The 43,519-nt window shown below is 38.2% G+C and carries 23 protein-coding genes and 1 pseudogene; 18 read left to right on the forward strand and 6 right to left on the reverse strand.

The features are described from left to right. Nucleotides 1–47: 47 nt before the first annotated feature. A complete protein-coding gene (locus JCM6256_RS05085; RefSeq protein WP_025080692.1) occupies nt 48–3,071 on the reverse strand; it encodes a glycoside hydrolase family 31 family protein in 3,024 nt (1,007 codons plus the stop codon). A gap of 173 nt (nt 3,072–3,244) precedes the next feature. Here JCM6256_RS05085 and nagA point away from each other — a divergent pair, with 173 nt between their 5' ends. Continuing rightward, entirely contained in the window at nt 3,245–4,399 is a 1,155-nt protein-coding gene (gene nagA / locus JCM6256_RS05090; RefSeq protein ID WP_025080693.1) for an N-acetylglucosamine-6-phosphate deacetylase, read from the forward strand. 780 nt (nt 4,400–5,179) lie between these two features. Here nagA and JCM6256_RS05100 read toward each other — a convergent pair. Continuing rightward, nucleotides 5,180–5,656 carry a nucleoside 2-deoxyribosyltransferase gene (locus JCM6256_RS05100; protein WP_025080694.1) on the reverse strand — a complete coding sequence of 159 codons (477 nt, stop codon included), beginning with the start codon at nt 5,654–5,656 and terminating at the stop codon, nt 5,180–5,182. A gap of 114 nt (nt 5,657–5,770) precedes the next feature. Here JCM6256_RS05100 and JCM6256_RS05105 point away from each other — a divergent pair, with 114 nt between their 5' ends. After that, complete coding sequence (locus JCM6256_RS05105) at nt 5,771–6,250, forward strand: PTS sugar transporter subunit IIA (RefSeq protein WP_025080695.1); 480 nt, start codon at nt 5,771–5,773, stop codon at nt 6,248–6,250. Between the two features lie 41 nt (nt 6,251–6,291). Here JCM6256_RS05105 and JCM6256_RS05110 read toward each other — a convergent pair whose 3' ends face one another. Next, nucleotides 6,292–7,095: a tyrosine-protein phosphatase gene (locus tag JCM6256_RS05110; protein WP_025080696.1), complete on the reverse strand. Its 804-nt coding sequence runs from the start codon at nt 7,093–7,095 to the stop codon at nt 6,292–6,294. A 152-nt stretch (nt 7,096–7,247) separates the two neighbouring features. Between JCM6256_RS05110 and JCM6256_RS05115 the strand changes: the two genes are divergently transcribed. The 6 genes from JCM6256_RS05115 (at nt 7,248) to JCM6256_RS09845 (ending at nt 12,783) form a co-directional block, all read left to right on the forward strand. After that, the gene (locus tag JCM6256_RS05115; RefSeq protein ID WP_025080697.1) at nt 7,248–7,730 is read left to right on the forward strand and encodes a universal stress protein; all 483 of its coding nucleotides are present in this window, start codon (nt 7,248–7,250) and stop codon (nt 7,728–7,730) included. Nucleotides 7,731–8,099: 369 nt separating this feature from the next. After that, the gene (locus tag JCM6256_RS05125; RefSeq protein WP_025080698.1) at nt 8,100–9,035 is read left to right on the forward strand and encodes a phosphate/phosphite/phosphonate ABC transporter substrate-binding protein; all 936 of its coding nucleotides are present in this window, start codon (nt 8,100–8,102) and stop codon (nt 9,033–9,035) included. 28 nt (nt 9,036–9,063) lie between these two features. Continuing rightward, nucleotides 9,064–9,840 carry a phosphonate ABC transporter ATP-binding protein gene (gene phnC / locus JCM6256_RS09840; protein WP_035438332.1) on the forward strand — a complete coding sequence of 259 codons (777 nt, stop codon included), beginning with the start codon at nt 9,064–9,066 and terminating at the stop codon, nt 9,838–9,840. A 1-nt stretch (nt 9,841) separates the two neighbouring features. Beyond that, nucleotides 9,842–10,642: a phosphonate ABC transporter, permease protein PhnE gene (phnE, locus tag JCM6256_RS05135; protein WP_025080699.1), complete on the forward strand. Its 801-nt coding sequence runs from the start codon at nt 9,842–9,844 to the stop codon at nt 10,640–10,642. Further along, nucleotides 10,642–11,454 (forward strand): phosphonate ABC transporter, permease protein PhnE, encoded by an 813-nt coding sequence (phnE, locus tag JCM6256_RS05140; protein ID WP_025080700.1) that lies wholly within the window; start codon nt 10,642–10,644, stop codon nt 11,452–11,454. The genes phnE (JCM6256_RS05135) and phnE (JCM6256_RS05140) overlap by 1 nt, the downstream gene beginning before the upstream one ends. 144 nt (nt 11,455–11,598) lie before the next feature. After that, nucleotides 11,599–12,783 (forward strand): RNA-guided endonuclease TnpB family protein, encoded by a 1,185-nt coding sequence (locus tag JCM6256_RS09845; protein ID WP_035438333.1) that lies wholly within the window; start codon nt 11,599–11,601, stop codon nt 12,781–12,783. Nucleotides 12,784–12,889: 106 nt separating this feature from the next. Here the strand turns inward: JCM6256_RS09845 and JCM6256_RS09850 are convergent, their stop codons facing one another. Next, entirely contained in the window at nt 12,890–13,153 is a 264-nt protein-coding gene (locus tag JCM6256_RS09850) for a type II toxin-antitoxin system RelB/DinJ family antitoxin (protein WP_025080701.1), read from the reverse strand. A gap of 83 nt (nt 13,154–13,236) precedes the next feature. Beyond that, complete coding sequence (locus JCM6256_RS05155; protein ID WP_025080702.1) at nt 13,237–13,818, reverse strand: DNA-3-methyladenine glycosylase I; 582 nt, start codon at nt 13,816–13,818, stop codon at nt 13,237–13,239. A gap of 176 nt (nt 13,819–13,994) precedes the next feature. Here JCM6256_RS05155 and JCM6256_RS05160 point away from each other — a divergent pair, with 176 nt between their 5' ends. From JCM6256_RS05160 to JCM6256_RS05195, 8 genes and pseudogenes are all read left to right on the forward strand, one after another. Next, entirely contained in the window at nt 13,995–14,480 is a 486-nt protein-coding gene (locus JCM6256_RS05160) for a hypothetical protein (protein ID WP_025080703.1), read from the forward strand. 59 nt (nt 14,481–14,539) lie between these two features. Next, nucleotides 14,540–15,937, forward strand: coding sequence for a metallophosphoesterase family protein (locus JCM6256_RS05165; RefSeq protein WP_025080704.1), 1,398 nt, complete (start codon nt 14,540–14,542; stop codon nt 15,935–15,937). A gap of 119 nt (nt 15,938–16,056) precedes the next feature. Further along, entirely contained in the window at nt 16,057–18,006 is a 1,950-nt protein-coding gene (gene asnB / locus JCM6256_RS05170; protein WP_025080705.1) for an asparagine synthase (glutamine-hydrolyzing), read from the forward strand. A gap of 21 nt (nt 18,007–18,027) precedes the next feature. Then, nucleotides 18,028–19,301, forward strand: a pseudogene (locus tag JCM6256_RS09855) (carboxylate--amine ligase). Between the two features lie 218 nt (nt 19,302–19,519). After that, complete coding sequence (locus tag JCM6256_RS05180; RefSeq protein ID WP_025080706.1) at nt 19,520–22,849, forward strand: mucin-binding protein; 3,330 nt, start codon at nt 19,520–19,522, stop codon at nt 22,847–22,849. A 217-nt stretch (nt 22,850–23,066) separates the two neighbouring features. Further along, nucleotides 23,067–23,600, forward strand: a complete 534-nt coding sequence (hpt, locus tag JCM6256_RS05185) for a hypoxanthine phosphoribosyltransferase (protein WP_025080707.1) — start codon at nt 23,067–23,069, stop codon at nt 23,598–23,600. Nucleotides 23,601–23,718: 118 nt separating this feature from the next. Next, nucleotides 23,719–24,996 carry a PAS domain-containing protein gene (locus JCM6256_RS10760; RefSeq protein ID WP_025080708.1) on the forward strand — a complete coding sequence of 426 codons (1,278 nt, stop codon included), beginning with the start codon at nt 23,719–23,721 and terminating at the stop codon, nt 24,994–24,996. Between the two features lie 143 nt (nt 24,997–25,139). Then, the gene (locus tag JCM6256_RS05195; RefSeq protein ID WP_025080709.1) at nt 25,140–38,711 is read left to right on the forward strand and encodes an MBG domain-containing protein; all 13,572 of its coding nucleotides are present in this window, start codon (nt 25,140–25,142) and stop codon (nt 38,709–38,711) included. A gap of 92 nt (nt 38,712–38,803) precedes the next feature. On the opposite strand, the gene JCM6256_RS05200 is transcribed toward JCM6256_RS05195, so the two are convergent. After that, nucleotides 38,804–40,072 (reverse strand): ATP-binding protein, encoded by a 1,269-nt coding sequence (locus JCM6256_RS05200; RefSeq protein ID WP_025080710.1) that lies wholly within the window; start codon nt 40,070–40,072, stop codon nt 38,804–38,806. Between the two features lie 161 nt (nt 40,073–40,233). Between JCM6256_RS05200 and JCM6256_RS05205 the strand changes: the two genes are divergently transcribed. Both JCM6256_RS05205 and JCM6256_RS05210 read left to right on the forward strand, forming a co-directional pair. Continuing rightward, nucleotides 40,234–41,451, forward strand: coding sequence for an MDR family MFS transporter (locus tag JCM6256_RS05205; RefSeq protein ID WP_025080711.1), 1,218 nt, complete (start codon nt 40,234–40,236; stop codon nt 41,449–41,451). Nucleotides 41,452–41,537: 86 nt separating this feature from the next. Further along, on the forward strand, nt 41,538–43,490 hold the full coding sequence (locus JCM6256_RS05210) for a M13 family metallopeptidase (protein ID WP_025080712.1): 1,953 nt from the start codon (nt 41,538–41,540) through the stop codon (nt 43,488–43,490). Nucleotides 43,491–43,519: the final 29 nt, after the last annotated feature.

The following is a 43,519-nucleotide window of genomic DNA, read 5'->3' on the forward strand; positions in this document are numbered from 1 at the left end:
AGAATTTCTCAACTCTTCTTTTTTGCTTAAATTATTAAATGTTTTGTTTATTCATCAACTGAATTCTTATCTTTAAAGAACATTACTTCTTTACCAGCAACTGTTGATCCAGAAGACTTGTAAACTGTTAAGCGAATTGCCTTAGCTGTTACATCCCTTAAGCCAATAACTTTATTCTTAGCATCAGCCTTCCAAGTGTAACGATCGCCATAAGGTTTAAATTCGTTGCCATCTTTAGAAATTTCCATACCTACTTCAATAGGATCGCCGTCATGATCAATATTTCTAGGTACAAAGGCCATGCGACTCAATTTTTCTTCTTTTTCGAAATTAAAAGTCAAAGTAAGTGGCTTGGTTTCATCGAACTTATCCTTAACTTCCCATTCACTGGCAAGTTTTAAGTCAGTTAAGTAGGAAAGGGGATGTCCATCTTTAGCTTCATAATTTGAAGTTACATGAATGTTCTGAATTGCATAATCGATTGCGGCCTTCTTAGTAATTGCACCGAATGGATCAGACCATTCAGAAACCTTATTTCCGGCTACATTTCTTAAACGCAAAATATATTTAGTATTTGGTGTAAGTTCGTGGAAGGTGAAACTATCACCATCAATGCCATCATATAAAATGCCATTCATTTCAACTTGAACCTTATCAGTTACCTTAGGCCAGTTGATAGTAAGGGAATGAGCTGTAATATCTTCAGGATTGATTGTTGGTAATTTTGGAGCGCGAAGTACTGAGTCAGTAATTGAGTGAACCAAGGTTTGACCACCATAGTTAAAGTTTTGAATAGTAATGGTGATTTTACTGTCAGTGATATCACGTTTAGCCAATTTGATTTGCAAAGCTGTTTGCTTAGGTTCGTTGTATGAATCAAATTCAGGCATCCAGCTGTAATTAGTGTTGTAGAAGAAACCTTCCTTAGCGTGAGCAAAGGTATCGACTGTACCGTATTCTTGCATATTGATGACCTGATCATTGATCTTAACAGTTAAGCCATCTGGGTAAGAATCACACATAATGTTCAAGTTGGTTGTTGATTCATCTTCCATACCATTAAATTCACCCTTGGTTGGATCAATTGTAATGGTTAACTTGCTTGATTCAAGGTCACTGGTGATCTTAGTTTCGCTGTGTTTATGAGCAAAATCAGTGTAGTCATTATCATCATAAAAGCTGATTTGACTCATGCCTTGTGGGTAGAAGACATAGTTTCGTTTGCCTAAGTCAAAAATAGAGCCGCCACGAACAAAGACTGGCAAATGCCAAACCGGATAGGATAATTTATTATAAACGCGACCGCCTAAGTATTTTTTACCTGTGAAAAGATCAATCCACATAGTTCTGTGATCAGGCAAGTATAAATTATCTTTTCTTGAATTACCATTGCCATCTTCACGACCGTTAGTAATCGGTGAAATAAGCAAGTTAGGACCAAGCATAAATTCGTGATCAACTTGTTCAGTATAATTGATTTGTTCATGTGGAAAATCAATAAACAAAGCACGAATGATTGGTTCACCGTTTTGTGCTTGGTAAACCAAAGTGTAAAGATAGTTTTTGAGTTGCTTGCGAAGTTCAAGATAAGCACGATTAATACGGGTCATCTTATTGTTGTAAGCAAATGGACTTTTGCTAAATTTACCTTGATCGTCGATGTTGAACAAAAGAGGAGTGAATGCTTTCCACTGGAAATCACGAATAGAAATTTGGGCGTTGCCACCACCATTGTTGCCATCAACTCCGCAGCCTACTAAAGGTTCACCAGAAAGGTTGGCACCTAAAAAACCAGCAACTTGTGTACGAGTATTTTCCCAATTGCCGCCTGAATCACCAAAAATCAAAGCAGAGAATTTTTGGCTGCCAGCATTTGCAGTATTAGCGAAAATCAAAGGACGTCTGCGATTCAAATTATTTTTGAGCATCTGGGTATCTTTATCAAGAACTTTTTCATCGTAAGTATTAGTTGCGATAAATGAAGTATTCTTAACAAAGTTGTCTTTATTTTGATCAGTCCAAAGGCCAGCTTCTACACCGTGAGTTTCAGCGTATTCGTTAAATAATTCTAAGGCATCGTCGTTTACATCGTTTGTACCAAAGTTAGGAATCATCCAACCGAGATCAAAATGTTGTTTTTGATACCGATCAATCATTGCGCGAGCGGAGAATTGATATTGTTCTTCACCATTTAAGGATGCCTTGCCAATAACTTCATCGTCATTATTGGTTCTAAGATAGTAATTGCCATCTTCAAACATTTGTGCAGCACGTTCTTTAGCTTCACTTGGCTTCCATTTGGTAGTTAAGAAATTACCTATGTGACCTAATTCCAATGCATATTTAGGTGGCATCAAAGGTTGGCCGGTTAATACAAAGTATTTGCGCAAAATATCTTTTGACGAATTGCCAATTAAATAAAAGTTATCAAAAATTGGCGTATTATGGGTAATCATTGCCGCATTTTCGTTAACCTTGCCAAAGTCGTATTCACCGTTGGCCATTGAATTTCTAAATTCACCAAAGCCGGCATTTGACCAGAAAAATGGTACTTGGCTTAAAACGCCGCCATCGCCAGTAATATTGTCATGCTTGATGTCGATGCGTTTGCCTTTATGACTGAATGAACCGTTTTGAAGTCCACCACCAAAATAAAATTCATTCTTATTTTGCTTTAAAATTTCAGTGGATTGGTCGGTTCCTAATTCAATAGGACTTAATTGCACTAAACGCGTGCGGTGCAAGCTTTCATCAAAAATAGTCATGATAGCTGGCTTTTGTTGGAAAATAAGCTGATAGCTGCCAGATTGAATAATCAATGAATCACTGGTTGCACGAGGACGAGATTTTTCAAAGTACTGATTGTTGAATTGTTCTAAATTAACCAATGAAGAATGATTTTCGTCGAATTTTTTACTTGGATCTAAAAAGTAACGAAAGATTCCGTCGGCTAAAATATAAAGTCGAGCAACTTCGCCAGTTGCATAGTGCAGTTCATAATAATGATCACGCTTGTTTGCACCGAGAAGCTGTCCGAGTTGATGTCTGTTAAATTGCGTATCTTGTGTCATTTTGCTTCTTCCTAAAATTATTTATTGTTAACTACTATTATAACGAAAAATGATAAGATTTTTCATAGTTTGTATTAAAACTGGTAAAGACCAATTTTTTCGGGTAAAATAAAGATGTAAATGTTTACATTCAGTAAGGAATAATTAAGTTAAAAGTTTAGAAGGATAGAAAAATGACATATTACATTCATGCAGATAAATTTTTCTTAGAAAATAGAACCGAAAACGGTGGTTATCTTGAAATTCAATATGATGGCAAATTTGGTTTTTACTATCCAGAAAGCCAAAAGCCAGAAGGTAAGATTGTTGATTATTCTGGCCAATGGGTAGCCCCAGGCTATGTTGATACGCACATCCACGGCTCGCTTCGCGAAGATGTTATGAAGAGCGACTGGGAAGGAATCGATAAGATCTCTCAAGGCCTTCTTAGTGCTGGGGTAACTTCATGGCTTCCAACCACCATTACTGCAGCCAGCGATACTTTGACGCGCATCTGCAAGATGTTCGCAGAAAATAAAGGCAAAGAGCATGGGGCTAAGATTCAAGGGATTCACTTTGAAGGCCCATTTTTCACTGAAGAACATGCCGGTGCTGAAAATCCTAAGTATATGATTGATCCAAGTATCGATGAATTTAACAAATGGCTTAAAGCTTCTGACGGCATGCTTAAGAAGATTTCGATGGCACCTGAAAGAGAAGGTTCCAAGGAATTTATTCGCGAAGCTGTTAAAGAAGGCATTGTTGTTTCTTTAGGCCACTCAAGTGCGAGCTTTGATGAGGCGAAGGCGGGCGTTGAAGCTGGTGCAAGCATGTTTACGCATACTTTTAACGGCATGCCTGACCCAATGCACCACGCACCATCAATTTCTAATGCTGCCATGGAAATGAACAATATAACTGACGAATTAATCTGCGACGGCCACCACGTTAAAGAGCCAATGGTTAAAGCTTTGATTAACGCAGTCGGTCCAGAACATATCGCTTTGATTACTGACTGTATGGAAGCCGGTATGATGCCTGATGGCGACTACATGCTTGGCGAACTTCCGGTTTACGTAAAAGACGGCATGGCTCGACTTAAGGACGGCGACAATTTGGCCGGCAGTATTTTGCAATTAAAGGATGGCGTAAAGAATGTGGTTGACTGGAACATTGTGACTCCAGAAAAGGCGATCATGATGGCCAGCTACGTTCCAGCAAAGAGTGCGCATATTTTGGATGACTGCGGCTCAATCAAGCCTGATAAGCCAGCTGATTTCTTGATTTTGAATCCAGACATGACATTAAGAGAAACATATTTGAATGGTGAATCTAAGTACAAGGCTTAATAAAGTACTGTTAACAAAGGGACTGACAAAAATGTCAGTCTTTTTTCATGTTTTTAGTGTAAGCGCTTTACTATTTTAGAGGAACATGGTATATTATGAGTGTAAAGAAAAGAAGAACTAAACTACAGAAAGGATTGAGTTCCGATGGGCTTTACAAGTTGAAATTTGTCAGTGATATAGAAAGGCTTTGTGATACCGATGGGCATCGTAAGTTGAAACTGGAATATATGTGGTTTAATCATTTGAAAAGTGACAGATAATTTTTATATAAGTGGCTCGAAACTTGTTAAGTGAGCATTGAATAATAACCTAAAAGAAATGTCGCTTCGATCAAGAACTTGGAAAGAAATATACATGACAAATAACAATATTAAGAAATGACCCTTCACTAGATCAAAATAGCGAAGAGTCATTTAATTTGTTTACATTAAAATACAATTTACTTTCAGCATTAATAACAAAAACCGCTTAGCTATTAAACTAAACGGCTTAAAAAACACACCAAGCCATGCTATAATTAATTTTGAAAGAATGAATTAAGTATATTCAAACTTTAGGCTGATAGCTTAGCGTTTGTGCTTTTTGTTCCTGGTGTACCGACATTACACCATCAGCCAAGCACATTAAAGGACGCCTTCAAAAGCGATCACCTCTAGTTGCAACTTGTGCATTGATGGTAATCAGTGCACATTTTTATTATAGCAAAAAAGACAGCGCCTAGGCGTTGTCTTTTTCTTTATACAACTTTTCAAGTCGTAGTTTTTAATGAAAATAGAATTTTTAGTAAACAGCACCATCATAGAAGCCGTAACGTGGATTGTTAAAGTCGTAATCCTTTAACTCGCTAATCTTAATAGCGTTGTCGCAAACGCCCCAGCTCATAAGATTGATTGGCTTGCCGTAATATTCATCAGGAATGACAAGTAAGATGAATTTACCTTGGCTTAATGCGTAACCAAGTTCCATACCAAGACCAACATCTTCTTCATCAGGAAGATAAACGCCGAGCATGATATCACTGGTTTTGATACCAACTAAATCATTGTGGTAAGTAGCGTCTGCCCATTCAATATCATGAAGATATTCAGGATGCTCATCAACGCGAATGCCCTTGTATTGGTTTTGAAGAGGGACATAGCTGTTTTCTAAGTCAACAGTTGGATTTTCTTTTAAAGCATCCATGGCTTCTTTGTAGGCTTTGTTTTGTTTTTCGTTAAACCAGCCAGCGCCAAAATAAACAGTTTTTGTCTTTGTCATGATAAATTTCTCCCTTTTGAAAAATACTTTTCTTAACTTTAACATGATTTCATTTGAAAAAAAGGTCTTGATATTTTAAGCTCATCAATGTAAGTAATTTAGGAAGGTTTTTTTATGAACGATAAGGCTATCTTTGCTCGTGACGCTGTTTTCGTTAGTAGCGAAAGCAATCAAGATGAACTTTTAAAAAATATTTATGATCATTTGCTTGAGAGTGGTTATGTTAAAGGAAATTTTTTGTCTCACATCATTCAAAGAGAGCATGATTTTCCCACAGGTTTGAGTACGAAAACTTTAGGTAGCGATTTGCCTAATATTGCTATTCCGCATACTGAAGGCGAATTTGTTAATACTAGATTGATTGTTCCTGTTGCTTTGGAGAACCCAATCGTTTTTGGCAATATGATTAAACCTAATGAAAAGTTAGAAGTTAAATTCTTGTTTATGCTTTTAGAAACCAATCCTGATGGGCAAGCGCAACTTCTTAGCCAAGTAATGAACTTTTTGGCAAAAACTCCAGAAAGTGAATTGAAGAATTTATTTAGCTTTACTGATCCAGATGCAATTTACGAATTTTTAACGCAAAAATTTTAGCAAAAGAAAAAGGCCGCTTAGGCCTTTTCTTTTTTAATTATCTATTTTTCTAAGTAAATCCGACGCAAGATCATAATATCGGCACTTGATAAATGCATTACTTCGCGCAAATAATTATTAACGCTGCCGTAGTTATCATTTAAAACTTTGATAGCGTGGTTGAGGTATTCGGGATGCACGCTTTGGATATCACGAATAGATTGCAAAGTGTTTTCGTTCTTGCCTTGTGCACGTTCGCGTTCAACCATGCCGTCCACGAAGTCCTTAGTAGTAATATTAGTAAGCAAATAATCTTGCTTAATAGTTTGAAGTGGTACGCCTAAAGCGGTAAGAGCAAGAAGGGCACCAAAGCCGGTTCTGTCTTTACCAGCCGTACAGTGAAAAATTAAAGCTTCATCTTCTTTATCATTTTCAAGCAAGTAATCAAAGAATTTGCGGTAAGCCCTTTGTGCAGATTCACTTTCTATCATGTCTTCATAAGCATAAAGCATGTGGTCAAAACCAAAGTTGGCATCGTCTTTTGATTGAGCGTCCAAATCGTTGATGCTCTTTGAAGAGTTAGTTAAGTCATCGCTGAAAACAGGATTAAAGTCGTACTTTGCGCCTTCAGGAACACGATCAGGTTGACGATCAACTTCTTCTTGACTACGGAAGTCGACAACATATTTCACGCCATAGTCTTTCAAGTAATCAAGATCAAATGGTGAAAGATCGGCTAAATTACCAGTTCTAAGCAATTTGTGAAATTTGATCTTTTTACCGGATAAAGTTTCGTAACCGCCTAATTCACGAAAATTGCGGCCGCTAGTAATTCCGATTAGTTGATTTGTTAGTTTTTCAGTCATAAAAATCCTCCTCTCGAGTAATGAAAAATCATTGAATTTAATTTTATCAACAATTGCTTAAAGAAACAATCAAACAAAAAGTAACAGCTTACAAAATTATGCTAAAATAAATATTGAGTAAGTAAAAAATAATTCCTAGGAGATGAGAAAAATTGGCTAAAGAAAAAGATAGTATTTTAGTTCCAGTTGATGGATCTGAATCAGCTGAAAGAGCTTTTGATAAAGCGGTAAAAATTGCCATGACTGACAATGCTCATATTGACGTTTTGAATATTATTGATACTCGTCAATTCATGGGTGAAATGCAAGACACTTTGATTTCTGGCGATACCATTTATCAAATGACGCAAGATTCAGAAGAATATTTAAAGAGCCTTAAGAAGTGGGCACACGATAACTTTGGCTTTGACGATATTGATTATCACATTCGTTATGGCAGCCCTAAGAGAATTATTTCTTACGACTTCATTAAAGACCACAAAGATTCATTAATTGTAATGGGTGCAACTGGTTTGAACGCTGTTGAAAGAATGCTTATGGGTTCAGTTACTGAATACGTAAATCAACACGCTTTGGCAGATGTATTGATTGTTAGAACTGATATTGACAACAATCCAATTAAGCCAAAGGCATAATCAATACTTATATGTTGAGAAAAATGGTGGTTAAAAACTGCCATTTTTTCATTTTTTTGAAAAAGTTTTCAATTTTTTTCAATATTCCCTTGCGAGAATCCGAATGCTTCTAGTATAATTTTTAGAAATGAACGCTATAAGTCAAAAGAAAAGGGGAAAAGTACATGCCAGTTCAGGAAAGAACAATTTCAGCTAATTGGATTCCTGCGGGCACAGTGTTCTCTTTTTTAGGGGCTGGTATTTTCGTTCGTTTTTTCAGTGAGAACATCAAACAATAGACTTGATATGATCGTTTTTTCCTTCATATTAAGTCTTTTTTTATGGTGTTCGTTTTACGTTGCTATCTTTTCATTGTCATAGGAGGACAAAATGAAAAAGTTTAAAAAACTGCTAGTAGGCGCTGTTGCCTTATTAGTCGCTGTTGTTGCTGCAGCTTGTTCTAACAATAGTAATTCTAGTTCAAGCAAGAATGGTTATACGCCAAAGACTTTGACTATTCAATTCGTTCCAAGTCAAGCAGCTAATAAATTAGAGTCTCGTGCTAAGCCTCTAGAAAATATGCTTTCAAAGCGTTTAGGTATTCCTGTTAAGGTTTCAATGTCAACTGACTACAACACTGTTGTAGAAGCTATGAAGTCAAAGAAAGTTGACGTTGGTTTCCTTCCACCAGATGGTTACGTTTTAGCTCACAAGCAAGGCGCAGCTGACCTTCTTTTGCAAGCTGAACGTTACGGCGTTAAGCAACCAGGTGGTAAGGCTACTAAGAGCTTAGTTAAGTACTACCGTGCAGAAATCTTGGTTAAGAAGGGCTCAAAGATTAAGTCTTGGAAAGACCTTAAGGGCAAGAGCATTTCTATTCAAAACCCAACTTCTTCTGCAGGTTACGTATTCCCAATTGCTGAATTGAAGCAAAAGGGTTTGGATGTTACTAAGGAATGCAAGTTGACTACAGTTACTGGTCAAGACCAAGCTGTTTTGAACGTATTAAACGGCGACACCGATGCAGCTTTTGTATTTGAAGATGCACGTAACACTGTTAAGGCTGATAACCCTAATATTATGAAGGAAGTTGTTCCAATTTACTTCACTAAGCCAATTCCAAACGATACTATTGCTGTTCGTCCAGGCATGAACAAGAAGTTTGAAAAGAAACTTGCTAAGGCATTTATCGATGTTGGTAAGTCTAAGAAGGGTAGAAAAGTCATTGAAAGCATCTACAGCCACGAAGGCTACGATTATGCTAAGGACAGTGACTTCAACGTTGTACGTAAGTACGGTAAGATTATTGAATCAGTTAAGAAATAAAAAATAATTATAAGGGAGTTAATAGTTAATGGCAGATTCCGTAAAGCCAATGATTGAATTAAAAGATGTTTCTAAAGTTTATGACAACGGAACTGTCGGTTTAAAAGATATTAACTTGACTATCAACAAAGGTGAATTTGTTGTAGTTGTAGGTTTATCTGGTGCCGGCAAGTCAACACTTCTTCGTTCAATCAACAGATTACACAATATTACTGATGGCGACATCGTTATCGATGGTAAGTCAATTACTAATGCAAAGGGTAAAAATTTGCGCATGATTCGTCGTGATATCGGTATGATTTTCCAGAATTTCAACTTAGTTAAGCGTTCTAGCGTTTTGCGCAATGTCTTAACAGGTAGAGTTGCATATTACCCAACTTGGAAGACAACTTTTAATATGTTCACTAAAGAAGATAAGCAAAAAGCTTATGAAGCTTTACAACAAGTTGGATTGGAAGATAAAGTTTATACTCGTGCCGATCAATTATCTGGTGGTCAACAACAACGTGTTGCAATTGCACGTGTTTTGACTCAAAACCCTAAGATTATCTTAGCCGATGAACCAACCGCTTCTCTTGACCCACAAACTTCACGCAAAGTTATGAATGACTTGAAGATGCTTAACGAAAAGTACGGCATGACAGTTGTTGCTAACTTGCATAGTATTGAACTTGCTCGTGAATTCGGTAAGAGAGTAATTGGTATTCGTGCGGGACAAGTCGTTTACGATGGCAAGATGAGTGATACTCCTAAGTCAGTCTTCACCGATATTTATAACGGCGGAGACGGAAGCGAGGAGGAATAAGATGAGTAAAAATGATCAAGATTTAATGAACTTACCTAAAAAGAAGTTCAATATTATGAATCTGATCTGGCTTGTCATCATTGTTGCTGGTTTATTTATTTCAGTTAATGTAACTAATACGCATATTAGCGTTTTGTTTGCAAACTTTAGTCAATTCAGCGACATTTTTGTGCAAATGTCACATCCAGATTGGTCATACCTCGGTGCGGTAATTCCGCTTCTTCTTGAAACAATTAAGATGGCAATTCTTGGTACCGTAATTGGTTCAGTTGTTGCATTCATCTATTCTTTGCTTATTGCTCGTAACATTATCAAAAATAAAGTAGTTACTGGCATCTTGCGTTTCATCATGAACATTATCAGAACTATTCCTGACCTTCTTTTGGGTGCGGTTTTCGTAGCCATCGTCGGAATTGGTCCTGTTGCTGGTATCTTTGCCTTAGCTGTTTTCACCTTTGGTGTTGTTGTTAAGCTTTTCTACGAAGCTATTGAAACAATTGATCCGGGTCCAATTGAAGCTTTAACTGCCGTTGGTGCTAATAAACTTCAAATTATCTGGTTTGCGGTTTTACCACAAATTATGACTTACTTCATTTCTTATGTTTTATATGCATTTGAAATCAACGTCAGAGCTTCAACAGTTCTTGGTTATATCGGAGCTGGTGGTATTGGTCTTTACTTGCAACAAACTTTGCAAGTTTTCGATTATGCCAAAACTGGAACAATCATTATTGTAATTATCGTAGTCGTTGTTCTTATTGACTACGTATCATCTAAGTCACGGGAGGCGTTAATGAAATAATGGATACAACATATAAAAAGTTACCGTCAAAACCCGTTGACGTTAAAAAGAGAATTACTCATTGGCTTATTGCGATTGTTTCAATTGTTCTTATTGTATGGTCATGCACAGGAACTGACTTTGGCGGAATCAAGGCTTCAGCTGCGCAAATTGCCGGTGCGATCTTTTCTGGTATTTTCCATCCAGATTGGAGTTACGTTTATAACGGTACAGGCGAAGACCTTATTTCACAATTGTGGCAAACTATTTGTATCGCTTTCTTAGGTACATTTATTTCTGCAATTATTTCACTTCCATTTGCCTTTTGGGCAGCCAATACTCGTCACAAGAAATGGTATGCTTCAAGAAGTGGTAAGATCGTTTTAGCAATTATTCGTTCTTTCCCAGAAATTGTTTTAGCATTAATGTTCATTAAGGCCGTTGGTCCTGGCTCTGCAGCCGGTGTTTTGGCTTTAGGATTCCACTCAGTTGGTATGCTAGCTAAGCTTTTCTCAGAAGCTATCGAAAACTTGGAAGACGGTCCAAACGAAGCTGTTACTTCAGTTGGGGGATCTAAGTTCAACATTATTATGTTCTCAACTATGCCTAACTTGATGCCAGCACTTATTTCTAATACTTTGTACCGTTTTGACGTATCAATTCGTTCCGCATCTATCCTTGGTTTGGTTGGTGCCGGTGGTATTGGTTATCCATTGATCATTGCTCTTCAATATCGTCAATGGAACCGTGTAGGTATCATCTTGCTTGGAATTATTGTGATGGTTGTTGTTATCGACTGGATTTCAGGTTGGATCAGAAAGAAATTAGTATAATTTAATTATTAATTCCCTTAAAAAAGGTTGAAAATCGACGCTTTAAAAGTGAAGATCTTCAACCTTTTTCTTTAGTTTTTTTGCTGTTCCCATTCTTTCTTGAACATACGTTTGATACAATATTACGAGAAGGGAGGAACAAATGTGCTGAAAGGAATCAAATTAAGGCTCTATCCTAATAAAACCCAGCAAGACCAGCTTGAGCAGATGTTTGGCAATGACCGTTTTGTCTGGAATCAAATGCTGGCTATGATGAATGAGCGCTACCAGAATAATAAGGATTTGCCTTTTTTGGGCAAGTTTAAACTGAATTATCTGCTTAAGCCGCTTAAGAAAGAATATCCCTTTTTGAAAAACAGCGATTCTTCAAGCCTGCAGGTAGTTAATGAATTTTTAACTCAGTCTTGGAAAAATTTCTTTCAAGATAAAAGCGGCCAAACTGGCAAGCCGCGCTTTCATTCGCGCAAGTATTTGAAAAAGTCTTATACTGGCAAGTCTATCATCAAAATTGCTGGCAAGCGATACCTGAAGATCCCTAAGTTGGGTTATATTAAAACCAGTAAAACAGGGTTTTTGGAAGGTGCTAAAATCAAGCGTTATACGGTTGTGCTTGAACCAACGGGCAAATATTATCTGGCTCTGCAGGCAGAAATGCTTAGACCGAAGAAGTATAATTTGACTGGCAAAGAAATCGGCATCGATGTCGGCGTGACTGATTTGGCAATTCTGTCTAATGGCTTAAAATACCCTAGCTTTGATAACTCTTATTTTGAAAAGAAAGCCAAAGCTTGGCAAAGAAAATATTCCCGCCGCAGACATTTGGCTAAGCTATTAGTTTTGCAGGATAAAAATAGAAAAGTGCTTTGTCCTAGAAGCTTGGAAAGCTTTGCCAATTGGCAAAAAGCCCAAAAACTAAAAGCCAGATGTCAAGCCAAAGTGGCTAATCAGCGCAAGGATTATCTTCATAAGCTAACGACTCATTTGGTTAAGCAGTATGATGTAATTGTTATTGAAGATTTGAAAACCAAGAATCTTCAACACAATCACTGCCTGGCCAAATCAATCGCCAATGCTTCATGGCGGATGTTTAGACAAATGCTGGAATATAAATGCAAGTGGTATGGTAAAAGACTAATTGCGGTAGATCCTAAAAACACTTCAAGAGTTTGCTCAGAATGTGGCTATAACAGCGGCGCCAAGCCATTAGAGATTCGTGAATGGACTTGTCCTAAGTGTCAAACTAGGCATGATCGGGATATTAATGCGGCAGTTAATATTCTGCATAGAGCAACGCTAAATGGTCAGGGACTGGCCATGGTAAAGAGCTGAGTTCTGTGAGTTAGGTATTTGAGCAATCAATGTAAGATCCTAAACACTACTCGGTGTTCCCAAAAACCCGGTACTTTAGTGCCGGTGTAGTTCATAAAGGGTTCCTCTATCCATTGTTTATCCAATCTTTAATATCTTGTGGCGCATCATCAGGAATAATTAAAGATCCATCTTTTGCAATTTGGGGATGGATAGCTTTGATTTCATGATAGTGCTTTTTAAGTTGAGGCGTAAAAGGTAAACCTTGATTTTGTAATGATTGGCTTAAAAAGATTTTAATAGCGCCACTGGTTGTCATTCCTAATTGCTTAAATAAAACATCAACTTTTTCTTTTTCTTTATCGTCTAAGGTAATTTGAATTGTAGCCATAATTGTTCTCCATGTTAAATCATATAACTTTACATATATTTTATATGCAAATATTAGGTAAAACAAATGATTACTCTTGAAGCTTACCCCTGATATTTAAATGGACAGCATTCTAAATGATCATTAATCAAACCAATGCTCTGCAAATACGAATACACAATTACAGGACCAACAAAGGTGAATTTTTCTTTTTTCATTTTCTTGGCCAAATTTTTGGCGACATCACTTGAGGCAGGAATATCTTCAAAAATCTCTGGATTATGCATAATTTGCATTGGAATTGAACTTTGAATGAATTTGGCAAAACTTCCATACTTTGCTTGAATCATCAATACTGCTTTGGCATTTTGAATTGCAGATTCGATTTTACGACGATTGCGAATGATCGAACTGTCCATCATTAGGTTATGAACATCAAGTTCGTTCATTGTTGCAACGCGGGCGGGATCAAAATCGTAAAAAGCTTTACGGAAATTTTCACGTTTATGCAAAATCACACGCCAATTTAGTCCTGATTGAAATAACTGCAAAACCAGCATTTCAAATAAGTAATTATCTTCAAGATTAATTTTGCCCCATTCGTGATCATGAAAATTTTGAATGAGTTTATCGCGGGTTTGACTCCACGGACAACGCAAGTTAGCGACATTTGTTGTTTCAGTCATATATTTTCTCCTTAATTAGTAATTTTGGTCTCTATATTTATATGTGCAAAAAAATCATTTTTTACCGAAAGAAGTTTAAAAACTTGATCCTTTAAGAAAATCATTTTTTTAAGGCATGATTCCTAAAAGTCGTATATTTTTTGCTATAATAAGGAGTGAAATTTTAGGAGGACAAGATGGAAAAGCTAGATACTATGATGTTGGCTGATGATTTGGCCTTGTCACAAGATAAAATTTTAAGCGGTGAACAAAGTTTTGATGCGGAAGCCGTTTATAAGGTGATCGATAATTTGGGCGTTCTTAACAACCCAATCAAGGATTACTTTGATATGACAGAAGAACAATATTACGAAGCTGAAAGTGATCATATGTTAACTTTGCTTGATCTTTCAGATAAATTAGTTAACTTGCATGATCGAATTTTAACTAATCACGTAGATGGCTTTGTCGATAAAGATGAAATCAACTTAACTTACAATCATGAAGATCCATACTCAGATGATATGTATAACGCAGAAGTTGATTATCATGTTTTGACTTATAGTCTTAAGGTCATTGGTGCTGTTCAATTGGTGGCCCCAAAAGACTTGCAAGAAGTATTATCTAAGGATGCTGTCTTGTCATTAGGACTTGCTACCTACGCTTTAGCTCAAAACGCATAGTTTTTTCGAGTCGGCATTTTAATTGGCCGGCTCTTTTATTTTGTCTTTGAGGCGATTTTATGGGAATTTTTAAATACAGTCATGGGTTAATCGATAAGATTGCAGGCGCAAGCAAGCGTAAAAAAGTTACCAAAAAAGGCACAATGCTTGATCCCATGCAAAAATATACGACTGTTGGTGAATATCATGTTGGTGAAAAAGAAGAGACACCTGACGGTCGCGCCTTTGTATTAACCGTTTATAAAGATGAAGATGGTACTCTTCATCAAGCCTTGAGTCCGGAAAGCACACAAAAATTAGCACCTGAATATGTGCGTCAATTTGATAAAGATTTGGGACGCTATCGTGCTTTTAAAAACAAGGCTACCGGGCGTCGCTATCAAGTTGAAGAATATTTGAATGATTTTAGTGAACGTGTAAAAGATCATGTTCGTCATGGTAAAAATTCAATTAATATTGGCGTGATCACTGATACTCACTTTAAAGATCGCAACAGCAGCGACTTTTATGGTTGGAATGGTTTGACGCATGTGCGTGAGTTTGGCTATTTAGATCAATTAGGTTTGCTTAATTTAAAAGCTCACTTAGGTGATTGGATTGATGGCTCTGATGCAGGACTTCTTAGCGAAAGCGAACTGATTAAATTACGTAAGGCTTTTAAGTCCGATACAGTGCCATATTTGATCATTAAAGGCAATCATGACGAAAATGATAAGTTTGACGAACACCATGATTTAGAAGCTTCATTCCCTGAAAATGAGTTTGAAAATATTATGTGGCCAGAAATGTATAAGCAAAAGAAGATTAACTACATTTCTAGACAACATGGTGTTAGCTATTTTGACTTTGACGATTTGCGCGTAATTTCTGTAAATACTTCTGATTTGCCTTATGTTTTGAATGCTAAAGGACAAAAGAAATACGATACTAAGATTACGTTGGCAGTTCGTGAAGATCAGATTGAAGAAATTATTGAAATTTTGTCGCACTCTTCAAATAAGCGCATCATTTTCATGAGCCACGCCAATCCAATTAATCGTAAGGGCAGCAACGCTCTTAAATATAATGGCCGCTCGCTTCATGAACTTTTGGTTGCTTTTAACCAAAAGGAAAAAGGCCGCATGCATACTGGTTCAGACGTTCCACCAGAATTCCGTTTATCTAACGATTTTGACTTTACCAATATTGAAAATGCCCATATTATTGCTTACTTCTGTGGCCACCGTCATCGTGAAGATCAATATCGTATTAACGGCATTCAGTATGTTTTGTTCAATTGCTCAGCTTTAATGGGCGCAAATCACTCTTTGACTACTAAGTACAATAAAAATTGGAACCGTAAAATGGATCATGATAATGAATCTGCCGGTTATGTAGTCAATGTTGATTTGAAGCGTCACCGCATGCAAGTTTTTGGCTATGGTGCCGCTTCTAAACGACGAATGTTTTTCATTTAGTTAAGATTTTCTAAGCTGTTTGGTTATTACAAGTCTTTAGATTATAATGAAAAGGTTCGAGAGATTTATAAAATTAAGACGAATAAAGTATTAGAGAGAATATTAGGGGAATTAAGACTATGTGCGGAATTGTCGCATTTTATGATCCAAAAATAAACGAAAAACAAGCTGTCATTGGTAAAATGATGGCTACTATCAAGCACCGTGGACCAAGTTCCGACGGTTTTTACACTAACGATGAAGTTGCATTAGGTTTTAGAAGACTTTCAATTATCGACCTTCGCGGTGGTAGTCAACCAATTTACAATGAAGATAAGACTAGAGCAATTATCTTTAATGGTGAAATTTACAACTTTAAACCATTAAGAAAAGAATTGATTGATGCCGGCCACACTTTCACTACTAAGGCTGATACCGAAGTTCTTCTCCATGGTTATGAAGAATGGGGCATGGATGGCCTTCTTAAGCGTGTCCGTGGTATGTTTGCTTTCCTTATTTGGGATGACAACAACAAGACCCTTTATGGTGCGCGTGACTTCTTTGGTATTAAACCAATGTATTACTCAAATAAAGATGGTCACCTTCTTGTTGGTTCAGAACTTAAGAGTTTCTTGGAATATCCTAAGTTCAAGCGTGAATTGAATGTGGAAGCTGTTAAGCCATATTTGATGAACCAATATAACGACCTTGATGAAACTTTCTTCAAGGGTGTTTACCGTTTCCCAGCAGGCCACTGGTTTGAATACAAAGATGGTGAAATGGATATTCACCAATACTGGGACGCTGAATACAAGGAAAACAATCTTAGTTTTGAAGCAACTATTCAAAAGATTGATGATGATCTTAGAGAAACTGTTGATCTTTACCGTAACGCTGATGTACCTGTTGGTGCATTCTTGTCAGAAGGTATCGACTCATCATACTTAACTTCATTGCTCAATCCTGATGATGTCTTCTCAATTAGATTTGATGATTCAACTTATGATGAAGCATCTAAGGCTAAGGCTTTATCAGACATTAACGGTTGGAACTTCTTCAGTGACCGCGTTGATGCCGACGAAGCAATGCGTGACTTCCCAGAAATGCAATATCACATGGATGAACCTGATGCCAACCCATCAATTATTCCATTATGGTATTTGTGTAAGTTAGCACGTAAACACGTAACTGTTGCACTTTCTGGTGAAGGTGCCGACGAACTTTTTGCAGGTTACGTAAACTACGGGATGCACACTCATAACGATGTTATTAAGGTCTTTACTTCTAAGCTTAAGAAGTTGCCGAAGGCAAAGCGCGTTAAGCTTGCTCATAAGATCAAGAAGATGCCTAACTTCCCAGGTAAGGTTCATATGTACACCAACTTGGCTGAACCAAGTGAATTCTACGTTGGTCAATCAGTAATTTACGATATGGATTACCCAACTATCTTCACTTCTAAGGATGCTAATGGTATTTTGCAACCAAGCTACCGCAACAAGTTGACAGTTAACGGTATTTACCAAAAGGACTTCAAGAAGGTTAAGGATATTGATGAAGTTAAGCAAATGCAATACATCGATTTGCACCACTTCATGCTTAACGATATTGAACAAAAAGCCGACAAGATTTCTATGGCTCACTCACTTGAACTTCGTGTGCCATACCTTGATAAGAAGATTGCGGAACTTGCCAACTCAATTCCAACTAAGTACTTGGTAAATCGTCATGATACTAAGTACGCACTTCGTAAGGCTTCAGAAAAGGTCTTGCCAGAAGAATGGGCAAAGCGTCCAAAGCTTGGCTTCCCAACTCCAATTAAGCAATGGCTTAAGGAACCACGTTTCTACAAGCAAGTTCGTGAATTGTTCCAAGAAGATTTTGTAAATGATATCTTCGACCAAAAGAAGATCATCAAGCTTCTTGATGACAACTACAATGGTGATGGTTCACACCGTCGTCAAATCTGGACTATTTACACATTCCTTGTTTGGTATAAGCTATTCTTTGTTGATTACAAGAATACTGTTAAGAACTACCAACGTGTTCAACCAGAAGTTGATAGCTTGATTAAGCAAGGTAAGTTACTTTAATTTAGGGGTTTATTGAGGATAATGACTAAGAAATTTACGCCAATTTTACTTGGTAGTGACATTAATGTTTATGGTATGGCTCGTTCATTTAACGAAGCCTATGGTATCCGTGTTAAGGCAATGGCTGATGCTCAACTTGCTGCAACACGTTACTCAAAGATTGTTGATGTAGAATTGCACCACGGCTTTAGTGCTGATCCAACTTTCATGGATGTTATGCACAAGAAGATGGAAATTTACAAGGATCACAAAGAACCTGTAATTTTGATTGCTTGTGGTGATGGCTACGCAGAACTTCTTGCCAAGCACAAGGAAGAATTGAGCAAGGTCTTTGTTGTACCTTACATTGATTACGACTTGCTTGAAAAGTTGATTTCTAAGGAAGGCTTCTACGAAATCGCTGAAAAATACGGTTTGCCTTACCCTAAGACTAAGATCATTACTATGGATGATTACAAGGCTAAAAATTATTTAGACTTCTCTTTTAATTACCCAGTTGAACTTAAGCCTGAAGATCCAGTTTCATGCTTAACTGCCAATTCGAAGGTCGTAAGAAGACTTTCACCATTCATGATGAAGCTGAACTTACTGACATCGTAGGTAAGATTTACACTAACGGTTATACTGAAGATCTTATTTTGCAAGACTTCATTCCTGGTGACGACTCCAACATGAGAACTTTGAATGCTTATGTTGATAAGAACCACCAAGTTAAAATGATGTGCTTGGGTCACCCATTATTGGAAGACCCAACTCCACAATCAATCGGTAACTACATGACTATCTTGCCAGCATATGATGAAAAGTTGTATGAACAAGTTCAAAGCTTCCTTGAAAAGTTGAACTACACAGGTATGGCTAACTTCGATATCAAGTATGATGTTCGTGATGGTCAATACAAGTTCTTCGAAATCAACTTGCGTCAAGGTCGTTCAAGCTTCTACGTAACTTTGAATGGTTACAACTTGGCTAAGTGGTTTATCGATGACTACGTAGAAGACAATTTGAAGGATAAGGAAACTGTTTACGGCAACAAGCTTAAGTCTAAGCATGTTTTGTGGATGGGTGTTCCAGTTAAGATTTTCAAGGAATATGCCTTTGAAAATGATGCTAAGGAAACTGCTGAAGAATTGATCCACGAAGGTCGTTACGGTACAACTGTCTTCTACGACAAGGATCGCAACTTCAAGCGTTGGCTTCTTATGAAGTACATGTTCCATAATTACTTTGGCAGATACAAGAAGTACTACCAAGTGAATAAGGGTCAATACTTCGGTAAGAATGCGGAAAAATAATAACAATTAAAAATCAAATTTTAAAAAGCCTTTGAAAAAAGGCTTTTTTTCATGCAATGATAATTGATATAAAAGGATGATAAAATAACACTTTTAAAAATAAAAAATAAGTCCAAATCCTTTATTTAACAAGGACTTTATAATATAATTTCATTGATAAATAACAAGGAACTTAATTGCGAAATATAAGTGAGTCTTGGAATTTGGAGTGAAGAGATATGAGAGAAAATAGATTACGTTTTTCCATTAGAAAATTAACCATTGGTGCTGTTAGTGTAATGTTTGGCGCAGTTATTTTCGGCTTATCTGCCAATCAAGTTCAAGCTGCTACAGATGAAAGCAACAGTGCACAAGCTTCTGAAATTTCTGATGTTTCAAATACGGATTCAGAAACTGCTGAAAATTCAACTACAGCTTCAGAAAAAGCTTCTGCAAAAACTCAAGAAAATATTTCCACTGAAAAGGTAAACGATGATGTAACTACTGCGGAATCTCAAAGAACTCAACAAGTAGATGAAGCACATCAAACTCCGCATACAGGAGAAGACTTCAATAAAAAATATCAAGAGGACATTCCTCCTGTTATAGTCCCAAAAAATAATAAACAAAGTTCTAAAGATACTATTTTGAAGGACGCTAACGGTACAACTACCCAATTTACAATTAGTTCAACTAATAAAAATACTGGTAAAACGGCTTCTGCTAAAGCCGGAAACTCCATAGAGAATGTTTTTATTGATACGACTACTGCTTCAAATACTGAGGTAACATATACGGTTAATAATCCAACTGATAGTAGCCAGAATATTTCAATTTTTACTGAATTTCCGGCTTGGAATGGTACACACGCTTTAATCAAGGTTGATTCTGATCGTTTCAAGAAAGACGCTGATGGCAATATTGTTTTTGGCGGTGATTATGCTCAAAAAGGATTAACTCTTGATAATTTTGATTTAGCAATAAGCAAAATTGGTTCAAGCGGTTTTGGTCGCAGCCTAAAAGAAGCTTCAAAAAATCCCGCTTTAATTGGTGGTTTCCAAATCACAGGTACATTGGCTGCTGGTGAATCTGCTAGTCTTGTGGTTCCAATTAAGCTAAATGGTACTGGCGATGAGAACGGTATTGTTCGTGAAAAGATCGGTTATTTCTTTGGTGGTGGTTCAGATACAAGACTAGTTAATGTTGTTACTAATTTAACTTTGCAAAAAGATAAGCACTATTTCTTAGTGGATGTTGATAAGTCTGATACGACTCATTTCCGTTCAGTTGATCAAAGCATCCTTGATGATTTAGCTAAAAATGGTGTAAGTCCTTTGTATCAAGATGGTGATATTAAGTTTAACGGCACGAATTGGTTTGGTACTGTTGAAGACCAACAAGGTGACGATCAACCAATTTTTGTAAATGATTATATTGATATTTCTGGTGCACAAAATCGTTTAAGAAAAATTTTAAATAAATATGGCTATGATATTGCCGGCTTAGGAGGCCTTACTGAAGTTTCAAATAGTAGTTATATTTTTAGAAACAATTATAACTATTACGATGCCCAAGGTAATAAGATTCAACTGGGAATAGGTAATATTTCTAATTTCATGCTTGGCATTAAGCAAGTTATTTCCTTAAAGGATCACCAAGCTCCAATTCTTAATGTGAATGATAGTAATTATAAGACTAAATTAGATAATCTCTTTACCGATCCAAGTGATAGCGCCGAACAATTAAATGTTGATAGCTCAAATGTTGATATTTCTAAGCCTGGTGTCTACCAAGTTAAGGTTTCAAATGCAAATGGCGATATTAGCCGTACTTACAATGTTGTAGTTGCTTCTTACAATAATCCTGCAACTACTAGAGTAGGTGAACCTAATCACAAGAATATTTCTGCGGAAGATATGCTTTCTGCAGAAAGTTTGCAAAGCTTAAAGGATAACGGTTATACTGTTTCATTTGCGGCTGCACCTTCATATACAATTGCCGGCCAAGAGCCAGTTGAATTAATTATTACTGATGCAGAAGGTAATACTTATAAAACTACACAAGATATTAACATTGAACAAACGGTTCACGTTAACTTGGTAAATGAAGATGGAACCACAGTTACAAGTACCTATAAAAATGGAACAGTAGGTACAAGTGATAAATTGAATTTACTTTCAGAATTGCCTGAAGGTTATGCATTAGCTGCAAATGAAAATCATGAACTTGCTATTAAGTTTAATGCAAGTGACGATAGCGTTGCAGTCAACATTGTTCAACTCAAGAATGAAAGTAAGACTTTCACTAGAACAATTCATTATCAATATGCAGATGGAAAAACAGCTGCAGATGATGTTGAACAAAGCGTGGACTTTACAAGACAGCAAGTCTTAGATAAAGATGGTCATGCTGCTTGGGGCGCATGGAATAAAGATAGTGAAAAGATTCCAGTAGTTGTTAGTCCAACTATTAAGGGCTATACACCAAATATGGCTGAAGTTAAGGCTGAGAACGTTACTCCTGAAATGGCAAACGGAAAAGGTGAAGTTCTTACCGTAATTTACACTAAATCAAAGCCAGCTAAGGTGGAAACCCAAGTTAATATCAACTTTATTGGTGAAAACGGAACAATTGTCGCAAGCGTCCATGAAAAAGGGATTGTAGGTACCAACACCAAATTTGATTTGATTCCGGAATTACCAGCTGGTTATGCATTAGCTGCAAATGAGAATGGTATGCTTTCAATTTCATTTACTGCTGATAGCGCTCCGATTGCAGTCAATGTTGTTCAACTCAAGAATGAAGACAAAACTTTCACTAGAACAATTCATTATCAATATGCAGATGGAAAAACAGCTGCAGATGATGTAATCCAAAGTGTTGACTTTACAAGACAACAAATCTTAGGTAAAGATGGTCATGCTGCTTGGGGTGCATGGAATAAGAGTAGTCAATCTGTTCCTGAAGTGACAAGTCCAACTATTGAAGGTTACACGCCAAATATGGCTGAAGTTAAGGCTGAAAATGTTACTCCTGAAATGGCAAATGGTAAAGGTGAAGTTTTTACTGTAATTTACACTAAGAACGCTCAACCAGCTCCAGTTGAACCTACACAGCCAACTGATAATAATGATGAAGGCGAAGATCAACCGTCATCAATTACGCCAAATGATCAAGAGCAACCATCTGCTACAATAATAGCTCCAGTTAAGCCAGAAGCTTCTAAGGAATCTCAATCGGCTTCTACTGAAAAAGCAAATGATGAAGATTCAACAATAACGGCTCCAGTTAAGGCTGTTAAAGAAGTTGAAAAGAAGACAAAAAAATTGGCTCCTGCAAAGCAAGCCGATCGACATGTCCAAAACGGTGCAGAAGTATTGCCTGCAAAATTAGCTAATAAGCGCGTCGAAGCTGCAGGTAATAATACTAAACCTGTTTCTTCATCAAATAGGGATGCAAGAGAGTTGCCACAAACTGGTGAAGAAAAGGCAAATGTTGGTCTTATCGGTTTAGCGCTTGCAAGTTTAGGCTTGTTTGGCTTAGCTGCTGATCGAAAACGCAAAAATTAACAACTAAAGTTAAAAATCTGATTTGGAATTCCAAGTCGGATTTTTCATTTTGTCCAATTTTTCCACTTGTATTCTAGTTACCACGAAACACGAACAATAAAATGCTTAAAATTGATTTAGTTAGCAAAATAATATAAAAATTAACAAAAAGGGGTATATTTTTATTGAAAATATGTTAAAATCTTATCGTTGATTAATTTACGAAAAGGATAATATGATGAATAACGATATCGAGAGTGTACTTTACAGTCAAAAGCAAGTTGAGCAAAGAATGGATGAAATGGCTAAGGACATCAACAAAAAATATGCTGGTGAACTTCCTTTGGTTGTTTCCGTAATGAATGGTGCGATGATCTTTACTAGCGACATGCTTAGAAGATTAGACTTTAAGTTGAATCTTGATATAATCAAAGCCTCAAGTTACGAAGGTGCCCATTCAACTGGTCAGGTAAAAGTGGTTCAAGATTTACGTACTGATGTTAAGGGTCGCCGAGTAATCTTGATGGAAGATATTATCGATACTGGTCGTACTTTGAAGTATTTGAAGGAACTTCTTTTGAAGCGTGGCGCTAAGAGTGTAGAGATTTGCGCCATGCTTGATAAACCTGAAACTCGCAAGGTGGATCTTAAGGGCGATTACATTGGCTTTGATGTTCCCGACGAATTTTTGGTTGGTTATGGTTTGGATTATGATGGTCTTTACCGTAACTTACCTTATATTGGTGTTTTGAAGAAACGTATTTATGCATAGTAAGTAGAGGAAAAGAGGGATCGTTTAGGTCCCTCTTTTTGTGTAAGTAAACTCTATGTAAACATTGATGCAATGCGGTATACTTTTAGTTAGGTTATAAGACAAGGAGCTGCAAAAAATGGATGAAAAATATCTGAACCAAATTCGGGAGAAACATATTTTAAAGACATTACAGTTCTTGCAAGATGGCGGTGATTTTGAGAAAGCATCGTTGCTTTTGGAAAAGGGTCGCGATGATCAAAATCCTTATGCCGAATTGGCAGGCCATCCTTTGCGTACTTTGAATGCAGAAAATACAGCGATTAGTGATTTAATTGATAACCATTTATTGCCTGATCTTAAAAAGTGGCAACAAGATGGAAAAAACAATGAATGGCTAGACAATTTACGTGATGACTTGAAGAAATTGAAAACAATCAAGTATCACTATAAGCGCAAGGAAAATTCATTGTATGTTTTCTTGGTTAAGTACGGCCTAATCAGTGAAGATACTTCTTCAGAATTATGGGGCGTGAACGATAAGATTAGGGATGCAATCAAAGACGCTTATGAATCAGTAAATATAGACCCTATTTCTGATATGTATGTTGTCGAAGCCAAGGTGGAAAAGGCTGCTCACCAAGTTAAGCAAATGATTTTTGTGGAAGAAACAGCTTTATTCCCAATACTTACGATTTTGCTTACTAGTGAGGATTGGCACATGGTTAAGCAAGATGAGCTTGAAATGGGCTATACCTTAATTAAGACGCCAGCAATGTGGAGGCCTTCTAAGGAAGACGATGATAAATCCAATTTGCTTCATGATCATAGTCAGTTGTCTGAGGATTTTGTGGAAACATTTCATAATTTCTTGCATTATTACTTGGCTGTAGCAAAGACAACGAAAGACGATAATCTTCGCGTCTTAAAAGGTGATCCTAACTATCCGGTTGGTGATACAAAGAGTTGTCCATCGTTGGTCTTTCCTGACCAAGGCGATATTAACGTAAAGATGGAAATTGGCTCATTGAGCTTAAAAGAAATTCCAGCTATCTTTAACGTCTTGCCAATTGATTTGACTTTCGTAGATAGTCATGACCGTGTAAAGTGGTTCTCTAATTCTGATCGTGTCTTTCCACGAACTAGAAGCGTTATTGGCCGTCCTGTAATTCGTTGTCACCCACCTAAGAGCATTAACAAGGTTCTTGAGATTTTGGATGAATTTCATAAAGGCGAGGCTGATGATCGAGACTTTTGGGTAAATGTGCATGGTCGGACAATTTACTTGCGTTTCTACGCTGTAAGAGATAATGATGACAATTATTTGGGATGCTTAGAAACCGTTCAAGATGTTACAGCTTACCAAAATTTGAATGGTGAGAAGACTCTAGAAAATCAAGATAAATTTGAAAAATAAAACAAGAAAACAGTATATAATTAGCAAAATGAGAAAATAATTACATGCTGCTTTTTTGTGCGCTCTGTTTTAGTATATAGTGAGAATTAGCGGTAAAATAGAAACAGTATGTATATAGGAATAATAAGGGGAAGTGTGAGACAATGTTATTCAACAATAGAGATTGCGATAGCAAACAGCGCTTTAGTATTAGAAAGCTGAGCGTAGGTGTTTGCTCAGTGTTATTATCAACGTTGTTTTTAACCACAAATAACGTTGAAACTGTTCACGCTGATGAAACGAATATAGATAAAGATAATACTGCAACTGCTATTAACAATTCATCAAGTACAGGTGATATTAATCAAAAAGTAGTACCTAGCACTCAAGGTCAAACTTCTGAAAGTGATTCTAAGAATCATGAAACAGTCAATACAGATACAGAGAAGACTGATGATCAAAAACTAAAAGAAAATGATGTGCAAAAAGATACAGATAATACAGCACAACAAGGCCAAACTGAACAAGGTTCTAATAAGCCTGTAAATGATAAAGAAGGCCAACAGTCAACACAACAAGTTCAAAAAGATATTAATGTTGAGAAAACAAAGAATACTGTTCAATCAACAGAAGATACTATACAAAATTTTAATGTCTCAAACCAAACTAATCCTGGTAACGAACCAGTATTAGAAAAAGCGTTAAAAGAAAGCAAGGCTACTGAGAACCTAGCACCTGATCCATACACCCAAGATGATAGCATGAGCTACATCATGGGAACGGATATTGCCAATCATGCGGCCAGCTTCTTAAAGAACGGGCAAAAACTTCTAGAAGCCGGTGCTAAAATCACGTGGGAAACACCACTTCAAACACCAACGGAAAGTGACTTTGAATCTAACCCAATGCACGGAAAGGTTAGCGTTACTTTGAACGGTACAACGTCAATTGTTGATGTAGCGGCAATTCCGGTTGACCAGCCGATCAAACTTAATGGTTCTGCAACTCATCGTTATTACTACATTAATAATGTTGGTGACAAAGGTCCGGACTCCGTAACGCAAAAAGATGCGCAGGAGATGGAATTGTATAATCCGAATGAGGACGAAGAGCATAACCTTTTAGTACCGACTGAAGGTAATTATGGTTTCACTTATGAATACAAATTGCCGGATCAGATTGATACCTCGTCAATGGGGATTAAGTTCCTTAAAATTGAAGCAACAGTGACCCCTGATGAAGATAACAAAGACTATTTCTTAAATACTGGTGCCGTTACCATTAACGTTCCCTATTTGGTTAAGGATCTGCCATTGCAAGCTGATACTAATCAACCAGTTTACGTTCAAAAAGGTGACGGTGACAATGGTGATAGTGGTTACCTTGACTTAACCCAAGCGGATGGTGATGGTGCTAATTCAAGTGGTTTTGGTCGTTATTTCTATGGCACCGCAAGTAACGGTTATCAAGATTATGCCTTAGCTTATGCGCTAGGAATCGGCGCAGTATCTAATTTTAATAATGCCAGTGGCGATAATAAAGATGCCACTTCAATGGAAGTCAAGATCAACGTGCCTAAAGCTGAAGGGCATATGTTCCATGTTGTTCAAGTGACTCCAGATGAAGTGCCAGCTGGGAAGCCATTGTACATCTTTAAGCATGGTGGTAATCCTAACGTGGGTCCAAATAAAATTGTGAATACTTTAAAAGATCAAACAACTTATGTTCAAAATGATCTGCTTAATCCAATTACACCGGCAGGAGCTGTTTTTGCTGGAACTGGGGCTGAAGCAACATCAAAAGCTGTTAAATCTTCAGAAAATCATTATACGTTTCAATATACGGCCTATTACGGAAGTTTTGACAAGAGTGGTAACACGCAAATTCCGCTACTTAGCAACACTTCAAAATATGCTAGTCAGGAATTTATTGATGAAATTGCCAAAACTTATCAAACATTAGGTTTTAATAATGAATGGGCAACAACGGGGATCAGTAACCAAGGTTATGCTCCTGCGGTATTCAAGAACCGTGCTGGTGATATTTACATTATTGATCAGCCAGAAGCCAACCAAATGGAGGATAACGTTTGCGATGTTACTGATGGACCAAGTACTTTAACCAATCCAGACGACATTGCAAAATTGCTCCAAGCGCCAGCAACATTAGATGGCAAGTGGCCAACGGGAACCACCTTTGAATGGGTTGATAAAGATGGTCAGCCAGCAGACCCAATGACCTTCACCCAAGCTGGGCAGGCCAAGACTGGCTACATTAAGGTTCACCTGGCAATGCCAGATGGGATGACTAAAGCGCAACAAGGCTGGTGGTACGATCACATTGTCCCAGTTCAAGCTATCAGTAAAGCAAAAACGATTAATCCAGGCCAAGATGTAGCTTATGGTACCCCTCTTTCTGCTGCTGATTTAGTAACGAACAAGGATCAGTTCCCAGAAGGAACGACCTTCCACTATGCTTCTAGAGACGCAGATGGCCATCTTTGCTATCAAAACAATGACGGTAAATGGGTTTACGATGCTGAGCAGCCAGACGGCACCACGCAGCAAGTCGAAGCAACAGGTGAGGTGAAATCAACTGAGCCTAACTGGACCAAAGGTGGCGAATACGCCAACGTTGGTATCTACGCTGATTACACTTTGACAGGTGCTGATGGTTTAAAGAAACAAGTGCAGTCCACACCAACAACAGCAACAGTCACAATTAACCGTTACGTTAACTACTATGTGGTTGCAGGCGGCGATTTGCCAACTGACCCAAGTTCATTAATTCACTTCAACAATGATCTTGTTAAGGATCCACTAGAATTTAGTGGCGGCTTTACCCAAGTTGGAAGCGATACCGCTGCTCAATTGAGCAACCAAAAGTCTAACCAAGCCCAATTTACTGTTCACTTTAAGAACTCTAATACCACCGTTAAGCTTTACTTGAACGTGATCGTCATTCCTAAGATTGATGGTGTTAGTGACCAATGGTTCAACGCTAATGGTAGCCACAATCAAACCATTGATACTGTCCACCAAACTGGTGACTACACGATCGCTAATGGTCAAGCAGCTAGCCAGTTAACTGATTACACTGATGCCGATGGTTCTTACCAAGGTTACCAATCCAATAAGGATAATACTGCTGAAGGTGGATCATTCAGTCAAACAACAGAGGCTTACCAACCAGGGATGACAGTTACAGGCTTGTCAACTAATAGTGCCAATGAACTTATTGGTGGTAAGCAAACCGCTACTGTCCGCATTGACGTGCCAAAGGGTACTCATGGTGGCAATGGCGTGACAATTTTGACTGATAATAAGGGCAATAGTTACTACAACTTAGAAGTGCCAATTAACGTTGTCTTCTCAGGTAATATCACCGTTGATGGTAAGCAAACTGTTACTTACAATGCTGATCAACAACATATCGACCAAAGACACAGTGACAATTATGTCGGCACGATCGTGATTAGTAATCCATCTGCAGATGGTAACTTAACGGTTAGTGTCGAATTAACTAACAATGACTTGCAATTTGTTGACGCTCACGGTAATCCAACAATAGCACCTACTAATGCCGGCACTTACCACGTTGGCTTGAAGCGAAGTGGTATTCAAAAGGTCAAGGCTGCCGTTGAAGCTGCTTCTGCGCAAAGCCCTTACAAGTACGACGTAAGTTACGACACGACCAAATTTGCGGACTTTATCGTAAACAAGGCTGATGGTAAGGCATTCTTTACTGGTGAAGGGACGAAGACTTATGATGGTTCAGCAATTGCTAATTACCAGCCATCTGTCACTATCGCTGCCCAAGGGGTTGATCCTGATACTAAGGTTGATTTAACTGCAGGTACGGACTATGTTTGGTACCTAACAGACGGAGCAGGCGGTAAGAAAGGCACCGCGTTAACGACTGCCCCAGTTGATGCTGGTAATTACGTTGTGGAATTGACTGATGCTGGTAAAAGTAAGATTACTTCTTTGAACGCAGCTAACATTGATTGGACGAAGCCGGGTGCGATTACTGAATCTGCTTCATACATTATTAATAAGGCCACCGCACCAATTACTTTTGTTACTCAGGATGGACAAAGTATTACAACGCCTAGTGAATTTAATCTAGCAAATTATCAGATTAAGGTCGGGATTCCCGGTGAAGAAAATTATCAATTGACTGGCAAAGTTGAAAATAACCTGATATTCATTGATAAAGATGGTGTCCAATGGCAGCAAGTTCCATCAGCACCAGGTAGTTATCAGGTCGAGTTGTCTAACCTAGCCATTAGCGCTATAAAGGCTCATTACGACAAGTACAGTAAAAATTATAACTTTGTCAATGAGGCTTACAGTATGCTCAACATTGACGCGGCTTCCGCGCAGATCAGCTTTGTGGATACGGAGAATAATGATCGACTTGTTGGTAAGGCGCAAATGATAACTGGTTCAGCAGGGGCAACCATTGAATTTACGGGCGCCAATGCCTTGAAATTTGACAACAGCATATATGAATTAGTTCCTGGTCAACAAGATAGTGTTAAGTTAGGTGCTGAAGGTACTAACACGCCAGTTACGATTAAACTAAAACATAAACACGAAAAAATCAAAGTAGCTCAAACTTTGACTTTCACTGTTGACTACAAGTATGCTAATGGCGATCAAGCGGGTCAACAGGCAGCTAAGTCTGTCCAATGGGGAGGCTTTTACTCACGGATTAGGGATATCGATAAAGTGACTAATGTTGAAACCTTTACTGACTGGCAATTTGATCCTAGCTATAACAAGGATGGTTTTTCTAACGGTTACAAGGTTATCAGTGGGAATTGGTCGGCACCAGAAGACGGTAAAGTAACTGTAATCGATACGCCAAATGTTAATGGCTACATCGCGTTCACTAATGCTGACGGCACTAATGCCAACCAATTTAACATCGCTAATCCAAAGGGTACTGAGACGCACACGGTTTACTATGCGCAAGTGCAAACTGATCCACGGACCGTAACTGCAGAATTCCATTTCTGGGAAAATAACAAGGATGCTGGAACGGCAGCCCCAAGTGCAGAGTTGCAAGTCTTTTATAAGAAAGCTCCAACCAATGTAAGAGTAGATTCGCAAGGACAAATCCATGTGACTTATGGCGGCTGGGAATGGGACAAAGCTGCTGGCGATCCGCAGACACCAGGAATCCATGTCATATCAGGATCAACAGAAGGAAAAAACAAGCTTTGGAATAACGTTAATGATGCTACGGGTGGCTTCTCAGTTAATGCACCAAATATTGACGGGTACACTCCAATTAACCTTCGAGAAGATAGTGCTAATACAACAGTAAACTTTTCTAGCCCAACTCTGAATCCAAACACCTTGTTCACTAATGATACAGATGGAACATGGTACAACCGGAATCGATTAGTTACCTTCTATGTACCAGATACTGATTTGAACCGAACAATTAAGCGGACGATTGAAGTATATAATCCTGATGGTACTGTTACCACGATTCCGCAACAAGTAGAATTTAGTAGAACTGGTAAAGTCAATAAAGGTGCTGGTACTGCAGAAAATCCTGGCGACACTGGGGTAGTCTTTAGTGACTTTACGCCAGCAAGCGGTACTTGGGCTGAGTACGATGTTGCTAATAAAGGTGACTACACGATCTTAATTGATGGTCATGAAGTTGCTGGCAATAAGATTCCTTTAGTAACGGTTACTCCTGATACCAAAGACACCACTGTCAAAGTCACTTACACTGCTAGCGCAACTGCTAAGTTGACCGGCTCTGCTTCAAGTGATTATACTGGTTCACAAATTGCGTGGAATAATGTGATTAGCACAGATAATGGCAGCAATATTGCAGTCACTGTGACTGGACCTACGGCTGGATCATACACACTACAAAAAGGTGATCTTGAATTTTCTGCTGATGGTACTAAATGGTCAACTGACTTGCCAACTAACGCTGGCACTTACCAAATGCGTTGGTCTGCTGCTGGTATTACCAACATCAAGAAACAATTTGGTAACAATAGCATTACTTGGGGTACTAACGATGCTGATATTACTAGTGATGCTACTTACACGATCAATAAGGCTAAGGGTACGGCTGTCTTCAGTGGCACTAGTACTAAGACTTACGATGGCTCAGCGATCGCAGATTACCAGCCAACTGTCACAGTACCAGCTCCTGGTACGGCAACTTCAGTTGATTTAAATGCTGGCACTGATTATGTTTGGTATTTGCTTGATGCTGATGGCCACAAGACAGGTGCTGCTTTGACGACTGCACCTGTTGATGCTGGTAACTATACCGTTGAATTAACAAGTGCTGGTAAGGGTAAGATTACTGCTCTTAATGCTGATAACATTAATTGGACAGACGCTGACATTACTGGCACTGGTTCATACATCATCAACAAGGCAACTGCTACGGTTAACTTTACTGAAAATAGTGGTCAAACTGTTGATTACAGCGGCCAAACTGGCAAGTTTGATGCAAGTAAGTTCGTACCAACGATTTCAACTAACAATCAACAAGCATTGACCATTCCAAATGGCGTGAACTTATCACTTGCTGCAGGCGACTTTACAATCAATGGTGTTGAGACGACAACTGAACCGGTTGAGCTTGGAACTTACACGATTGGTTTAAGCAAGAGTGGTTTTGCTAAGTTACAATCAGCAACTAACAACTACAATTGGGTCAACAGTGCTAAGGCTAGCTACATCATTAAGGCTAACGACAAGGCAACGATCACAGTAACTAATAATGTTGCAGATGGTGGTCACCAAACTGTCGTCTACAAGGGCTCAGCTTATAACGCAAACAATATTGATCTCGCTGACTACGCTTTGACACTTCCAACCGGTTTAACTTACCACTTGCAAGCTGGCGATTTGGAATTAGTTGGCGATCCAACTAATGTTGGTACTTGCACGGTTCAATTGAGTGAGCAAGGTAAGACCAACTTGCAAAAAGCCGCTGGCGATAAGTTCATCTTCGACTTTAATAAAGAAGGTGTTGCTAACAGTACGGCAAGCTTTGAAATTACTAAGGCTACACCAACTGTTGTCTTTGGTGGTACAGGTTCTAAGACTTATGGTCAAAATGATGAAACTTGGACTAAGCCAGCTGATTTAACAATTACTAATGCACCAGGTATGGGCAACGAAACTATTTCATTGGCTAATAGTGATTACGAATTTGTTGGCCAAGATGGCACGGTTTACTCATCAGTTCCAACCAATGTTGGTACTTACACTGTTCGTCTTAGTGATCAAGGTAAGGCTAAGGTCACTGGTTCAACAATCAACGCTGGTAACCTTGATTGGGCCAAGGCAGCAATTAGTGGTGAAGGTTCATTCACAGTTAAGGCTGCTGAAGCTAGTGCTGCTTTAAGTGGTGCGAATAATCGTGACTACAACGGTTCAGCTGTTTCAACTGCTGACATCAACAACGGTGGCAATATTGTTGTGACAATTTCAATCCCAGGTACTACTAATACTATTAGTTACAAGTTAGCTGATGGTGATTACACTTGGAAGGATAATGCTGATCCAATCAACGTTGGTACTTACACGATTGAACTTAACAAGGCTAATATTTTAGCTCACTTGCAAGCACAAATTGCTAACGATCCAGCTTGGAAGGGCAATGTCACTCTTGCTGCTGCTAAATTGTCTGGTAATGCTACATTCACAATTAATCAAAAGGCAGCTAATGTTTCCTTAACTGGTAATAATGATGCTAGTGTGCCACCATACAGTGGTAAGGCAGCTACTATGCCAGTTGATGCTTTGAAGAATGCCTTAACTAATAGTGACAACTTAGATCTTTCAGGTTTAACTGCTGACGGCTTTGACTGGTACGACGCTGCTGGTACAACTAAGATTGCTGCGCCAACCAATGCTGGTTCTTACACGATCAAGTTGAACGACACTGGTTTAAGCGAAATCCAAACTAAGAACAGTAATTACAAGGTTTCAATTGCAACGCCAAACAACTATGGCTTCAAGATTAAGAAGGTAAATGGTCATGTAGTTCTTAACAACAATGCGACCGATGCATTTACGGGTGTCGCTAATAACGATGTTTACAAGAATTACACTTTGACGCTTTCAACTGACACGCCAGTAACAGACCAAATTGGCTATACTCTCAAGCCAGGTGATTTGCAATTCTTAGTCAACGGTACTTGGACTTCCAATGTTCCAACTGCTGTTGGTAAATATGAAGTTCGTTTAGGCCAAACTGGTTGGGACAATTTGAAGAAGAGTCTCAACAATAATTCACAGAACATCAATTGGGTAGCTACTGATACGCCAAAAGATAAGAATTACTACACAATCACTGCTGCATCAGCAACGGCTAACTTAGCTGGTCAAAATAGCATGGTTTACAACGGCCAAGCACCAACTGCTAATGATGTAAACGGTGGAACAATTGAAGTAACTTTAACCTTCCCAGGCGCAACTGATGCCAACAAGGTCTTTAAGTTAACTGATGCAAGTTACTACACTTGGAATACGTCTGACCACACTAATGTTGGTAATTACACAATTACTTTGACCAACGCTGGTAAGACTGCTATTCAAAACTACATTGACAGCATTGTCGGCGAAGGCAACATAACTCTTCCAACTGATAAGGTAACAGGCTCAGCTAAATTCGATATTACTCCTGCGCAATTAACGGTTGAACAAGGTGGTAATGGTTCTAAGACTTACGATGGCAAAGCCGCTAACGTTGGTACTACAAACTTAACTAATAAGAATAATTGGTCAGTAACTGGCATGATGGGTGGCGAAAGCTTCAATATTCCAGCTACTTTGACGAAGACTGATTTTGATTGGTACCAAGTAAATGCGGATGGCAGTGAAACTAAGCTTAATGGAGTTCCAACTAATGCGGGTAACTACGCAATCAAGTTGAATGCTGCTGGTTTGACCAAACTTAACGCTGCTAACAAGAACTACAACATTGCTAGTGACAAGTTAAGCGGTAAATACTCATACACGATTAACAAGGCCAATGCTGTTATTTCACTTGATTCTACTGCTAATAAGCAAGATGCAACTTGGACTGGCAGCACGATTGCGGTTGATCCAACTAACTTTGTTCCAAGCATTAAAGATACTTCAAATAATAAGACAATTGCTTTGCCAAACGTTCAATTAACTGCTGATGATTACACAGTTGCAGGTAATCCTGTTGAACCAGGAAGCTACAATGTAACCTTGACTGAAAATGGCTGGAAGAAAGTAGCCGATGCTGTTTCTGGCACTGACAACTACAACTGGTCATACTCAGGTAATGGTATTTTGACAATCGCCAAGAAGCAACAAGCTATTACAATTAGTGGTTCACAAACTGTCATTTACTCCGGTGATCCAGCTGTATTGCCAACTAATGCTGACGGCACGCTTAAGGGTTACACAGTTGATCTTGGCAACGGTTTAACTTACCAATTGAAGGATGGCGATCTTGAATTTGTTCAAGCTGCTCATACAGATGCTGATACTTACAAACTTAAGTTGTCAGCAGCTGGTCTTGAAAACATCAAAAAGTTAGCTGCAGGCGATCACTATGATTACAGCTACACTTATGATGAAACCAATAATTCAGCTGAATTGATTGTCGCAAAGGCAACAGCTACTTACGCATTGTCTGGTGGTCAAAGTTCAACTTACAATGGCAGTCCTGTTTCAATTGATTTGAACAAGGATCATACCTACAGCATCACCATTACGATGAATAATGGTCAACAGGTAACTTATCAATTGACGAATGCTGATCTTGCATTCAAGTCTGGTTCCGCACCAACTGCTCGCGGCAGATACGATGTTGTTCTTTCAAACACTGGTTTAGAGCACCTTAAGGCTCTTAACGCTAACTACAATTGGGATACTGATAAATCAACTTCAACTGCATATTACGAAATTAATCCAGCTGAAATGTTTGTTGGTATCGGTGGTACAACTCACACTGTCTACAATGGTCAAGTACAACCTGTACCTGCTGATGAACTAAGCGACTTGCATTTGATTTGGGGCGGTAGCGAAACTAAACCAAGTGATACAACTTCAATTCAGCTTCAAGCAGGCGACTTTGACTATTACCAAAAGAATGCCGATGGTACGTTCAGCAAGGTAGATCCAAAAGACGCTAAGACTTACTACTTGGTCTTGAATCAAGCCGGTCTTGATCGTTTGAATGCTGCAAATCCAAATGGAAATTACACATTTGAACTTAATAACGATCCAAAGCAAGTAAACTACGGAACTTACGTCATTAATCAGCTTAACGCCAAGGTAACTTTGACTGGTTCTCAATCAGCCGAATATGGTTATGCACAAGATTTGAATGTTCACAACTTCCATATTGTTTTGCGAGATGAAAATGGCAAGCAGATTATTGAAGTTCCAGATGATGTTCTTGCAAGTGGTGACTTATTAATCAAGAATTATGCTGCTGATAAGCATCCAGCAGATGTTGGTACTTACGATGTTGAAATTCAACCAAGCTTAATTGAAAAATTGAAGCAGAAGTACACTGACTTCAACTTTGATCCTGTAACTAGCCGTGATACTAACTCAGATGGTCTTAGTGAAGCAGTAGTTCAAAAGAACAATGATGGTAAATACATCATTACCACGGTTGATGCATACATCTCAATTTCTGGTAGTCAAACCGTTCCTTACAATGCTGATCATTCATACTCAATCGGTAATAGCTACAGCGTTACATTGAAGGACAAGCAAGATAAGGTAATTACGCTTCCTGACGACATTAAGTCAAAATTGCAGTTCCAATTTGTGGCAAGTCCAACAAATGCTGGCAATTATGAAGTGACATTAACACCAAAATCTATTAGCTTAATTGAAACAATTGGTGCTAATAATTCTAATGGTGAAGACAACTACGCATGGCACAGTAATATTCAGCCACAAAGTTATGTTGTAACGCCATTAGAAGTTACGGCCAATGTTGCAAATGCTGGCACTGAACCTGCAAGTTCGATCTATGGTGAATCAATTAACTTAGATGATCATTTGGGTGCTTACACCATTACTTTGACTGATAAATCAACTAACAAGCCAATCACTTACACCTTGCAAAAGGGTGACTTGGTCTTTGTTACTGAGCCAACTAATGTAGGTACGTATGAAGTTCAATTGTCACAAGCTGGTATTAATCACATTCAAGAACAGTATCCAACGCAGAACTACACCATTACTTATGGTCATACTGCTACGTTCAAGGTAACAGCTGCTACACCAACAATTACGATTACAGCAAATGGTAAGACTCAAAAGACTTATGATGCAAATCCTGCTGAAATTAAGCCAGGCGACTTTACTGTTTCAATTACCACTAATAATGGTCAAACAATTGATTATCAATTAAGTGGTAGTGATCTTCAATTTGACGGCAATGCACCAACAGATGCTGGCCAATATGAAGTTAAATTGAAGCCGAGTGTAATTGATAAGTTGAAGCAGCAATTCCCTAACTATAATTGGGATGCTGACAGCGTAACTAATGCAGCTGGTAAATTCACAATTACAGCTGCTAATGGTTCAGCTGTCCTTTCTGGAAATGTTTCTAAGTCATATGATGGTTCAGGTATTAGCGATTTAAGCCCAATTAAAGTTACTGTTGATTATCCAGGTGTAGGTACGAATACTACTTATACTTTGACTAATGATGATTATGTCATTGTTAATGACAGTACTGGTAAGCAATACAAACCAAGTGAGGCTCCGGCTAATGTTGGTGATTACCATATTGAATTAACTCAAACTGGTAAAGATAATATTGCTAAGTTAGGTAACAGTAAGCAACACCACAACATTAATTGGACTGCTGATTCATTTACTGGTAATGCAACTTACAAGATTTCAGCAATTTCAATTTCTGTAAGTGGCAAAGGCAAGCAAACCGCAACTTACGATGGTACGTCATTTGGTAATGCAGATAAGCTTGATTTAAGTAAGTTTGTGCCAATGCTTAACGCTAACGGTGTTAAAGTTCCGACAATTCCAGCCAATACTTTAACTGATGGTGATTACACCATTAAGAACAGTAATGACGAAACTGTAACTGATCCAACTGATGCTGGTGAATACACAGTTTGGTTAAATGAAAAAGGTTTGAATAAGCTTAAGAGCCTTTCAAGCAACTTCACTTGGTCAGCTGCACCAATTCAAGTTGGTACTTTGACGATTAATCCGTTTGAAGTTACTGTAACTATCAAGGGTAATGCAGAAGTTGATTCTGGGGTAACTGCAATTCCAGATCACACATATAGTTTTGACTTCACTAATAAAGAAAATAGCAAGTGGCCAGAAGGCTGGAAGCAACCTACTATTTCTGTTAGTGATCTTGACTTTGATGGCTCAAGACCAGCAGAAACAACTAAGAATGGTACTTTCACCGTTAACTACAAGGGTGGCCAAGCTGCTCTTCAAAAGTTACTTGGTAATAACTACAAAGTAACTTATGTAGCTGGAAATAATAACTTTGTTGTAGCTCCACAAGAGCATACTGGTAAGATTTCTTACATTGATCCTAATGATCCTAACAAGGAAATTGGTTCAACGCCTTTGAAGGGTAAGACTGGTGATGAAATAAAAATTACGCCGGCACCACCAGCCGGTTGGAAGGTTGTACCGGATCAAGATATTCCAACAACAGTTACTGTAACTAAGGATGGTATTCCAACTATTACAGTTAAGGTTGAACATGATACTATCGTAGTAACTCCGGATGATCCTAAGACACCAAATGATAAATTGCCAGATACGATTAATAAAGGTCCAAACTATCCAGGCAATAACTATCCAGCTGGTGTTGCTCATGATGATTTGAATAAGACGATTACACGGACGATCATTGAGAAGTTACCTTCAGGTGATAAGAAGATTGAACAAATAGTTACTTTCACTAGAACGGCAACTATTGATTTGGTAACTGGTAAAGTTTCACACGGAGAATGGACAAAGAGTGGATCATGGGATAAATTTACAGCAGAAAATGTTCCAGGCTACACTGCAAATCCAAAACAAGTAGAAGCAGAAGATGTAACTATTGAAACCAATGACAAGACGGTAACAATTAATTACACTCGGGATGCTCAACCAACAACTCCAGGTGGCAACGATGGTGACGGAGATCTTCCAACACCACCAACTCCTCCAGCTAACCCAGATCAAGGCTCAGGTGATCATGGCGGAACAACTCCTCCAAATCCATCTAATCCAGTTCAACCATCAGGCGGCTCAAAGCCAGATGAAAAGCCTAGCGACAAACCTGGTAATAAGCCAGGCAAGCCAACTAAGCCGGAAGAACCTGGTAAGAAACCTACTAAGCCTAACAATCCTTCGAAGTCTAAGCCAACTAAGTCAAACAAGACTAAGACGACTAGACCAAGCCAGACGATAACTAAGGCTCCGGGTAAAGCTCCAAAGAAGGGAAGATACGATAATGTAACTCCTCCAAATGGTTCAGATGTTCCAAATGGATTACCTGCTGGAACTCATTGGAAGAATGCTGCGTTAATCGGTCCAAATGGCGAAGTTTACTACAAGAATGGTCATTGGTCTTACGCTGGTAGAAAGGCATTACCTCAAACTGGTGCTCATGATAACGTGCTTGCAACTGTCTTCGGCAGTTTAGCAGCCGGTTTAGGTATTCTTGGACTATTTGGAGTTCACAAGAAGAAAAAAGATGAGTAAAACTAAATAAGTTTTAAGAACAGTATCGAAAAGATGCTGTTCTTTTTTGATGGAGAAAAAAATCCATTTACCATGCGGTAAACGGACTTGGGTTAATATTCATTTAGTAAAAACTTGTAAAGAGGGATAACTTCGATTTTCACTCCATCTTTCTTTATTGTCTTTTCTTGTTCCTTGGTAATTATCAAAAAACGGTTAATTTGCGAGTCATTTTTGGACAATTTTACCAAATTATTGATCTCTCGTTCGCTTGAAAACTCATCAATTTGCCAGCTAACCTGGATTGCAGTTTTTTCTTCAGGTAAATAAAAGTCAATATCGATGCCAGTTTTCTGTGAATGTAGATAATATAGATTATCTTTGTAATGATCATACAAGGTGATAGCAACTAAATTTTCTAGTAGAGCAGTATCTTTTTGAAACAAAAATAGATTTAAAATACCGTTATCTAAGAAATAAAATTTAGGTGTACTTTCTCGTTCAGAGAATTTAGAAGTGAAATTTTTTAAATCAAATAATAAAAAAGCTTCTTTGGCAAATTCGACATAATTAATAGAGATTGGTGTACTGATAGGATTACCAGAGTTTTTAACACCCTTGGTTAAACTGGTATATGAAATTTCATGCATCACAGTTTGGGCAATCTTATTAATAAGAAGACTTAATGATTTCTTATTTCGAACATTATTACGTTTAATGATATCGCCCAAATAAATATCTTGGTAGATATTAGTTAAATAGTTGCGGGCATTAATTTGTTTCAAGCTTTCTGGTAATCCACCGTTGTGAAGATATGAAATTGCAGCAGCCTGAATTGTAGCTAAAGTGGAAGTCGTATATAAGGCTCGCTGATCGTGTGGGATCTTTTTAGCGGTTAGATATTCGTCAAAATTATATGGAGTAATGTATTGCATCATATAGCGTCCACCAAGACGGCTAATTATTTCAGAACTCATCATTTTAGAGTTGCTACCAGTGATATATACGCGTTCGTGCTGGTCAGCCATTCTTCTGGCGAAGCGTTCCCAACCATCGATATTTTGAATTTCGTCAAAAAAGTAATAAGATTTTTTATTACTTAATTCATTTGCAACAACAGTAATATCATTTAGATCGTCGACAGTCATCTGGCGTAGACGTTCATCTTCAAAATTAATATAAATAATTTGCGACCAATCAACGCCGCCTTTGACTAGATCTTGTACACGCTTATGCATTAATGTTGTTTTTCCAGCGCGACGCATGCCGACTAAGATATAATTATCATTTGGTTCAAAAAAGTAATCACGGGGAACGATTTTTTCGTTTTGAATAATATCTTGTTGGTTAAAAATAATACTTTTTAGTAATGCGGATTCCATTTTTACTCACCTCGTTAAGTATACTTAACAATTTTACCTTATTTTGTTAAGTATATTTAACAAAATCACCTCTTTTTGTTAAGTATACTTAACAACTCGCAAATATTGCTTTTTTCAACTAGTTCTTGATATGCTTAAGAGTAGAGTATAAGGAGGTTTTTATGAAAAAAGCACACGGAAAAATTCAAAATGATGAAATTAAACTTATTTGGCTGATTGTCGGAGAATTAGCTACTTGGATTGGTGCTAGTTTCATTTGGCCACTGACTTCAGTTTATTTAAACAAAGAATTGCATATCAGCTTGTCCATCATCGGGGTTGTCCTTTTCTGCAACTGTGCAGGTAACATCCTTGGTTCAATTATTGCTGGACGGCTCTATGACAAATTCAATCCATATCCGCTTATTCTCTGGGGCTTAGGACTGGATGCCGGTGTTTTATTCTTACTTGCTGCATTCCATGGTTGGCCAGAATATTGGATTTGGTTAACATTGACAGGCTTTCTTGGTGGCTGGAACGGAACTTTAATTAACTCTGTTGCCACAAGTTTAAGAAAATATCCGGGTCGTTATGTCTTTAACATTTTATATTTTGCCCAAAACCTTGGCGTGGTTACGGGAACCTTGATCGTTGGATATCTTTATGATTTTTCAATCACGCTCTTGTTTATCATCGCGGCACTTTTATTTGTTGTGGCACTAGTTAACGCGATTTTCAATTATCGTCCGATTGTTGCCTTTCATAAGGAAAGAGTTGCCAAGGGTGAAAGTGGTGATAAGCAAAAGGTTGAACCAATGCCTAAGCGCAATTTCATTATGACCATGGTTTTCTTTACCACGCTTGGCGCAACTTGGCTCATGTACATGAACTGGGAATCTAACCTTTCCGTTTACATGGTTTCTCTTGGAATCCCATTCCACTTGTACAGTCTTCTTTGGACGCTTAATGCCGGTGTAATTGTTATCATGCAAGGGATTTTAGCCCGTTTTCCTCATATTTTTAAAAATCTCTTCCATCAAATTATTTTTGGAATCTGTATGTTCTCAATTTCCTTCATTACTTTGGTCTTTGCCAAAGACTTCGCGCATTTTGCCTTGTCCATGTTCATTTTGACTTTGGGTGAAGCAACCGCCTTTCCAGCTATTCCTGCCTATGTCAATGATTTGTCACCATTAACAAGCAAGGGTAAATATCAAGGAGCCAACATGGTGGCTTCTGGAATTGGTCGAGCCTTTGGGCCTTTATTTGGTGGACTTGTAATTGATCATGCTGGCTATATTCCATTTTTCTGGGTAGCTGCGGTTGTCATTGCCTCGATGATTGTCATTATGATTCCAACTTATGCAAAGCTGCACAAAGAATTAACTTTATATAAATAAGAAAGCTTTTAAGCCAAAATTAAAATAAAATGATATAATTATCTTGATTTAATTTTATTTTGATGAAAAAGGGAGGATTCCTCTTAATGAATAATAAAATGGCTGTTCGTGGCGGTGCCGGCAACATCCTTGAACCCAAGGAAGGCATTCGTCCACAAGATAATTTATACTTAGCTGTCAACTCAGAATGGCTTGAAAAAACTGAAATTCCTTCAGACCGTTCTCGTATTGCCAGCTTTGACAGCATTGACTTAGATGTTGAAAAGAAATTAATGAGAGACTTTGCGGACTTCGCTGATGGCAAGAAAGAAATTGCGGATGTTCCTAACTTGAATAAGGCAGTTGAACTTTACAAGCTTGCTCGCGATTTTAAGAGCCGTAATGAAGAAGGAGCTAAGCCAATCCAAGGCGATTTGACTTTGCTTGAAGGTATTCGCGACTTCGCTGACTTCAATTTGAAGGCTGGCGATTTATTTAAGGCTGCCTTTGTACTTCCATTTGCTTTTGACGTTGATGCAGATATGAAGAACACTAAGATCAATGTGCTTCAATTCTTTGGTCCATCAACTTTCTTGCCAGATACTACTACTTATAAGACTGATGCGGCTAAGAAGCTTTTAGATGTTTTGAAGAAGCAATCAGAAAACTTGCTTAAGATGGCCGGCGTTTCTGAAGATCAAGCTAAGGAATACGTTGACGATGCCTTGAAGTTTGATGAAAAGATTTCTAAGGTGGTTAAGTCTTCAGAAGAATGGGCCGATTACCCAGCAATGTACAACCCAACTTCAATTGAAGATTTTGAAAAGAAGATCAATAATTTCCAAATTGATTACTTCTTGAAGGAAGCTTTGGGTGAAGTTCCTGATCGCGTAATCGTGGCTGAACCTCGATTCTTAGATCACTTCGATGAATTGATCAACGAAGACAACTTTGACGAAATCAAGGGTTGGATGATCGTTAAGTTTATCAACGGTGTTGCCAGCTATTTGTCACAAGACTTCCGTGAAGCTGCCTTTCCGTTTAGCCAAGCCTTGTCAGGTCAACCTGAACTTTCCAATGGTGAAAAACAAGCTTACCATTTGGCTAATGGTGTCTTCAGTGAAGTTGTGGGTGTGTACTATGGTCAAACATACTTCGGTGCTGATGCCAAGAAGGATGTTTTGGACATGATCCACAAGATGCTTGATGTTTACGAAAAGCGCATCAAGGATAATGATTGGCTTTCAGAAGCAACTAAGGAAAAGGCTATTGTTAAGCTTCGTGCTTTGATCTTGAAGATTGGTTACCCAGACAAGATTGAAGAAATTTACGATCGTTTGAACGTTGTTCCGGCCGACAAGGGTGGCAGTCTTTACTCAAATGAAAGAGCTGCTTCAATTGAACAAGTTAAGTACAATGTTGAAAAGCTTCATAAACCTGTTGACCGTACTGTATGGCTTATGCCAGGTAACCTTGTTAACGCATGTTACGATCCACAAAGAAACGATTTAACTTTCCCAGCTGCAATTTTGCAAGCACCATTCTATGACTTGAAGCAAGATCGTGCGGAAAACTTCGGTGGTATTGGTACTGTTATCGCCCACGAAGTTTCTCACGCTTTTGACAACAACGGTGCGCAATTCGATGAATTCGGCAACATGGTAAATTGGTGGACTGACGCTGACTACGCAGAATTTAAGAAGCGTACGCAAGCCGAAATTGATTTGTTCGATGGCATCAAGTATGGTCCTGTAACTTTGAATGGTAAGCAAATTGTTTCTGAAAACATTGCTGACCAAGGTGGACTTACCGCTGCTGTGAAGGCTGCTAAGGATGAAGGCGACGATTTGAAGAAGTTGTTTGAAAACTTTGCTCGTATTTGGGCTAACAAGCAACTTACTGAATCAATTAAGACGCAAGTTTCTGTTGATGTTCACGCCCCTGGTCCTGAACGTGCTAATGTGCAAAGTCAATGCCAAGATGACTTCTACGAAGTATTTGACGTGAAGCCTGAAGATGGTATGTGGCTTGATCCTGACAAGCGTGTTCATATTTGGTAAAAATAAGATAAATAAAGAAGCATCCCTGA

The organism is Lactobacillus hamsteri DSM 5661 = JCM 6256 (assembly GCF_000615445.1).
In the GTDB taxonomy this organism is placed as follows: Bacteria; Bacillota; Bacilli; order Lactobacillales; family Lactobacillaceae; genus Lactobacillus; species Lactobacillus hamsteri.

What these genes read in the sequence shown, in the direction of transcription:
- JCM6256_RS05085 (WP_025080692.1), bottom strand. Translation starts at nt 3,071, where the DNA reads ATGACACAAGATACGCAATTTAACAGACATCAACTCGGACAGCTTCTC.
- nagA (WP_025080693.1), top strand. Translation starts at nt 3,245, where the DNA reads ATGACATATTACATTCATGCAGATAAATTTTTCTTAGAAAATAGAACC.
- JCM6256_RS05100 (WP_025080694.1), bottom strand. Translation starts at nt 5,656, where the DNA reads ATGACAAAGACAAAAACTGTTTATTTTGGCGCTGGCTGGTTTAACGAA.
- JCM6256_RS05105 (WP_025080695.1), top strand. Translation starts at nt 5,771, where the DNA reads ATGAACGATAAGGCTATCTTTGCTCGTGACGCTGTTTTCGTTAGTAGC.
- JCM6256_RS05110 (WP_025080696.1), bottom strand. Translation starts at nt 7,095, where the DNA reads ATGACTGAAAAACTAACAAATCAACTAATCGGAATTACTAGCGGCCGC.
- JCM6256_RS05125 (WP_025080698.1), top strand. Translation starts at nt 8,100, where the DNA reads ATGAAAAAGTTTAAAAAACTGCTAGTAGGCGCTGTTGCCTTATTAGTC.
- phnC (WP_035438332.1), top strand. Translation starts at nt 9,064, where the DNA reads ATGGCAGATTCCGTAAAGCCAATGATTGAATTAAAAGATGTTTCTAAA.
- phnE (WP_025080699.1), top strand. Translation starts at nt 9,842, where the DNA reads ATGAGTAAAAATGATCAAGATTTAATGAACTTACCTAAAAAGAAGTTC.
- phnE (WP_025080700.1), top strand. Translation starts at nt 10,642, where the DNA reads ATGGATACAACATATAAAAAGTTACCGTCAAAACCCGTTGACGTTAAA.
- JCM6256_RS09850 (WP_025080701.1), bottom strand. Translation starts at nt 13,153, where the DNA reads ATGGCTACAATTCAAATTACCTTAGACGATAAAGAAAAAGAAAAAGTT.
- JCM6256_RS05155 (WP_025080702.1), bottom strand. Translation starts at nt 13,818, where the DNA reads ATGACTGAAACAACAAATGTCGCTAACTTGCGTTGTCCGTGGAGTCAA.
- JCM6256_RS05160 (WP_025080703.1), top strand. Translation starts at nt 13,995, where the DNA reads ATGGAAAAGCTAGATACTATGATGTTGGCTGATGATTTGGCCTTGTCA.
- JCM6256_RS05165 (WP_025080704.1), top strand. Translation starts at nt 14,540, where the DNA reads ATGGGAATTTTTAAATACAGTCATGGGTTAATCGATAAGATTGCAGGC.
- asnB (WP_025080705.1), top strand. Translation starts at nt 16,057, where the DNA reads ATGTGCGGAATTGTCGCATTTTATGATCCAAAAATAAACGAAAAACAA.
- JCM6256_RS05180 (WP_025080706.1), top strand. Translation starts at nt 19,520, where the DNA reads ATGAGAGAAAATAGATTACGTTTTTCCATTAGAAAATTAACCATTGGT.
- hpt (WP_025080707.1), top strand. Translation starts at nt 23,067, where the DNA reads ATGAATAACGATATCGAGAGTGTACTTTACAGTCAAAAGCAAGTTGAG.
- JCM6256_RS10760 (WP_025080708.1), top strand. Translation starts at nt 23,719, where the DNA reads ATGGATGAAAAATATCTGAACCAAATTCGGGAGAAACATATTTTAAAG.
- JCM6256_RS05195 (WP_025080709.1), top strand. Translation starts at nt 25,140, where the DNA reads ATGTTATTCAACAATAGAGATTGCGATAGCAAACAGCGCTTTAGTATT.
- JCM6256_RS05200 (WP_025080710.1), bottom strand. Translation starts at nt 40,072, where the DNA reads ATGGAATCCGCATTACTAAAAAGTATTATTTTTAACCAACAAGATATT.
- JCM6256_RS05205 (WP_025080711.1), top strand. Translation starts at nt 40,234, where the DNA reads ATGAAAAAAGCACACGGAAAAATTCAAAATGATGAAATTAAACTTATT.
- JCM6256_RS05210 (WP_025080712.1), top strand. Translation starts at nt 41,538, where the DNA reads ATGAATAATAAAATGGCTGTTCGTGGCGGTGCCGGCAACATCCTTGAA.